Source organism: Pseudomonas salmasensis, from assembly GCF_014268375.2.
GTDB lineage: Bacteria > Pseudomonadota > Gammaproteobacteria > Pseudomonadales > Pseudomonadaceae > Aquipseudomonas > Aquipseudomonas salmasensis.
The window spans coordinates 2,989,637-3,046,773 of the sequence record NZ_CP077083.1; the positions used below are offsets into that span (position 1 = coordinate 2,989,637).

The 57,137-nt window shown below is 60.7% G+C and carries 51 protein-coding genes and 1 pseudogene (2 of these 52 running past the window's edge); 29 read left to right on the forward strand and 23 right to left on the reverse strand.

Annotated elements, in window-relative coordinates:
- From HU731_RS13360 to HU731_RS13380, 5 genes are all read right to left on the reverse strand, one after another.
- Nucleotides 1–708: the 5' end (the start) of a sarcosine oxidase subunit alpha gene (locus HU731_RS13360; RefSeq protein ID WP_186607750.1), read on the reverse strand. Its footprint begins 2,310 nt before the window's first position; 708 of the gene's 3,018 nt are visible here — the first part of the coding sequence; it begins with the start codon at nt 706–708; its stop codon lies off the left edge, out of view.
- Nucleotides 705–1,007, reverse strand: a complete 303-nt coding sequence (locus HU731_RS13365) for a sarcosine oxidase subunit delta (RefSeq protein WP_003194855.1) — start codon at nt 1,005–1,007, stop codon at nt 705–707. Before HU731_RS13365 ends, HU731_RS13360 begins: the two co-directional genes overlap by 4 nt.
- A gap of 15 nt (nt 1,008–1,022) precedes the next feature.
- Nucleotides 1,023–2,273, reverse strand: a complete 1,251-nt coding sequence (locus HU731_RS13370; protein WP_186607749.1) for a sarcosine oxidase subunit beta — start codon at nt 2,271–2,273, stop codon at nt 1,023–1,025.
- A gap of 22 nt (nt 2,274–2,295) precedes the next feature.
- A complete protein-coding gene (glyA, locus tag HU731_RS13375; protein ID WP_003194857.1) occupies nt 2,296–3,549 on the reverse strand; it encodes a serine hydroxymethyltransferase in 1,254 nt (417 codons plus the stop codon).
- Between the two features lie 260 nt (nt 3,550–3,809).
- Nucleotides 3,810–4,538 (reverse strand): TraX family protein, encoded by a 729-nt coding sequence (locus HU731_RS13380; RefSeq protein ID WP_186607806.1) that lies wholly within the window; start codon nt 4,536–4,538, stop codon nt 3,810–3,812.
- 90 nt (nt 4,539–4,628) lie between these two features.
- On the opposite strand from HU731_RS13380, the gene HU731_RS13385 reads away from it, so the two are divergent.
- Both HU731_RS13385 and HU731_RS13390 read left to right on the forward strand, forming a co-directional pair.
- Entirely contained in the window at nt 4,629–5,669 is a 1,041-nt protein-coding gene (locus HU731_RS13385; RefSeq protein ID WP_003194862.1) for a threonine aldolase family protein, read from the forward strand.
- A 193-nt stretch (nt 5,670–5,862) separates the two neighbouring features.
- Entirely contained in the window at nt 5,863–6,063 is a 201-nt protein-coding gene (locus tag HU731_RS13390) for a hypothetical protein (protein WP_186607748.1), read from the forward strand.
- A gap of 102 nt (nt 6,064–6,165) precedes the next feature.
- Here the strand turns inward: HU731_RS13390 and gbcB are convergent, their stop codons facing one another.
- The gene (gene gbcB, locus HU731_RS13395; protein WP_014720237.1) at nt 6,166–7,266 is read right to left on the reverse strand and encodes a glycine betaine monooxygenase reductase subunit; all 1,101 of its coding nucleotides are present in this window, start codon (nt 7,264–7,266) and stop codon (nt 6,166–6,168) included.
- 282 nt (nt 7,267–7,548) lie between these two features.
- Here gbcB and gbca point away from each other — a divergent pair, with 282 nt between their 5' ends.
- The 4 genes and pseudogenes from gbca (at nt 7,549) to HU731_RS28440 (ending at nt 11,178) form a co-directional block, all read left to right on the forward strand.
- Nucleotides 7,549–8,844 (forward strand): glycine betaine monooxygenase oxygenase subunit, encoded by a 1,296-nt coding sequence (gbca, locus tag HU731_RS13400; RefSeq protein ID WP_032894948.1) that lies wholly within the window; start codon nt 7,549–7,551, stop codon nt 8,842–8,844.
- Nucleotides 8,845–9,694: 850 nt separating this feature from the next.
- Nucleotides 9,695–9,907, forward strand: coding sequence for a prepilin-type N-terminal cleavage/methylation domain-containing protein (locus tag HU731_RS13405; RefSeq protein ID WP_225931660.1), 213 nt, complete (start codon nt 9,695–9,697; stop codon nt 9,905–9,907).
- 129 nt (nt 9,908–10,036) lie between these two features.
- A pseudogene (locus HU731_RS28435) lies at nt 10,037–10,587 on the forward strand (lytic polysaccharide monooxygenase auxiliary activity family 9 protein); the annotation flags it as partial.
- Nucleotides 10,588–10,710: 123 nt separating this feature from the next.
- On the forward strand, nt 10,711–11,178 hold the full coding sequence (locus HU731_RS28440) for a hypothetical protein (RefSeq protein ID WP_264083099.1): 468 nt from the start codon (nt 10,711–10,713) through the stop codon (nt 11,176–11,178).
- 73 nt (nt 11,179–11,251) lie between these two features.
- Here HU731_RS28440 and etfB read toward each other — a convergent pair whose 3' ends face one another.
- The 6 genes from etfB to HU731_RS13440 all read right to left on the reverse strand — a co-directional run bounded on the left by etfB (nt 11,252) and on the right by HU731_RS13440 (nt 18,991).
- A complete protein-coding gene (gene etfB, locus HU731_RS13415) occupies nt 11,252–12,028 on the reverse strand; it encodes an electron transfer flavoprotein subunit beta (RefSeq protein WP_407728582.1) in 777 nt (258 codons plus the stop codon).
- Between the two features lie 4 nt (nt 12,029–12,032).
- Nucleotides 12,033–13,253 carry an electron transfer flavoprotein subunit alpha gene (etfA, locus tag HU731_RS13420; protein ID WP_186607746.1) on the reverse strand — a complete coding sequence of 407 codons (1,221 nt, stop codon included), beginning with the start codon at nt 13,251–13,253 and terminating at the stop codon, nt 12,033–12,035.
- Complete coding sequence (dgcB, locus tag HU731_RS13425) at nt 13,253–15,196, reverse strand: dimethylglycine demethylation protein DgcB (protein ID WP_186607745.1); 1,944 nt, start codon at nt 15,194–15,196, stop codon at nt 13,253–13,255. Before dgcB ends, etfA begins: the two co-directional genes overlap by 1 nt.
- A 132-nt stretch (nt 15,197–15,328) precedes the next feature.
- Entirely contained in the window at nt 15,329–17,389 is a 2,061-nt protein-coding gene (gene dgcA / locus HU731_RS13430) for a dimethylglycine demethylation protein DgcA (RefSeq protein ID WP_032894946.1), read from the reverse strand.
- 15 nt (nt 17,390–17,404) lie between these two features.
- Nucleotides 17,405–17,935 (reverse strand): DUF5943 domain-containing protein, encoded by a 531-nt coding sequence (locus HU731_RS13435; RefSeq protein WP_005792152.1) that lies wholly within the window; start codon nt 17,933–17,935, stop codon nt 17,405–17,407.
- Nucleotides 17,936–18,013: 78 nt separating this feature from the next.
- Nucleotides 18,014–18,991 carry a dipeptidase gene (locus tag HU731_RS13440; RefSeq protein WP_014720245.1) on the reverse strand — a complete coding sequence of 326 codons (978 nt, stop codon included), beginning with the start codon at nt 18,989–18,991 and terminating at the stop codon, nt 18,014–18,016.
- 218 nt (nt 18,992–19,209) lie between these two features.
- Here HU731_RS13440 and HU731_RS13445 point away from each other — a divergent pair, with 218 nt between their 5' ends.
- Nucleotides 19,210–19,611 carry a lysozyme inhibitor LprI family protein gene (locus HU731_RS13445; RefSeq protein ID WP_186607744.1) on the forward strand — a complete coding sequence of 134 codons (402 nt, stop codon included), beginning with the start codon at nt 19,210–19,212 and terminating at the stop codon, nt 19,609–19,611.
- Nucleotides 19,612–19,651: 40 nt separating this feature from the next.
- Nucleotides 19,652–20,068, forward strand: a complete 417-nt coding sequence (locus tag HU731_RS13450) for a DUF3010 family protein (protein WP_056782928.1) — start codon at nt 19,652–19,654, stop codon at nt 20,066–20,068.
- Nucleotides 20,069–20,075: 7 nt separating this feature from the next.
- On the opposite strand, the gene HU731_RS13455 is transcribed toward HU731_RS13450, so the two are convergent.
- Nucleotides 20,076–20,504, reverse strand: coding sequence for a hypothetical protein (locus HU731_RS13455; RefSeq protein WP_186607743.1), 429 nt, complete (start codon nt 20,502–20,504; stop codon nt 20,076–20,078).
- Nucleotides 20,505–20,744: 240 nt separating this feature from the next.
- Complete coding sequence (locus HU731_RS13460; RefSeq protein ID WP_186607742.1) at nt 20,745–21,689, reverse strand: GlxA family transcriptional regulator; 945 nt, start codon at nt 21,687–21,689, stop codon at nt 20,745–20,747.
- A 195-nt stretch (nt 21,690–21,884) separates the two neighbouring features.
- On the opposite strand from HU731_RS13460, the gene HU731_RS13465 reads away from it, so the two are divergent.
- The 5 genes from HU731_RS13465 to HU731_RS13485 all read left to right on the forward strand — a co-directional run bounded on the left by HU731_RS13465 (nt 21,885) and on the right by HU731_RS13485 (nt 26,000).
- On the forward strand, nt 21,885–22,829 hold the full coding sequence (locus tag HU731_RS13465) for a choline ABC transporter substrate-binding protein (RefSeq protein WP_032894940.1): 945 nt from the start codon (nt 21,885–21,887) through the stop codon (nt 22,827–22,829).
- A 73-nt stretch (nt 22,830–22,902) separates the two neighbouring features.
- The gene (cdhC, locus tag HU731_RS13470; protein ID WP_186607741.1) at nt 22,903–23,790 is read left to right on the forward strand and encodes a 3-dehydrocarnitine:acetyl-CoA trimethylamine transferase CdhC; all 888 of its coding nucleotides are present in this window, start codon (nt 22,903–22,905) and stop codon (nt 23,788–23,790) included.
- A gap of 141 nt (nt 23,791–23,931) precedes the next feature.
- Nucleotides 23,932–24,897, forward strand: coding sequence for an L-carnitine dehydrogenase (locus HU731_RS13475; RefSeq protein WP_186607740.1), 966 nt, complete (start codon nt 23,932–23,934; stop codon nt 24,895–24,897).
- A gap of 119 nt (nt 24,898–25,016) precedes the next feature.
- Nucleotides 25,017–25,511 carry a thioesterase family protein gene (locus HU731_RS13480; RefSeq protein WP_186607739.1) on the forward strand — a complete coding sequence of 165 codons (495 nt, stop codon included), beginning with the start codon at nt 25,017–25,019 and terminating at the stop codon, nt 25,509–25,511.
- Between the two features lie 225 nt (nt 25,512–25,736).
- Nucleotides 25,737–26,000 carry a hypothetical protein gene (locus tag HU731_RS13485; RefSeq protein WP_032894934.1) on the forward strand — a complete coding sequence of 88 codons (264 nt, stop codon included), beginning with the start codon at nt 25,737–25,739 and terminating at the stop codon, nt 25,998–26,000.
- 129 nt (nt 26,001–26,129) lie between these two features.
- On the opposite strand, the gene gbdR is transcribed toward HU731_RS13485, so the two are convergent.
- The gene (gene gbdR / locus HU731_RS13490) at nt 26,130–27,233 is read right to left on the reverse strand and encodes a choline metabolism transcriptional regulator GbdR (protein WP_186607738.1); all 1,104 of its coding nucleotides are present in this window, start codon (nt 27,231–27,233) and stop codon (nt 26,130–26,132) included.
- A gap of 493 nt (nt 27,234–27,726) precedes the next feature.
- On the reverse strand, nt 27,727–29,103 hold the full coding sequence (locus HU731_RS13495; protein WP_186607737.1) for an L-serine ammonia-lyase: 1,377 nt from the start codon (nt 29,101–29,103) through the stop codon (nt 27,727–27,729).
- Between the two features lie 416 nt (nt 29,104–29,519).
- Between HU731_RS13495 and HU731_RS13500 the strand changes: the two genes are divergently transcribed.
- The 3 genes from HU731_RS13500 (at nt 29,520) to choV (ending at nt 32,557) form a co-directional block, all read left to right on the forward strand.
- Nucleotides 29,520–30,467 carry a choline ABC transporter substrate-binding protein gene (locus HU731_RS13500; RefSeq protein ID WP_044271836.1) on the forward strand — a complete coding sequence of 316 codons (948 nt, stop codon included), beginning with the start codon at nt 29,520–29,522 and terminating at the stop codon, nt 30,465–30,467.
- 69 nt (nt 30,468–30,536) lie between these two features.
- Nucleotides 30,537–31,382, forward strand: coding sequence for a choline ABC transporter permease subunit (gene choW / locus HU731_RS13505; protein WP_186607736.1), 846 nt, complete (start codon nt 30,537–30,539; stop codon nt 31,380–31,382).
- On the forward strand, nt 31,379–32,557 hold the full coding sequence (choV, locus tag HU731_RS13510) for a choline ABC transporter ATP-binding protein (protein ID WP_032894931.1): 1,179 nt from the start codon (nt 31,379–31,381) through the stop codon (nt 32,555–32,557). Before choW ends, choV begins: the two co-directional genes overlap by 4 nt.
- Nucleotides 32,558–32,712: 155 nt before the next feature.
- Here choV and HU731_RS13515 read toward each other — a convergent pair whose 3' ends face one another.
- Nucleotides 32,713–34,647, reverse strand: a complete 1,935-nt coding sequence (locus tag HU731_RS13515) for a BCCT family transporter (RefSeq protein WP_225931683.1) — start codon at nt 34,645–34,647, stop codon at nt 32,713–32,715.
- 389 nt (nt 34,648–35,036) lie between these two features.
- On the opposite strand from HU731_RS13515, the gene betI reads away from it, so the two are divergent.
- The 9 genes from betI to HU731_RS13560 all read left to right on the forward strand — a co-directional run bounded on the left by betI (nt 35,037) and on the right by HU731_RS13560 (nt 47,360).
- A complete protein-coding gene (gene betI / locus HU731_RS13520) occupies nt 35,037–35,630 on the forward strand; it encodes a transcriptional regulator BetI (RefSeq protein WP_003194919.1) in 594 nt (197 codons plus the stop codon).
- A gap of 110 nt (nt 35,631–35,740) precedes the next feature.
- Nucleotides 35,741–37,213, forward strand: coding sequence for a betaine-aldehyde dehydrogenase (betB, locus tag HU731_RS13525; protein WP_073525901.1), 1,473 nt, complete (start codon nt 35,741–35,743; stop codon nt 37,211–37,213).
- A gap of 157 nt (nt 37,214–37,370) precedes the next feature.
- A complete protein-coding gene (betA, locus tag HU731_RS13530) occupies nt 37,371–39,065 on the forward strand; it encodes a choline dehydrogenase (protein WP_032894927.1) in 1,695 nt (564 codons plus the stop codon).
- Between the two features lie 192 nt (nt 39,066–39,257).
- Entirely contained in the window at nt 39,258–40,700 is a 1,443-nt protein-coding gene (locus HU731_RS13535) for a TldD/PmbA family protein (RefSeq protein WP_186607322.1), read from the forward strand.
- Nucleotides 40,700–42,016, forward strand: coding sequence for a TldD/PmbA family protein (locus tag HU731_RS13540; protein WP_186607321.1), 1,317 nt, complete (start codon nt 40,700–40,702; stop codon nt 42,014–42,016). The genes HU731_RS13535 and HU731_RS13540 overlap by 1 nt, the downstream gene beginning before the upstream one ends.
- 197 nt (nt 42,017–42,213) lie before the next feature.
- Nucleotides 42,214–43,104: an alpha/beta fold hydrolase gene (locus HU731_RS13545; protein WP_186607320.1), complete on the forward strand. Its 891-nt coding sequence runs from the start codon at nt 42,214–42,216 to the stop codon at nt 43,102–43,104.
- A gap of 36 nt (nt 43,105–43,140) precedes the next feature.
- Complete coding sequence (mdtD, locus tag HU731_RS13550) at nt 43,141–44,568, forward strand: multidrug transporter subunit MdtD (RefSeq protein ID WP_186607319.1); 1,428 nt, start codon at nt 43,141–43,143, stop codon at nt 44,566–44,568.
- Nucleotides 44,569–44,698: 130 nt separating this feature from the next.
- Nucleotides 44,699–46,036, forward strand: coding sequence for an ATP-dependent RNA helicase DbpA (gene dbpA / locus HU731_RS13555; protein WP_232964675.1), 1,338 nt, complete (start codon nt 44,699–44,701; stop codon nt 46,034–46,036).
- Nucleotides 46,037–46,181: 145 nt separating this feature from the next.
- Nucleotides 46,182–47,360, forward strand: coding sequence for a BaiN/RdsA family NAD(P)/FAD-dependent oxidoreductase (locus HU731_RS13560; protein ID WP_186607318.1), 1,179 nt, complete (start codon nt 46,182–46,184; stop codon nt 47,358–47,360).
- On the opposite strand, the gene HU731_RS13565 is transcribed toward HU731_RS13560, so the two are convergent.
- Nucleotides 47,336–47,584 carry a hypothetical protein gene (locus tag HU731_RS13565; protein WP_186607317.1) on the reverse strand — a complete coding sequence of 83 codons (249 nt, stop codon included), beginning with the start codon at nt 47,582–47,584 and terminating at the stop codon, nt 47,336–47,338. The genes HU731_RS13560 and HU731_RS13565 overlap by 25 nt on opposite strands.
- Here HU731_RS13565 and yccS point away from each other — a divergent pair.
- Complete coding sequence (yccS, locus tag HU731_RS13570; protein WP_186607316.1) at nt 47,583–49,757, forward strand: YccS family putative transporter; 2,175 nt, start codon at nt 47,583–47,585, stop codon at nt 49,755–49,757. The two genes, HU731_RS13565 and yccS, sit on opposite strands and share 2 nt — an antisense overlap.
- Nucleotides 49,758–49,847: 90 nt before the next feature.
- On the opposite strand, the gene HU731_RS13575 is transcribed toward yccS, so the two are convergent.
- On the reverse strand, nt 49,848–50,585 hold the full coding sequence (locus HU731_RS13575) for a substrate-binding periplasmic protein (RefSeq protein ID WP_186607315.1): 738 nt from the start codon (nt 50,583–50,585) through the stop codon (nt 49,848–49,850).
- A gap of 197 nt (nt 50,586–50,782) precedes the next feature.
- Between HU731_RS13575 and HU731_RS13580 the strand changes: the two genes are divergently transcribed.
- Nucleotides 50,783–51,235 carry a GNAT family N-acetyltransferase gene (locus HU731_RS13580; protein ID WP_186607314.1) on the forward strand — a complete coding sequence of 151 codons (453 nt, stop codon included), beginning with the start codon at nt 50,783–50,785 and terminating at the stop codon, nt 51,233–51,235.
- A gap of 97 nt (nt 51,236–51,332) precedes the next feature.
- On the opposite strand, the gene HU731_RS13585 is transcribed toward HU731_RS13580, so the two are convergent.
- From HU731_RS13585 to HU731_RS13595, 3 genes are read right to left on the reverse strand one after another with little or no spacing between them, the layout of a single operon-like run.
- Nucleotides 51,333–51,629: a winged helix-turn-helix domain-containing protein gene (locus HU731_RS13585; protein ID WP_186607313.1), complete on the reverse strand. Its 297-nt coding sequence runs from the start codon at nt 51,627–51,629 to the stop codon at nt 51,333–51,335.
- A 17-nt stretch (nt 51,630–51,646) separates the two neighbouring features.
- Entirely contained in the window at nt 51,647–52,147 is a 501-nt protein-coding gene (locus tag HU731_RS13590) for a M48 metallopeptidase family protein (RefSeq protein ID WP_003194942.1), read from the reverse strand.
- 42 nt (nt 52,148–52,189) lie between these two features.
- Complete coding sequence (locus HU731_RS13595) at nt 52,190–54,295, reverse strand: putative bifunctional diguanylate cyclase/phosphodiesterase (RefSeq protein WP_186607312.1); 2,106 nt, start codon at nt 54,293–54,295, stop codon at nt 52,190–52,192.
- Between the two features lie 312 nt (nt 54,296–54,607).
- On the opposite strand from HU731_RS13595, the gene HU731_RS13600 reads away from it, so the two are divergent.
- Both HU731_RS13600 and HU731_RS13610 read left to right on the forward strand, forming a co-directional pair.
- Entirely contained in the window at nt 54,608–55,273 is a 666-nt protein-coding gene (locus HU731_RS13600) for a polysaccharide lyase family 7 protein (protein WP_186607311.1), read from the forward strand.
- Nucleotides 55,274–55,754: 481 nt separating this feature from the next.
- A complete protein-coding gene (locus HU731_RS13610) occupies nt 55,755–56,048 on the forward strand; it encodes a fructose-bisphosphate aldolase (RefSeq protein WP_186607310.1) in 294 nt (97 codons plus the stop codon).
- A gap of 59 nt (nt 56,049–56,107) precedes the next feature.
- Here HU731_RS13610 and fba read toward each other — a convergent pair whose 3' ends face one another.
- On the reverse strand, nt 56,108–57,137 hold the 3' portion of the coding sequence (gene fba / locus HU731_RS13615) for a class II fructose-bisphosphate aldolase (RefSeq protein ID WP_003177554.1). It continues 35 nt past the right edge of the window; 1,030 of the gene's 1,065 nt are visible here — the last part of the coding sequence; its start codon lies off the right edge, out of view; the stop codon is at nt 56,108–56,110.

Below are 57,137 nucleotides of genomic sequence, written 5' to 3' on the forward strand. Positions count from 1 at the left end.
TGGCAGGGCTTTCAATTCGGCAATGACGCTGGCAACCCATTCAGTGGCCGGCTTGCCGTCGAGGCTTTCACGGGAATCAAGCAGCGAGCCACCAAATTCCTCTTGCTCGTCGGCGATGATCACGCGGGCACCGCTGCGCGCCGCCGCCAGTGCCGCTGCCAGGCCGGATGGGCCTGCACCGACCACCAGCACATCGCAATGACGGTTGAAGTTGTCGTAGGTGTCCGGATCGTTCTCGGTGGGCGAACGGCCAAGGCCCGCCGCCTTGCGGATGTACTTCTCGTAGGTCATCCAGAACGATTGCGGGTACATGAAGGTTTTGTAGTAAAAACCCGGTGGCATCAGCTTGCCGCCGACCTTGCCGAGAATGCCCATCATGTCGTTGTTCACGCTCGGCCAGCCGTTGGTGCTGGTGGCGACCAAGCCCTGGTACAGCGCCTGTTGGGTGGCGCGCACGTTGGGGATCTGCGTGGCTTCGGTGGCACCGATCTGCAGCACCGCGTTCGGCTCTTCGGCGCCGGCGGCGAAGATGCCGCGAGGGCGCGAGTACTTGAAGCTACGGCCAATGATGTCGACGCCGTTGGCCAGCAGGGCTGCGGCCAGGGTGTCGCCTTCAAAGCCTTTGTAGCTCTGACCGTTGAACGTAAACGTCAGGACTTTATTACGGTCGATGCGGCCACCGTTGGACAGGCGATTGATCTGGCTCATACCTTCTCTCCAGAGGCCTTGGCGGTGAACTGAGGCTTCTCACCGATCTTGTAGGTTTCAAGAATTTCGTAGGTGACGGTGTCGCGGGTGGCGTTGAAATACTGGCGGCAACCGGCGGCATGGATCCACAGTTCGTGGTGCAGGCCGCGCGGGTTGTCGCGAAAGAACATGTAGTCGCCCCACTGCTCGTCGGTGCAGGCATTCGGGTCCAGCGGGCGCGGGATGTGCGCTTGGCCGGACGCGTGGAATTCCTCTTCGGAGCGCAGTTCGCCACAGTGAGGACAGAAGATATGCAACATAGGGAATTTCTCCTGTTAGTGGGCGACGGCCGCAGCGCCGTGTTCGTCGATCAGCGCACCGTTGTGGAAACGGTCGATGGAAAAAGGTGCGGCCAACGGGTGCATTTCACCCTTGGCCAGGCTGGCGGCAAACACGTTGCCTGAACCTGGGGTGGCCTTGAAACCACCGGTGCCCCAACCGCAGTTGAAGAACATGTTCGGCACTGGGGTCTTGGAAATGATCGGGCAGGCGTCCGGGGTGGTGTCGACGATGCCGCCCCACTGGCGGTTCATGCGCACCCGCGACAGCACCGGGAACATCTCGACAATGGCCTGGATGGTGTGCTCGATCACCGGGTACGAGCCACGCTGGCCGTAGCCGTTGTAGCCGTCGATACCGGCACCGATCACCAGGTCGCCCTTGTCGGACTGGCTGATGTAGCCGTGCACGGCGTTGGACATGATCACGCTGTCGATAATTGGCTTGATCGGCTCCGACACCAGGGCTTGCAGCGGGTGGGACTCGATCGGCAGGCGGAAACCGGCCAGCGAAGCCATGTGCCCGGAGTTACCGGCTGTGACCACACCGACGCGCTTGGCGCCGATAAAGCCCTTGTTGGTTTCCACACCGATGCACGCGCCGTTTTCCTTGCGGAACCCGATCACTTCGGTCTGCTGGATCAAGTCCACGCCCAAGGCATCGGCGGCACGGGCAAAGCCCCAGGCCACGGCATCGTGACGGGCCACGCCGCCGCGCCGTTGCACGGTGGCGCCGAGTACGGGGTAACGGGTGTTCTTGGAGCAATCCAGGTACGGGATTTCGTCGGCCACTTGCTGGGCATTCAGCAGTTCGCCGTCCACGCCGTTGAGGCGGTTGGCGCTCACACGGCGTTCGGAGTCACGGATGTCCTGCAGGGTGTGGCACAGGTTGTACACGCCGCGCTGGGAGAACATCACGTTGTAGTTCAGGTCCTGGGACAGGCCTTCCCAGAGTTTCATTGCATGTTCGTACAGGTGCGCCGACTCGTCCCACAGGTAGTTGGAACGCACGATGGTGGTGTTGCGCGCGGTGTTACCGCCGCCCAGCCAGCCTTTCTCGACCACAGCCACGTTGGTGATGCCGTGCTCCTTGGCCAAATAATAGGCGGTCGCCAGACCATGCCCGCCGCCGCCGACGATCACTACGTCATAAACCTTTTTAGGGGTCGGCGTGCGCCACATCTTCTGCCAGTTTTCGTGATGGCTGAGGGAGTGCTTGAAGAGGCCGAAGCCTGAATAGCGTTGCATAGTCATTACTCCAAAACCGCGCTCAGCGATAAACCGGGAAATCAGCGCACAGGGCAGACACGTGCTTGGCCACGTTAGCCTCGACATCGGCGTCACCGAGGTTGTCGAGGATGTCGCAAATCCAGCCGGCCAGCTCGACGCACTGCGGCACTTTGAAGCCACGGGTGGTCACCGCCGGGGTACCGATGCGCAGGCCCGAGGTCACGAACGGCGACTGCGGGTCATTCGGCACCGCGTTCTTGTTGACGGTGATGTGGGCGCGACCCAGGGCGGCGTCCGCCTCTTTGCCGGTGAGGCCCTGGCGGATCAGGCTGACCAGGAACAGGTGGTTGTCGGTGCCGCCGGAGACCACGTCGTAGCCACGCTTGATGAACACTTCGGCCATGGCCTGGGCGTTATCGATCACTTGCTGCTGGTAAGCCTTGAAGCCGGGCTCCAGCGCTTCCTTGAAGCACACGGCCTTGCCGGCGATGACGTGCATCAGCGGGCCACCCTGGGCGCCGGGAAATACCGCAGCGTTGAGTTTCTTTTCGATTTCTTCGTTAGCCTTGGCCAGGATCAAGCCGCCCCGTGGACCGCGCAGGGTCTTGTGGGTGGTGGTGGTGACCACGTCGGCGTAAGGCAGCGGGTTGGGGTACAGGCCGGCGGCGACCAGGCCGGCGACGTGAGCCATGTCGACGAACAGCAGCGCGCCTACCTTGTCGGCGATCTGGCGAAAGCGTGGGAAATCCAGGGTCTTGGAGTAGGCCGAAAAACCCGCCACGACCATCTTCGGCTTGTGCTCGACCGCCAGGCGCTCGACTTCGTCGTAGTCGATCAGGCCGGTGTCGGTGTTGATGCCGTATTGCACTGCGTTGTACAGCTTGCCCGAGGACGACACTTTGGCGCCGTGGGTCAGGTGACCGCCGTGGGCCAGGCTCATGCCCAGGATGGTGTCGCCGGCATTGATCAGCGCCAGGTACACCGCGCTGTTGGCCGAGGAACCGGAGTGCGGTTGCACGTTGGCGTAATCGGCGCCGAACAGCTGCTTGGCGCGTTCGATGGCCAGGGCTTCGACCTTGTCCACATGCTCGCAGCCACCGTAGTAGCGCTTGCCCGGGTAGCCTTCGGCGTATTTGTTGGTGAGGCCGCTGCCTTGAGCTTCCATCACGCGCTTGCTGGTGTAGTTCTCCGACGCGATCAGCTCGATATGATCTTCCTGGCGCTGCTCCTCGGCATTCATCGCCGCCAGCAGTGCGTCGTCATATCCCTGGATCTGGTCTTGTTTGCTGAACATCGCGTCTCTCCCAGCCTTTCGTATTGTTGAGGCCCTCGCAGGGCCCTTTGATGCGATGGTAGGGCTGGCGCGTGCGGGCCAAATGCCTGCGCACGCCACGCAAAGGTGCGTTTACGACATGACTGAACGAATGATATTGGCAGGCCTCACAATTTGTAGGAGCGAGCTTGCTCGCGAAAAACTCATAGGCGCCGCGTTTATTCAGTAAGCACGCGTAATCGTTGACGTTTTTCGCGAGCAAGCTCGCTCCTACAGGCGGGTTAGGCGATGAGCGTGCGAAGGAGCAGCAGCAGCAGGAAGTGCAGCGGATAAAGGGCATAGGCCCAGCGGCGCATTGGCGGGGGCGCAACGCTGCGGGCATGTCGCAATAAGACCAACCCAGCCATGGGCGCAATCAGACATGCAGCCAACCCCAGCTGCGCCACGAGCGTGCCGCTATTGAGCAGAATCTGCCACTGATTGGCGGCGACACAGACTAAACCCGGCAGCACGCTGAAATACCAGGGCCGGCGAAACACCAGCAATATCGCCAGCGGCAGCAATACACCAAAGAAACCGAACATCAACTGGTGTGAAAACACGGACGCCATTGTGACGGCGATCAGCGCCAATCCTCGATCAACCAACGCCTTTTGCTGCCAACCTCGGGCAACCAGCAAGCCCAGCGCCAGGGTCGGCAACACGTTCAAGGTATCGGCATCTTCGATGAACATCCGATACGGCACCTCGCTGATTACGCTGAACAGCAGCAACCAACCCAGGTAGCGCCAATGGCCGGTCACCGGAGCGTTGCGGACCCGATGCAAATTGGCCGCAATCGCCAGGCAAAACCACGGAAACGCCAGGCGCCCCGGCACGTATAGCCCATCCAGGCTCAGCCCCACATAGCGCAGATGATCGAGCACCATACTCAACAGTGCCAGCCACTTGAGCAGATCCAAAGCGCCATCTCGGACAGGTCCGACAGGCAGGGTTTGAGTACCGTGCATAATTCCCCAACGACTTTGCATTTACAGTGCGTGCGTGCCCCCGGCAATCTTGGGTAAAGTGCGCACCAACATCGACCACAGGAACGGGCCATGACCGACAAGAGCCAACAATTCGCCAGTGACAACTATTCCGGCATCTGCCCGGAAGCCTGGGCCGCCATGGAACAAGCCAACCAGGGCCATCAACGCGCCTACGGCGATGATGAATGGACCCACCGCGCCGCCGACGGTTTCCGCAATCTGTTCGAGACCGACTGCGAGGTGTTCTTCGCCTTCAACGGCACGGCCGCCAACTCCCTGGCGCTGTCCTCGTTGTGCCAGAGCTACCATAGCGTGATTTGCTCGGAAACCGCCCACGTCGAGACCGACGAATGCGGCGCGCCGGAGTTTTTCTCCAACGGCTCCAAACTGCTCGTCGCCCGCACCGAAAACGGCAAGCTGACCCCGGAGTCGATCCGCGAGATCGCCCTCAAGCGCCAGGACATCCACTACCCCAAACCCCGCGTAGTCACCCTGACCCAGGCCACCGAAGTCGGCAGCGTGTACACCCCCGAAGAAATCCGCGCCATCAGCGCCACCTGCAAGGAACTGGGCCTGAACCTGCACATGGACGGCGCACGCTTCGCCAATGCCTGTGCATTCCTGGGCTGCTCACCGGCCGACCTGACCTGGAAAGCCGGCGTGGACGTGCTGTGCTTTGGTGGTACCAAAAACGGCATGGCGGTGGGTGAAGCCATCCTGTTCTTCAATCACAAACTGGCTGAAGACTTTGACTACCGCTGCAAACAGGCCGGTCAGTTGGCGTCGAAAATGCGCTTCCTTTCTGCACCATGGGTAGGCCTGCTGGAAAACGACGCCTGGCTCAAGCATGCACGCCACGCCAACCATTGCGCGCAATTGCTGAGCAGCCTGGTGGCGGATATTCCCGGCGTGGAATTGATGTTCCCGGTACAGGCCAACGGCGTATTCCTGCAGCTCTCGGAACCCGCGATTGCAGCGCTGACCGCCAAGGGCTGGCGCTTCTACACCTTCATCGGCAAAGGCGGTGCGCGCTTCATGTGTGCGTGGGATACCGAGGAAGAGCGTGTAAGGGAATTGGCTGCCGATATTCGGGAAGTCATGAACGCTTAACGTACGAATTCGGCCAGTCTGTACTGGCCGATCGCCGAGACTGTTTTTTGATATTTCTGACAGCAATACGGCTCGTTTTTATTGTCTAGCCTCTTGTTACCCGCAAGGAAAACGCAGCGATATCTGCCACCTTTCGGGTTTCACCGCCGGCCGAATAATCGGTCGCAAAGGCAAATCAATGGAGAGCTTAATCATGGAATATCAAAGCAATAGCAACGCATTGCAAAGCGGCGGCAACACCAGCACCACGGTCATTGACTGGGACGAGTTCAGAAAAAACGCCAAAATCGGGGACACCATTCAGGAGCCATCAAGGACGCTGACCATCTACGACAAAGCCTACGAATTGACAAACTCAGGCCAGCACTTCGTTGTCCACATCTTTGCCCAATAAGCGTTAACACCTAAGGCTCGCCTCGCAGACTGCGACGCGACGCTGAAGAAGTTGCTCGTTCCCACGCTGATCGTTCCCACGCTCCGCGTGGGAACGAGCAGATCAGAACTCGATGCGTACATCACCCTTCGGCACACTGCAGCACGACAGGATGTAGCCTTCGGCTTCGTCCTCTTCGGTAATCCCGCCGTTGTGCTCCATCTCCACTTCGCCGCCCAGCTTCATCACCTTGCATGTACCGCAGATGCCCATGCCGCAGGCCTTGGGGATCAGCAGCCCGAGCTTGGCGGCCGCGGCGTGTACGGTTTCCCCCGGCGCCACGCGAATGCTCTTGCCGGACGCGATAAATTCCACCTGATGCAGGTCTGCCAGGTCGATCTCCGGCGCATCCGCCGCTTGCTCGGCCTGCTCCACCGCATCGGCACGGGCTTCGGGCGGTGTCGCGCCAAAGGACTCTTCGTGATAACGCGTCATGTCGAAACCGGCAACTTCCAGCAGGCGCTTCACCGCGTTCATGTACGGCGTAGGGCCGCAGCAGAACACTTCGCGCTCCAGGAAGTCCGGCACCATCAGCTCCAGCATCTTGTGGTTCAGGTAGCCGCGATACCCGGCCCAAGGTTCGCCCAGGCCGTGTTTTTCGCAAATCAGGTGCAGGCTGAAATTGTCGATCCGCGACGCCATGTGCTCCAGCTCGCGGTGATAGATGATGTCCTTGGGCGAGCGGGCGCTGTGGATAAAGGTCATGTCGACGTTGGCGTTGGTGTCGTAGAACCAGCGCGCCATGGACATCACCGGCGTGATCCCAACGCCACCGCTGAGGTACAGCACTTTCGGGCTCGGGAAGTCGATGGCATTGAACAGCCCGACCGGGCCGTGTACCGCCAACTCCTGGCCTTCGTGCAACGTATCGTGCAGCCAGTTGGAAACTCGGCCGCCCGGTACGCGCTTGATGGTCACCGAAAAGCTGTAAGGCACCGACGGTGAGCTGGAAATCGTGTACGAGCGCATGATCGGCTGGCCTTCGATTTCCAGCTCCAGGGTGACGAATTGCCCCGGCTTGAAAAAGAACAGGATCGGCTGATCGGCCATAAAGCAGAAGGTGCGCACATCCCAGGTTTCCTGGATGACTTTGACGCAACGGACAATGTGCCGACCATTGGCCCAGGTCTGGGTGGTTACCGGATTCAGGAAATTATTGGACATGTTGTTCTCCACCGCCGACGTCGGCCTTATGGTGGCGATTCTGCGTAACGCGAGAACCACCCATTTACCTATCTGCGACATTCACATACTTACGGCGACCAGCCCCCAAAGACAGGGGCTTGCGCGTCGGGATCAGATTGGGCCATGTCGCCCATGGATAAGGTTCGACGTGACGCCGGGCCCACACTCGCTCCCAACAAAGACGCGTTCTTTACGCCTTGCACAGCACCAACCGTAGCCACTATTCGCCGGCCACACAGAATGGCCATGAGGACACACACGATGGACGTCACCGCAACCTTAAGCTTGGGCGATCCGCTGGAACCCGCACGCAAGGCCACCGCGCAAATGCTGCAAGAGCGCGAGCGCACTTTTTCGCTGCCGCAGCCGTTTTACTCTGATGAGCGGCTGTTCGATATCGACATGCAGGAGATCTTCCAGAAAGAGTGGTTGATTGCCGGCATGACCTGCGAAATCCCCACCAAGGGCAACTACCTGACCCTGCAAGTGGGCAAGAACCCGATCATCGTGATCCGGGGTGCCGACGGCGTGGTGCATGCGTTCCACAACGTCTGCCGCCACCGTGGCTCGCGCTTGTGCACCAGCGACAAGGGCAAGGTCGCTAAGCTGGTCTGCCACTACCACCAGTGGACCTACGAGCTGGACGGCCGCCTGCTGTTCGCCGGCACCGAGATGGGGGCCGATTTCGACATGAAGCAGTACGGCCTCAAGCCGGTGAACGTAAAAACCGCTGGCGGTTACATCTTTATCAGCCTGGCCGAAAACCCACCGGCCATCGATGACTTCCTGTCGACGCTCAGCCATTACATGGAGCCCTACGACATGGAGAACACCAAGGTGGCGATCCAGACCACCTTGTTCGAAAAAGCCAACTGGAAGCTGGTTCTGGAAAACAACCGCGAATGCTACCACTGCAACGCATCACACCCCGAACTGCTGAAAACCCTGCTGGAGTGGGACGACGTCACCGACCCGCGCGCCGACCAGGCGTTCAAGGATCACGTGGCCGCTTCCGCTGCCGCCTGGGATGCCGAAAAAATCCCTTACGCCCACGCCAGCTTCGGCCTGCGTAACCGCATTGTGCGCATGCCGCTGCTCAAGGGCACTGTGTCGATGACCCTGGATGGCAAGCAAGGCTGCGCCAAGCTCATGGGCCGCATCAAGAACCCGGATCTGGGCTCGATGCGCATCCTGCACCTGCCCCACTCCTGGAACCACTGCATGGGCGACCACATCATTGTGTTCACCGTGTGGCCCATCAGCGCCCAGGAAACCATGGTCACCACCAAGTGGATCGTGCACAAGGACGCCGTGGAAGGCGTGGACTACGACGTGGAGCGCATGCGCCAGGTGTGGGACGCCACCAACGACCAGGACCGCCGCCTGGCCGAAGAGAACCAGCGCGGCATCAACTCCACCGCCTACCAGCCTGGCCCTTACTCCAAGACCTATGAGTTTGGCGTGGTGAATTTTGTGGATTGGTACAGCGAGCGCATGTTGAGCAACCTGGGCGCTGCTCCGGCGCCGTACCTCAAAGGTGTGGCAGCACACGAATAACTGACACCCTATGGATCACACTGTAGGAGCGAGCTTGCTCGCGAAAAACTCACAGGCACCGCGTTTATTCAGGAAGCACGCGTTATCGTTGACGTTTTTCGCGAGCAAGAACTAGGCGTCCCCCTCGCTCCTACAAGCCGCTAGGGCCCTGCCTTCCAGCCTTTACCCAACAACTTATCCACAAAGCCACCCACAGCCATTGTGGGCAAGTGCGCTGCGCACGAAAATTAAATCAATAAAAACCGTGACTTATTCACTATTGCGGTTTTCACCTTAAGCTGTTCATTTATTGATCAAACCTCCAACAGCCTTGTTTGACGTGGCTTGCAGCGGTAAGCGAACACCTTATCCACAGATGCACCAACAGACTTTGGGGGCAACTTTGCCTGGGCTGTGGAAAACCACCTAAAGTCGCTATTTCCGTGGGTCATGAGGCGTTTTCAGGGTTAAATACAGTGTTTTGGTTATTTTTTAATCAAACCTCTGTAGGCCTCGTATTCCCTGATCTACAGAGGATAGCGAACATCTTATCCACAGATCCGCCAACAGACTTTGGGGGCAAGTTATAAAATCCGCTCAGCTTTATCCACACCAAAACCCTAGAGAAAACCGCCACTTAGCTTGATCATTTTTCAGCCAATAGCGCACAGGCCTTGATATACGTGCCCCGCGGACAACCACAAACACCTTATCCACAGGCACGTGCACAGCGATTGTGGGTAATTGCTCGTTTGTCGGATCTCTGTACGGAAAACGCTCAAATTTAAACTTCATCTACACTCTTTCTTGCAGTTATCTCCATTGGCCCAGGTAAGTACAGAAGTCCTTGGCGCAAAGAGGAGATAGACCGGTGACGTGGCAGGGCAATCCCAGCCATCACCGCGCCAAAGGTTTTACGCTGATTGCATTACTACTGACGCTGGCCTTGCTGGCCACGCTTTCGACAGTGGCTTATCCGCTGACGGCGCTGATGGGTCAACACATTCGGGAACTCGACTTGCAGCGTTCGCTGCGGGAAATTCGCTGCGCCATTGATGCTTACAAAACGCTAACAACACCCTGAGCGTTCCAGCAGTTCGGAACTTGTTTGTCTGAATTGAAGGTGGACTAAAGCATGAATAACTTACAGCGACATACGAACGTTCTCATCAAGTGGCTGCTGGCAGCGGTGCTTCTGGCCCCCCTGTTGGTCATGGCCCACGGTGCCGTCGATGAGCCGGTATCACGCCAGGTTCATTGCAAAGCGCTTCCAGATTTTTGGTCAGGAAACCCCAGCGATCCAGGATGCGCGGCGTTAGCCAAGACAAGCGGGCAGTATCCGGGCCAGCAATGGAATGAAGTTGCGCATTTAATTGCTGCCCCCGGCTATAACGACCCGGAAATCGTAAAAAAAGCAGTCCCTGACGGGCAACTATGTTCAGAGGTGACAAGAAGAAAGACGGCCTTAACGGGGTCTCAAACGATTGGTATCGGACGGACATCACGCCTGACAACGATAAAATGAACGTTCGCATCATCGGTACGGCCCCTCACGTCCCCAGTTTTGCAAAGGTATTCCTGACAAAACCTGGCTTTGATCCGACCACAGCACCGCTGACCTGGAACGATTTGGTCCTTATCCATACCGAGCAACTGACAGTCGCTCAAACCGACTGGGGCACTACGCCGCCTGCCATTTCCGCTTCGGGGTACTTCAGATTTCCAGTGCCTATCCCTGCAGAACAATTCGGCAAGGCGACACTCTTCGTGCAATGGCAACGAATTGACCCGGCCGGGGAAGGGTTCTACAACTGCAGCGATATCAATATCCTCGGGGCGGGCGTTCCTGAGCGATGGTTTGATCTGGGGCAATTCATCGATGCCGTCATGAAAGACCTCACCCCAGGAGACGCCGTTCACTTCCGTATTCTGGACAACACGCCACAAGCCAAAGAGGTCGTAGACATTACCCTGCCCATTGACGCAAACAATCTGGACGCGAAGATATGGGGCCCGCAACTGGCCAATCAAATCCCTTCAAGCATCGCCAAAGTTGGGGAAAAAGACGGCAATGACATTGTGTTCAACACGGCTGATCCGCAGGTCAATTCGGTATTCGTACAGGTCAAGGGTTACTCCAAGGCCATGGCGATAGTCGAAGCGGGCGGTGGCGAATACCCCGCGTACGTGCCGAACAAGAGCCCGCCCTACAAGCCAGGTGACGTTGTATCTAACAAGGGCGCCAATTATGTGTGCAAACCCTACCCAAATAGCGGCTGGTGCTCGCAATCACCCAGCTATTACGAACCTGGTGTGGGCAGCGAATGGACCGATGCGTGGGATAAGAAAGACTAAGAAGTAAAATGTCTGTTGCGAGACAAACGCTGTGGTGTGTACAGCGTTTGCCTCGCTATCTTTGCAGAAGGGCTTAGCGAACCACGCCTTCCTCTATCAGCAACTTGAGAATCGCCTGCGCGCCCTCTTCGGCGCTGACGCCCTTGAGCACCTGCCCACCGCCGCCACTGGCCTTGGCGGTGGCGGCTTTCATGCGATCGGCGCCGCTCTTGGCCTTGATCACCTTGAGGCGCTTGGGTCGTGGCTTGGCCGGTTGCAGCAGTGCGCCTGTGAATAACTCATCCTGTTCAATCTCGACGTCATGGGCCGCCAGCTCACCCCGTTGCGCCGGGCCGTAGGCGCTCTGGCGTGGCTTGGGCGCCGCGTTATCCACAGTGGCAAGAAACGGCAGGCGCACCTTCAAGCGCCGACGCTGGCCGCGAGGCAAAGCCTGCAGCACCAGGGCGACGCCGGCGTCGATGGACTCCACCTGCGCCAGCCCCACAATCAGCGGCCAGCCCAGTTGTTCGGCCAACAGGAACGGCAGCATTCCCGAACCTTCGCCGGTTTCTGCCTGGCTTCCGGTCAGGACCACTTGGGCACCGGCGTCGCGCAGATACTCACTGAGCACCGGCAAGGCATCCGAGCCGGCCGGCTGCTCCAGTACCTGCAGTTGCGGCAGGCCCATGCCCAGGTAGCTGCGCAGGGTCGGCTCGCTGACATCACCCGCGTGCAGTACCTGCAACTTATCCCCAGCCAGTTGCAGCCCCAGTTCGACCGCGCGCGCGTCCTGCTCGGCGCGCCGTGGTCGTCCGGAAGTGGGGTGAGCGCCGATGGACACCAGGCTGAATACAGTGTTCGTCATGGTCATATCCTCAGGCTGCATCGCGCTTGGCGCCGTTGCGGTAGATCTCGACCGCGGCGATCAAGGCTTGCAGTATCGCAGCGCTTTCGCCGATCACCGACAGGTCGGCACGCTTGATCATGTCGCACCCTGGGTCGAGGTTGATCGCCACCACCTTGTCGCAGGCACCGATGCCTTGCAGGTGCTGGATCGCCCCGGAAATGCCCACGGCCACATACACCCGCGCAGTGACCCAGGTGCCGCTGGCGCCGACCTGGCGATCACGCGCCATGAAGCCATCATCCACCGCCACCCGCGAGGCGCCTTCGGTAGCGCCCAGCGCTGCGGCGGTCTGGTGGAACAGCCCCCAGTCCTTCACGCCGTTGCCACCGGAGAAAATGAACTCGGCCTCGGCCATTGGAATCGCTGCCGGGTCGACCGCCACCGCGCCGAGGTCTTCGATACGCGGCAAACTGCGCGCCAGGCTTGTGGATAACTCCACGGGCAAGACTTCATGACGGGTCTCGCTGACCGGGTCGGCACATTCGGCGCCAGCGAGGATCAGACGGGGCAATGGCCGCGCCAGGTCTTCCTGGCCAGCACCGGCGCGGCCGATGCATTCCTCGCCCTTGATCTGCCATACCCGCGTCGCCGGGCGTTCCTTGAGGCTGGCGGCAAAGCGTCGCCCCAGTTCGCCGCCACCGCTGCGGCTGTCTGGCAGTAACCAGTGGCGCGGGCTGAACTGGTTATCCACAGCGCGCAAGCCCTGCACGCGTTGCTCCGGTGCATAACCGTCGAACTCATGCCCCTCCAGCACCAGCAGGCGGTCGACGCCGGCCGTGGCAAAGGCGCTTTCCTTGTGTTCACCGAACACCACCGCCAACACCGCGCCGTCACTGCCGGCCAGTTGGCGCGCCAGACCAAGCAGGTCACGGTCGTGGCTGCTCAGGCGGCCGCCGACCATGTCCGGCACCACGTTGATGTAGAACGCCGGGGCCGGCACCTGATGCAGCGGCAATTGCACTTCCACCGCCGCCGAGCGTTTGGCCGCGCCGCCCTGCTGGGCACCACTGCGGTCGATGCGCTTGATGCCGTTGGGGCCGATAAAACCGACACCATGCACGTTTTTGCGAATGACGCCGTTAGGCCCCATCCAACTGTGTTGCAGCGGCTGCATGGCCGCGTGCAACGGGTGCAGGCGGTTACGGGCGATCCATTCGGCCCGTGGGTCGCGGCGGATAATGTCGCTCATCAGTGCACCTCCGCAGGTTCACGCTTGAGAGGGGCTTTGGCCGGCGCGGCGTCTTCAAGCAACGCGTCGGCGACCAGCTCGGCGATGTCCTTGATCAACGGGCGCGGTTCGACCACGCCTTCAAGCATCGCGGTGCATTGCGGGCAACCCACGGCCACCAGTTCGGCACCGGTTTCGCGGATGTCGTCCATGCGCATATCGGGAATACGTTGCTTACCGGGAATGTCGGTGATCGGCGCGCCGCCACCGCCACCGCAGCAGCGCGACCGGAAGCCCGAGCGTTGCATTTCCTTGACCTCGATACCCAGCGCTCGCAGCACTTGGCGCGGCGCCTCGTACTCACCGTTGTAGCGGCCCAGATAGCAGGGGTCGTGGTAGGTCACGCTGTTGCCTTTGTGCTGGCCCAGGTTCAGCGCGCCCTCGCCGATCAGCTCGGCCATGAAGGTGCTGTGGTGCTGCACGCGGTAGTTACCGTTGAAGGCGCCGTATTCGTTTTTCAGCACATGGAAGCTGTGTGGGTCGCACGTCACGATGCGCTTGAAACTGTACTTGGCCAGGGTCTGGATATTGCGCGTGGCCAGCAGCTGGAAGGTCGCTTCATCGCCCAGGCGCCGCGCCACGTCACCGCTGTCGCGTTCTTCCAGGCCGAGCACGGCGAAGTCGACCTTGGCGGCCTTGAGCACTTTGACGAAAGCGCGCAGGGTGCGTTGGTTACGCATGTCGAAGGCGCCATCGCCGACCCAGAACAGCACATCGCAACTGCCTTTGTCGCTGAGCAACGGCAGGTTCAGGTCTGCCGCCCAGTTCAGGCGCCCACCGGGGGCAAAGCCGCCAGGGTTATCGGTAGCGATCAGGTTTTCCAGTACTTCGGCGCCCTTGTTCGGCGTGGCGCCTTTTTCCAGGGTGAGATGGCGGCGCATGTCGACGATGGCGTCCACGTGCTCGATCATCATCGGGCACTCTTCCACGCAGGCGCGGCAGGTGGTGCACGACCACAAGGTCTCGGCGTCCACCAGGCCGTTGACGATCGGCTGGTGCGGGTTGCCGCCGTGTTCGCCCACCGGTTTGCCGGGGTATGGGCTGCCGGCGAACTTGGCATCGGTGCCACCGGCCAGGCCGACCACCATGTCCTGGATGAGCTTTTTCGGGTTCAGTGGCTGGCCGGCGGCAAACGCCGGGCACGCCGCTTCGCACTTGCCGCACTGCACGCAGGCGTCAAAGCCAAGCAGTTGGTTCCAGGTGAAGTCCTTGGGTTTTTCCACGCCCAGCGGCGCGGTTTTATCGCTCAGGTCCAACGGTTTCAAACCGGTGGAGCGGCCACCGCCAAAGCGTTCGGCGCGGCGGTGCCAGGCCAGGTGCAGGGCACCGGCGAAGGCGTGTTTCATCGGCCCGCCCCAGGTCATGCCGAAGAACATTTCGGACACGCCCCACAACACGCCCACGCTCAGCAAAGCCGCGAGCAGCCAACCGCCGAAGTCGGCGGGCAGAATCCCGGCCACCGGCAAGGTCACCAGGAAGAAGCTCACCGAGAAGGCCATCAGGCTTTTGGGCAGGCGCATCCACGGGCCTTTGGACAGGCGCGCAGGCGGATTGCGGCGGCGCAGGTACATGAAGATCGCGCCGACAAACATCAATGTCGACGCCAGCAGCAGTGCATAGCCAAGAATGCGGCTCTGCAGGCCGAAGCCGTGCACCGCAATCGCCAGCAGCGCCGACAGCACAAAGCCCAGCGCCGTCGCAACGTGGGTGTTGGCGATGTATTTGTCACGGGCGACCACGTGGTGCAGGTCGACCATGTAACGCTTGGGCATGGCCAACAGGCCACCCAGCAGGTCGACTTTGGATGCGCGGCCACGGCGCCACATGTTCACCCGGCGCAGGGCGCCGAGGACGGCAAGGCCCAGGGCGGCAAACAAGAGAATAGGCAGCAAGGTATTCAACATGGTGAAGCTCCCACAAGGCTCCTGTAGGAGCGAGCTTGCTCGCGAAGGTCGTCAACGATTACGCGCTCATCCTGGCTGAACGCGTTGTATTGGAGTTTTTCGCGAGCAAGCTCGCTCCTACAGGGTGATTGCCTAGAAATCCTTGCACAAGCGCAGGGCGTCATAGATGGCGGCGTGGGTGTTGCGCTGGGCCACACAGTCACCAATGCGGAACAGCAAGTACCCCTCGCCCGCTTCGCTCAAGCAGGGCTGCGGCTTGATCGCAAACAAGGCTTCAACGTCGATCTGGCCCTTGTTGCGCGAACCTTCCTTGAGCCCGTAGTAAATGGCCTCGTCCGGACGCACGCCGTTCTCCACCACCACCTGGTCGACCACCCGCTCCTCTTTGGCGCCGGTGTATTCGTTCTCCAGCACGGCCACCAGCTTGTCGCCCTCGCGGTAGACCTTTTCCAGCATCATGTCGCCGGTCATGATCACTTCCTTGGGGTACATGCTGCGGTAGTACGTGGGGAACGACGTACCGCCGATAGCCACGCCCGGCTTGATGTCGTCGGTGACGATCTCCACCTGGCTGCCTTTGTCGGCCAAAAAGTCGGCCACCGACATGCCGGTGAACTCACATATGGTGTCGTACACCAGCACGTTCTTGCCCGGCGCCACCTTGCCATCGAGCACATCCCAACTGCTCACCACCAAGCCTTCGGCGGCGCCCCAGTGTTCGTTCTGCTCGATGAACGGATGCCCGCCCACCGCCAGCACCACCACGTCCGGACGCACGTCCAGGATGGTCTCGGCATCGGCTGCAACACCCAGGCGCAGGTCGACTTTCAAGCGCGCCAGTTCCAGTTGATACCAACGGGTGATACCGGCGATCTGGTCACGCTGCGGCGCTTTCGACGCGGTGGTGATTTGCCCGCCGATAAACTCTTTTTTCTCGAACAGCGTCACGTCGTGGCCACGTTCGGCCGCCACGCGTGCAGCTTCCATCCCGGCCGGGCCGGCACCCACCACAACCACCTTGCGCTTGGGCCCGGTGGACTTCTCGATGATGTGCGGCACGCCCATGTATTCACGGGAGGTCGCGGCGTTCTGGATGCACAGCACATCCAGGCCCTGGTACTGGCGGTCGATGCAGTAGTTGGCGCCCACGCACTGCTTGATCTGGTCGATCTGGCCCATCTTGATCTTGGCGATCAGGTGCGGGTCGGCGATGTGCGCACGGGTCATGCCGACCATGTCCACATAGCCGCCTTCCAGAATGCGTGTGGCCTGGTTCGGGTCCTTGATGTTCTGCGCGTGCAGCACTGGGACCTTGACCACTTCCTTGATGCCGGCCGCCAGGTGCAGGAACGGCTCCGGCGGGTAGCTCATGTTCGGGATGACGTTGGCCAGGGTGTTGTGGGTGTCGCAACCCGAGCCCACGACGCCGATGAAATCGAGCATGCCGGTGTCGTCGTAATACTTGGCGATTTGCTTCATGTCCTCATGGGACAAGCCGTCCGGGTGGAACTCGTCACCGCACAGGCGCATGCCCACGCAGAAGTCATCACCCACTTCGGCACGCACGGCCTTCAACACTTCCAGGCCGAACTTCATGCGGCCCTCAAAGGTGCCGCCCCATTCGTCGGTACGCTTGTTGACCCGCGGGCTCCAGAACTGGTCGATCATGTGCTGGTGCACGGCCGACAATTCCACCCCGTCCAGGCCTCCGGCCTTGGCCCGGCGCGCGGCCTGGGCATAGTTGCCAATCACGCGCCAGATTTCTTCCGGTTCGATGGTCTTGCAGGTGGCACGGTGCACCGGCTCGCGCACGCCGGACGGCGACATCAGGGTAGGCCAGTTGAAGCCGTCCCACCGCGAGCGACGGCCCATGTGGGTAATCTGGATCATGATCTTGGCGCCATGCTTGTGCATGGCATCGGCCAAATTCTGGAAGTGCGGGATGATGCGGTCGGTGGACAGGTTCACCGACGCCCACCATTCCTGCGGGCTGTCGATGGCCACCACCGAGGAGCCGCCGCAGATTGCCAGGCCAATACCGCCCTTGGCTTTCTCTTCGTAATACTTCACATATCGGTCGGTGGTCATGCCGCCGTCGGTGGCATACACCTCGGCGTGAGCGGTACTGAGCACGCGGTTGCGGATGGTCAGTTTGCCGATCTGGATCGGCTGAAACATTGCTTCGAAAGCCATGGCACGGTCCTCGGCTTACAACGGTTTGACGGTGAACAGACCATCGTCGTGGCCCTCTTCGGAGCCTCCGTAGACTTGTTCGGCGACAGTGCGGATTTTGCTGCCACGAGCCTCAAGAATCTGGTCCATGGCGCCGGCAAACCAGCCAGTGAACATGTAGTCCACCTTGCGGCCGACCTTGCCGTACACGTAGACGAATGCCGAGTGTTCCAGCTTGACGCTGGCAGTACCTTTATCCAGGTCGATGTCCTGGATCTTGAACAGGCCCCAGCCGCGTTGCGACAGGCGCTTCATGTAGTGCTCGAACACCGCGACGCCTTCCAGGCCGTGGCATTCAGCTTCTTTTTCACACCAGTGCCAGGCGGATTTGTAGCCGGCCTTGTAGAGGATCTCGGCGTAGGCGTCCGCGCCCAACACTTCTTCGATGCCCATATGGTTGTTGACGAAGAAGTGGCGTGGCACGTACAGCATCGGCAGGGCGTCGGAGGTCCAGACACCGGTTTCGCTGTCGACTTCAATTGGCAATTGCGGGGCGATCTTGGCCATGGAAACTTAACTCCAGAAAATTCGTTTTGATGCCCGCCACGCGGATGGCGGCGGGTGAAGGATTAAGCGAGCAGTGGCTTATTCGCCCCAGACGTCCTTGAGCACGTTGACCCAGTTCTCGCCCATGATCTTGCGCACCACGCGCTCGCTGTGGCCGCGCTTGAGCAGTGTCTCGGTGAGGTTGGGGAACTCGCCCACGGTGCGGATGCCCAGCGGGTTGATGATCTTGCCGAAGCTGGTCAGGCGGCGGGCGTAACCCTTGTCATGGGTGAGCATTTCGAAGAAATCCTGGCCATGGCCCTGGGTGAAGTCCGTGCCGATGCCGATCGCGTCTTCGCCGACGATGTTCATCGTGTATTCAATCGCTTCGGCGTAGTCGTCGATGGTCGAGTCGATGCCCTTGGCCAAAAACGGCGCGAACATGGTCACACCGACAAAACCGCCATGGTCGGCGATGAACTTCAGCTCTTCATCGGACTTGTTGCGCGGGTGCTCTTTAAGCCCGGACGGCAGGCAGTGGGAGTAGCACACCGGCTTTTTCGATTCGAGGATGACCTCTTCGCTAGTCTTGGAGCCAACGTGAGACAGGTCGCACATGATGCCGACGCGGTTCATCTCGCCGACGATCTCACGCCCGAAACCCGACAGGCCACCATCGCGTTCGTAGCAGCCGGTGCCCACCAGGTTCTGGGTGTTGTAGCACATCTGCACCACGCCAACGCCGAGCTGCTTGAAGATCTCGACGTAGCCGAGCTGGTCCTCAAACGCATGGGCATTCTGGAAGCCGAAGATGATGCCGGTCTTGCCCTGCTCCTTGGCGCGACGGATGTCGGCGGTGGTTTTTACCGGGATCACCAGGTCGCTGTTTTCACGGATCAGGGTCTGGCTGGCAACGATGTTATTGATCGTGGCCTGGAAGCCTTCCCACACCGACACCGTACAGTTGGCGGCGGTGAGGCCACCTTTGCGCATGTCTTCGAACAGGTCGCGGTTCCACTTGGCAATAATCAGACCGTCGATAACGATGCTGTCGGCGTGCAACTCGGCTGGGCTCATCAGGCGTCCCCTTATTGGCGATTCATGCGCCGAATCGTCTGCCGGCGCTTTGGGGCCAGCATATGCCCAGGCACCGACGGAGCCGGGTGCAAAAACGACAGGGGAATTGCCGAAAGCGTCAATCCGCGACAAAGGCTGCGAAGACAGGCCCCACGGTCGGCTGTTCTTTGTCTTACGCTTGAGCCAGAATTCCTCATCACCTGATATGAGACGGCGCAATGAAATCGATTTTCCTGGCTTTGGCACTCATCGCAACCACCGCCCACGCGGCCGAAGACCCCGACAGCACGCCGTGCGACGGTATCGAGAACGACCAGCAAACCCTGGAATGCGCCACCTACAACAAGACCACCGCCGAGCAATTGCTCAAGGATAACTATCAGGGATTGCTCGAGCGCATGGGTTCGACCTACGGCAGCGACAAGACCCAACTGGCCGACATTACCGCCCGTCTGAAGGATGCCCAGCAAAAATGGGAAAAACTGCGCGACGCCGATTGTGCAGTGGACACCTTCCCGGCGGTAACCGGCACCAAGGCCTATGCCATTGCGCACAACGACTGCCTGGCGCGCATGAGTGATGAGCGGTCGGAGTTTTTGGAGTCGATTGGCCAGGAATAAGCGACAATCGCGCCACTCTTTCTTTTGACCAAGGCTACTCATGACTCTGTGCGGCATTGAAATCAAAGGCAGCGAAGCCATCATCGCTGTCGCCTCCCTGGACAACCAGGCGCTGACCCACGTCGCCCTGGCCACCAAGAAAATCGCCCTCGACGATGACGATGAAGCGGCCAACGTCAAAGCCTTTGCCGCACAGGTGAAAGCGTTTGTGCAGGCCAACGGCATCACGCGCATTGCCATCAAGAAACGCAGCAAAAAAGGTGAATTCGCCGGTGGCCCGACGACGTTCAAGATTGAAGGGGTGTTTCAATTGCTGGAGGGGGTGGAGGTGACGCTGCTGTCGCCGCAGACCATCAATGCGCAATACAAAAAGCACACCTTTGATCTGCCAGCGACGCTCAACAAGTATCAGCACGAGGCCTATAAGACCGCGTGCTCATGTCTGATGAAGAAATAACCGCACATCAGCTTTTGACGCAGTGCTCCAAGCCGTGCCCGCCGCCTTCGTATTCAGGGCCGTAGTAATACTTGACGAAAGACACCTTGCCTTCAGGAGTGGGTGTCACCTGGGCAACCCCCACGCCAAAGTCCTTCAAGGCCGGGTCGGTGTGGGCGAAGTAGATACCCAGGGTATCGGCAGTTCCGGCGGCCATGCCTTCATAGCGGGACTTGTCTTCCAGGGTCAAAGTGAAGGTGTAAGCCGCATATTTGCCAGTGCTTTGCTTGGCGTCGAGCTTCATTTCGACAACGCCTTTGAAGTTGCCGATATGTTTGTCCTGGCCAGTGCATTCATAACGGCCGCTGTAATCGGCGCCGGTGAACGGCGCTGGCGCCTGGGCGGCCCACACTGGGGTGGACGCAAGTGCAATCAGAGTGACTAGTTTTTTCAGCATGCCAACCTCTTATGGTTACGTAAGGAACCCTTTGGACGTTAGCAGCCCGTTTCCAGTAATCGCCCGCAACCTTTCAAAACAAGAATATTCCCACACCACCAGATGCGCTTTCAGACACCTGACTGCTTATCAATGTGGGAGCTGGCTTGCCTGCGATTGCGATGTATCAGTTGGCATATGCAGTGCTGATCCGCCGCCATCGCAGGCAAGCCAGCTCCCACCTTGAGTCTGCACCAACGCTTAAACCACCTCCCGTCGCCGGTCCTCCCTAGGGCATTTGGCAAACCTTGCGCGATAGCTCCTGGTGAAATACGACGGCGACTCAAACCCACACGCAATACTCACCTCCAGCACGCTCATGTCGCTCTGGCGCAGCAGTTTGCGGGCTTTTTCCAAGCGCAGGCCCAGGTAGAAATTACTGGGGGTGTCGTTCAGGTGCAGGCGAAACAATCGCTCCAGTTGGCGTCGGGTGACCTTGATCGTTTCGGCCAGGGCCAAGGTGCTCAGGGGCGGTTCGGTGTGCTGTTCCATTTCGCCGATCACGTGCACCAGTTTCTTGTTGTTGATGCCGTAGCGCGTGGCAATCTGCATGCGCTGATGGTCTTTGCGCGGGCGGATGCGGCTTAGTACGAATTGCTCGGAAACCTGGATCGCCAGCTCCGGGCCGTGGGCCTGGGCGATGAGGTCGAGCATCAGGTCGATGGAAGCCGTGCCGCCGGCGCAGGTGATTCGGCGCCGGTCGATTTCGAACAGTTCCTGGGTCACGCTCAGGTGCGGATAGGCTTCCTTGAAGGCGTCGATGGCTTCCCAGTGCAAGGTCAAGCGGTGGCCGTCGAGCAGGCCCGCCTCGGCAAGCACGCAGGCGCCGGTGTCGATGGCGCCGAGGGTCACACCCTCATGGTCGAGGCGGCGCAGCCAATGCTCCAGGGCGGGCGTGGCGAACTGCAGGGGTTCGAAGCCGGCCACCACCAGTAAAGTCGCGCCTTTTTTCAGTGGCTCAAGCGCGGCGTCGGCGTTGACCGACATACCGTTGCTCGCCAGCACCGCGCCGCCATCGTCACTCAAGATGTGCCAGCGGTACAGCTCGCCACGAAAGCGGTTGGCCACCCGCAACGGTTCCAGTGCGGAGATAAAACCAAGGGCCGAGAAACCCGGCATCAGCAAGAAATAGACATCCTGGGACATGGTGGCGCTCTCGTCGGACGGGCAGCGTGGTCACTGTGATACGCCAGTTCAACCGGCCATTCAAGAGCACAGGTCGCTGCAGTGCAAGAGCGGGTCGCCGCCGTGCGCTTTGCGGGGCGCCAAGCTGCGTAACGTGATCCCACGGCGCACCAAGACGCCGGCACCCACAATAACGACCTGCCGAGGGCTCCACCCATGAACCGACTGATCAGCCGCTGCGTACTTGCACTCAGCGCCAGCGCTATTTTGAGCACCCCTGTCATGGCAGCGGATGCCCCTGCCTGCCAGAACGTGCGCATGGGCGTGGTCAACTGGACCGACGTCATCGCCACCAGCGCCATGGCCCAGGTGCTGCTCGATGGCCTCGGCTACAAGACCAAACAAACCAGCGCCTCTCAGCAAATCATCTTTGCCGGCATCCGCGACCAGCGCCTGGACCTGTTTCTCGGCTACTGGAACCCGCTGATGACCCAGACCATCACGCCGTTCGTCGACGCCAAGCAAGTCAAGGTCCTCGACAAAGCCAGCCTGGAAGACGCCCGCGCCACCCTCGCAGTGCCGACTTACCTGGCCGACAAGGGCCTGAAAACCTTTGCCGACATCGCCAGGTTCGAGAAAGAGCTGGGCGGCAAGATCTACGGCATCGAGCCGGGCTCGGGGGCCAATACCCAGATCAAGGCGATGATCGCCAAGAACCAGTTCGGCCTGGGCAAGTTCCAGTTGGTGGAGTCCAGCGAAGCCGGCATGCTGGCCGCCGTGGACCGTGCGGTGCGCCGCAAGGAAGCGGTGGTGTTCTTTGGCTGGGCGCCGCACCCGATGAACGTCAACGTCGCGATGACTTACCTCACCGGCAGCGAAGACGCCCTGGGCCCGAACGAAGGCATGGCCACCGTGTGGACCGTGACCGCGCCGGCCTACGCCGAGCAGTGCCCCAACGTGCATAAGCTACTGACCAACCTGACGTTCACCGCCGCCGACGAGAGCCGGATGATGCAGCCGCTGCTGGATCACAAGGACGCCTTGGAATCCGCACGGCAGTGGCTCAAGGACCACCCTCAAGACCGGCAGCGCTGGCTCGATGGCGTCACCACTTTCGACGGCAAACCCGCCGCGACCAACCTGCAACTGACCAGCAAATAACATTTTGCGAACCACCGTTTCGCGGCCACTTGCGACCGCGAACGGCACCACCACGTCTGTAAGGAACCGCCTCATGAACCACGACGTCATCATCACCTGCGCACTCACCGGTGCTGGCGACACGACCGCCAGAAGCCCACACGTGCCGGTCACGCCCAAACAAATCGCCGCCGCCGCGGTGGAAGCCGCCAAGGCCGGCGCCACCGTGGTGCACTGCCATGTACGCGACCCACAGACCGGCAAATTCAGCCGCGATGTGGCCCTGTACCGCGAAGTGATGGAGCGCATCCGCGAGGCCGACATCGACATCATCGTCAACCTCACCGCCGGCATGGGCGGCGACCTGGAGATCGGTGGCGGCGAGAATCCCATGGAGTTCGGGCCCAATACCGACCTGGTCGGCCCGCTGACCCGCCTGGCCCACGTTGAGGAACTGCTGCCGGAAATCTGCACCCTGGACTGCGGCACGCTGAACTTCGGCGATGGCGACACCATTTACGTGTCCACCCCGGCGCAACTGCGTGCCGGCGCCAAACGCATCCGGGAATTGGGCGTAAAGGCCGAGCTGGAGATTTTCGACACCGGCCACCTGTGGTTCGCCAAGCAGATGATCAAAGAAGGGCTGCTGGATAACCCGCTGTTCCAACTGTGCCTGGGCATTCCCTGGGGCGCACCGGCCGACACCACCACCATGAAAGCCATGGTCGACAACCTGCCCGCCGACGCGGTGTGGGCGGGCTTCGGCATTGGTCGTATGCAAATGCCGATGGCCGCCCAAGCGGTGCTGCTGGGCGGCAACGTACGGGTGGGCCTGGAGGACAACCTGTGGCTGGACAAGGGCGTGCTCGCCACCAATGGCCAGTTGGTGGAACGTGCCAGTGAAATTCTCAGCCGGTTAGGCGCACGGGTCCTGACCCCTGCCGAAGGCCGCATCAAGATGGGCCTGACCCAACGCGGCTAACACAAACACCACCACTCCTGTGGGAGCCGGGCTTGCCCGCGATGAGGCCAGACATCCGCCACATCTCTAGAGCTTGGAATGCCGCCATCGCGGGCAAGCCCGGCTCCCACAAAGGATCACCGAACACTTTAGGAATATGCCATGCGCTTTATCACCGACATCAAAACCTTCGCCGCGTTGGGCAGCGGCGTCATCGGCAGCGGCTGGGTATCCCGTGCCCTTGCCCATGGCCTGGATGTGGTCGCCTGGGACCCTGCCCCCGGTGCCGAGGCGGCCTTGCGCAAACGCGTGGCCAACGCCTGGGCCGCCCTTGAGCAACAGGGCCTGGCGCCCGGAGCCTCCCAAGACCGCCTGCGCTTTGTCACTACTATCGAAGACTGCGTAAAAGACGCCGACTTCATCCAAGAAAGCGCCCCTGAACGCCTGGAGCTGAAGCTGCAACTGCACAGCCAGATCAGCGCCGCGGCCAAGCCGGATGCCCTGATTGGTTCGAGCACCTCCGGGCTGTTGCCCAGCGAATTCTATGAGGGCTCCACCCACCCGGAACGCTGCGTGGTCGGCCACCCCTTCAACCCGGTCTACCTGTTGCCACTGGTAGAGGTGGTGGGCGGTAAAAACACCGCGCCAGAGGCGATCCAGGCGGCGATTGAGGTGTACGAATCCCTCGGCATGCGCCCGCTGCATGTGCGCAAGGAAGTGCCGGGGTTTATTGCCGACCGCCTGCTGGAAGCGCTGTGGCGTGAGGCGCTGCACCTGGTCAATGACGGCGTGGCGACGACGGGTGAAATCGACGACGCCATTCGCTTTGGCGCCGGCTTGCGCTGGTCATTCATGGGTACCTTCCTCACTTACACCCTGGCGGGCGGCGATGCCGGCATGCGCCACTTCATGGCCCAGTTCGGCCCGGCGTTGCAGTTGCCGTGGACTTATCTACCAGCGCCTGAACTGACTGAAAAATTGATTGATGATGTGGTCGATGGCACCGCTGAGCAGTTGGGTAACCACAGCATTTCGGCGCTGGAGCGCTATCGTGATGATTGCCTGCTGGCGGTGCTGGAAGCCGTAAAAACAACCAAGGCCAAGCACGGCATGAACTTCGCCGAATAACCCTGTAGGAGCGAGCTTGCTCGCGAAGATCGCCAACGATAACGCGGGGCATCAGGTACCCCACGGCGATCTTGAGTTTTTCGCGAGCAAGCTCGCTCCTACAAATTGGAATTCATACCATGCCCGCACTGACCACCTACACCACGAAAATCCTGCCCGACTGGGTCGATTACAACGGCCATTTGCGTGATGCGTTCTACCTGCTGATCTTCAGCTACGCCACCGATGCGCTGATGGACACCCTGGGGCTGGACAGCGAAAACCGCGAAGCCAGCGGCCACTCGTTGTTCACTCTGGAGTTGCACCTGAACTACCTGCATGAGGTAAAACTCGGCGCCGAGGTTGAGGTGCATACCCAACTGATCGCCCACGACGCCAAGCGCCTGCACCTCTATCACAGCCTGCACCTTGTGGGGGAAGCACGCGAGTTGGCGGGTAACGAACAGATGCTGCTGCATGTCGACCTGGCCGGGCCGCAGTCGGCGCCGTTTGCCGGCGCCACCCTGGAAAAACTCACTGCCCTGAGCCAGGAACACGCCGACCTACCCCGGCCTGCCCTGCTCGGCCGGGTGATCGGGCTGCCCGCGCAAAAAAAAGCCCCGATCCAGCCGTGACGGGATCGGGGCAGAGTGCTTTGTGTGAGCCGTGCATTTCGAGGGTGACCAAACCTTCAAGCTGCGTGCCTGGGTTCAGTGTGCCCGTTACGGGTCAGGTCAAGTACCCCGAAAACGACCTGTTCATAGCCATACGAGCCATCGGTGGATTCTGCCCCTTGCCGCCAGTCCTGGGGCCTACCAGAATCCAAGTCAATTCCCGCTCCCCACACCAGGATGACCGTCATGATGCACGCGGATTTGATTGACCAGGATGACCTGTTGGGCCAACTGCGCTCGCTGGGTTTTGAAGTGTCCAGCGGCGCTACCGCCGAGCAGGCTTGCGAATGTGCGGTGCGCGGGTTGAGCGAAGCACGGGCCAAGGCGCTCAAGGGCATGGTTGAAAAGATGTACAGCGGCAGCGCGACGATTTTGCCGGCGGTGAGGCAGGCGATCGACAAACAGCTGTTGCCGGCGCTGATGCAGTTCAAACAAAGCTCTGGCGCCTGAAATATATCCTCTGTAGGAGCGAGCTTGCTCGCGAAAATCGCCAACGATAACGCGGGGCATCAGATACCCCACGGCGATCTTGAGTTTTTTTCGCGAGCAAGCTCGCTCCTACAATAAGGCAGCCCGGTGTCAGAGCCTTACGCTGGCAAACGTCGACTCGTTGCGCGCCTGGCTCAACGCCGACATCGGCCCTGACAACGGTGACAACACCAGCGCCGGCGGAATCGGCATCATCGCCACTTGCTGGGTAGTGTTGGAACCTACGCGCTCATCCCGTGGCGGAATGCCAAAGTACTCGCGATAGCACTTGGAAAAGTGTGGCGTAGACACAAACCCGCACACCGAGGCGACTTCGATGATCGACATCGGCGTCTGCTTGAGCAGTTGCCGTGCGCGAATCAGGCGCAGCTTGAGGTAGTAGCGTGACGGCGAGCAGTGCAGGTATTTCTGAAACAGCCGCTCCAACTGCCGGCGCGACACGGCGACGTACACCGCCAGTTCGTCCAGGTCGATCGGCTCTTCGAGGTTGGCCTCCATCAGCGCGACGATTTCCTGCAGCTTCGGCTGGTTGGTGCCGAGCATGTGCTTGAGCGGCACACGCTGGTGATCCTGTTCGTTGCGGATGCGTTCGTACACGAACATCTCGGAGATGGCGGCGGACAATTCACGGCCGTGGTCGCGGCTGATCAGGTGCAGCATCATGTCCAGGGGCGCGGTGCCGCCGGAGCTGGTGAAGCGGTTACGGTCGAGGGTGAACAGGCGCGTGCTCATGGCCACCCGCGGGAAGGCTTCCTGCATCGACGCCAGGCATTCCCAGTGCACGCTGCAATCAAAGCCGTCGAGCAAGCCGGCGCAGGCCAGGGCCCAGCTGCCGGTGCACACTGCGCCGAGGCGACGAGACTGGCGTGCCTGGCTTTGCAGCCACGACACATGTTCACGGGTGACGGTGCGCTGGATACCCACGCCGCCGCACACGATGACCGTGTCCAGGATGGGTGCTTTGTGCATGGAGGCATCGGGGGTGATCTGCAGGCCATCGCTGGCCCACACCTGGTTGCCGTCGACACTCAGGGTTGTCCAGCGATACAGCTCGCGGCCGGACAGCTGGTTGGCCATGCGCAGTGGCTCCACGGCTGACGCCAGGGAAATCAGCGTGAAATTGTCCAGCAGCAAAAAGCCGATGGATTGAGGCGCACGGTTCTGGGGTTGGGCCCCGGAGTTGGTCGACGTCATCGCGGTATCTCCTCACATCACACAAAGCGGGTGGTGGCCTCAGGCGAGGCTCTTGTTATTGCGCTCTTCCTGGAAAGGAGAGGCTTTGCAATTGATAGAGCAAATGCCATGCCTAAAATTGAATGGCTATTCAAGAACTCCTGAAAACGACCTGTTGATGCGTCTATATAAGCCCGCGCGTGAAGTGCGGGATATGACGCATAAGGGGCGGGGTTCAAGGGGTGTGAGCAGATCGGTAGCACTTGTGGGAAGGCGCTTTGCGGGCGTAGGAGAAGTCTGTCACCCAAAGCACATCAGGCGTGTGATCGTGTAGGAATCGTTCGGAAGCTACTTATCTATTTGCGACGCGCTAAAAGGTGGCGATTTTGGCCGGGATGTTCACTTTGTGAGCAATTGTGTCAGTACTATAGCCATCGCGGGCAAGCCCGGCTCCCACCTTTGGAATGCGTTCCCCTGTGGGAGCTGGCTTGCCTGCAATAGCAATATCATTGACTCAACATTCAACCGCACTCACCGCCAACCCACCCCGCGATGTCTCTTTGTACTTGTCATGCATATCGGCCCCCGTATCACGCATCGTGCGGATCACCCGGTCCAACGAGATGAAGTGCTGGCCATCGCCCCGCAACGCCATTTGCGCCGCATTGATCGCCTTCACCGCCGCAATCGCATTACGCTCGATACACGGCACTTGCACCAAACCGCCCACCGGGTCGCAGGTCAGGCCGAGGTTATGTTCCAGGCCGATTTCGGCGGCGTTGCACAGTTGCTCCGGCGTGGCGCCAAGAATCTCCGCCAACCCGGCCGCGGCCATCGCGCACGCGGAACCGACCTCGCCCTGGCAACCGACTTCGGCCCCCGAGATCGAGGCGTTCTTTTTACACAGGATGCCCACCGCCGCCGCGCCGAGCAGGTAGTCCACCACGTTGGCTTCGGTGACTTCTTCACTGAACTTCATAAAGTAGTGCAACACCGCCGGGATAATCCCCGCCGCGCCATTGGTAGGCGCCGTGACCATGCGCCCACCGGCGGCGTTTTCTTCGTTGACCGCCAGGGCAAACAGGTTGACCCATTCCATGGCGCTCAAGGTCGAGCCGATCACATTGGGTTTGTTCAGCTCCTGCAAGCTGCGGTGCAACTTGGCGGCGCGACGGCGCACGTTCAAGCCGCCAGGCAAAATGCCTTCGTGCTTGAGGCCCTGCTCCACGCAATCTTGCATGGCGCGCCAGAGCTTCATCAGGCCGCTGCGGATTTCTTCTTCGCTGCGCCAGGTTTTTTCATTCGCCAGCATCAGTTCGGCAACGCGCAGGTTGTGGGTCTTGCACAGCTGCAACAGTTCCACCGCACTGGAAAAGTCATAGGGCAGTTCGGTGCGGTCCATATCCGCCACACCGCTTTGGGCCTGGGCCTCATCCACCACAAAACCGCCACCCACCGAGTAATAAGTGTCGCGGTGCAACTCGCCGTTTTCGCCAAACACCACCAGGGTCATGGCATTGGGATGGAACGGCAGGTTTTCGTCGAGCAGGCGCATGTCCCGCGCCCACACAAACGGCACCGGCAGACGCCCGTCCAGCAGCAGCGTGTCGGTTTCGCGCAGGGTGTGGATACGTGCGCCGATGTGCGTGGGGTCGATTGCGTCCGGCCATTCACCCATCAGGCCCATGATGGTGGCGGTGTCGCTGCCGTGGCCGATGCCGGTGGCCGACAGCGAGCCGTACAGTTGCACTTCGACACGCTGCACCTGTTCCAGCCACCCACGTTCACGCAACCCTTGAACGAACAACGCCGCGGCGCGCATGGGCCCCACGGTGTGCGAACTCGAAGGCCCGATGCCGATCTTGAACAGGTCGAAAACGCTGATAGCCATTAACGTGAAACTCCTCGATAAGCACGGGCCGGGCTTGAACGAGGTGCTACGCTCAGATCGCCCAGATGGCGGCATCATCAAGCTTTTATTCGTCATCACGGCGTCTCACACCGACGCACTCATGCTCACCAGCGGCGCTCGCGTGCGAACGCCAGTTTTGGCCGTTTTTTGCGGTGCAGAAGGGTAAAAACAGCAGTTTTACCTTCGCAAAAACCTGTAAGCGACGTCATCGGTACTGGATGCGACCCTCCCTGTACTGGATACGACGCCCCCTGTAGGCGTCAGATTTTCACTGGTACATGATCAGTCTCGACTCGTTTGCAAGGCACCGCGCCAGAGCTGTTGTCTCACGCTCCAACCGCAACACTTATAAAGCGCGGCGAATGCCGCCAGAAAAGACACAGGAGTCTACCCACATGAAAGGTTCACCCTCGTTGTTGTTGGCCGCCATGCTGAGTCTGCCAGTCGTGGCACACGCCGCAGAACCGGAACAGTGCAAGACCGTCAACTTCTCCGATGTCGGCTGGACCGACATCACCGTCACCACCGCGACCACCAGCGAGATCCTCAAGGGCCTGGGCTACAAGCCGCGCACCACGATGATTTCGGTACCTGTGACTTACAAGTCCCTGGCCGACGGCAAGAACATGGACATTTTCCTCGGCAACTGGATGCCGACCATGGAAAACGACATCAAGCAGTACCGTGATGCCGGCACCGTGGAAACCGTGCGCGCCAACCTGGAGAACGCCAAGTACACCCTGGCAGTCCCACAAGCGCTGTACGACAAGGGCCTGAAGGACTTCGCCGACATCGCCAAATTCAAGGATGAGCTGGGCGGCAAGATCTACGGCATCGAGCCGGGCAACGATGGCAACCGCACCATCCAGACGCTGATCGACAAAGATGCTTTCGGCCTGAAAACCGCCGGCTTCAAGGTGGTCGAATCCAGCGAAGCCGGCATGCTCTCTCAGGTTGAACGCGCCTCCAAGCGCAACCAGGCCATCGTGTTCCTCGGCTGGGAACCGCACCCGATGAACACCCGCTTCAAGATGAAGTACCTGACCGGTGGTGACGACTCGTTCGGCCCCAACTACGGCCAGGCCACCATCTACACCAACACCCGCAAAGGCTACACCCAGGAATGCAGCAACGTTGGTCAGTTGCTGAAGAACCTGGTGTTCACCCTGGACATGGAAAGCACCCTGATGGGGAACGTCCTGGACGACAAGATGAAGGCCGATGCTGCCGCCAAGGCCTGGCTGCAAAAGAACCCGCAAGTGCTCGACACCTGGCTTGCCGGTGTCACCACCGTTGATGGCAAACCAGGGCTCGATGCCGTTAAAGCTTACCTCGCCAAATAGCACCCGCTGACCCCAGGCCGGTGCGCTGGCCTGGGATGTTTTCCCCTTCGCATGTGGACATTCACTACCATGCTGACTGAACAGAAAATCCCACTAGGCCAGTACATCGCTGCCTTCGTCGACTGGTTGACCCAACACGGGGCCAACTACTTCGACGCAATCGCATCGACCCTGGAAACGATGATCCACGGCGTGACGTTTGCGCTGACCTGGTTCAATCCACTGGCATTGATCGGTCTGATTGCGCTGCTGGCTCACTTTATCCAACGTAAATGGGGACTGACTGTTTTTGTCATCGCCTCCTTCCTGCTGATCCTCAACCTGGGGTACTGGCAGGAAACCATGGAAACCCTCGCCCAGGTGCTGTTCGCCACCCTGGTCTGCGTGGTCATCGGTGTGCCGCTGGGCATTGTTGCCGCGCATAAACCGATGTTCTACACCATGATGCGGCCGGTACTCGATCTGATGCAGACCGTGCCGACCTTCGTCTACCTCATCCCTACCCTGACCCTCTTCGGGCTGGGTGTGGTGCCTGGGCTGATTTCCACGGTGGTGTTCGCGATTGCCGCGCCGATCCGCCTGACCTACCTGGGTATCCGCGATGTCCCGCAAGAGCTGTTGGACGCCGGCAAAGCCTTTGGCTGCTCGCGCCGCCAGTTGCTCTCGCGCATTGAACTGCCCCACGCCATGCCGAGCATCGCCGCCGGCATTACCCAGTGCATCATGCTGTCGCTGTCGATGGTGGTGATCGCGGCCCTGGTGGGCGCTGACGGCCTCGGCAAGCCAGTGGTCAACGCACTCAACACCGCAGACATTGCCTTGGGCTTTGAAGCGGGCCTGGCCATTGTGTTGCTCGCCATCATGCTCGACCGTATCTGCAAACAACCCGACGCTAAAGTAGGGGGTGATGCATGAGCATTATCCGATTCGACAATGTCGACGTGATCTTTTCCAAAGACCCACGCGAAGCGCTCAAGCTGCTGGACCAGGGCATGAGCCGTAACGAAATCCTGAAGAAGACCGGGCAGATTGTCGGCGTTGAAAAGGCCAGCCTGGACATTGAGAAAGGCGAGATCTGTGTGCTGATGGGCCTCTCGGGCTCAGGCAAGTCCAGCTTGCTGCGCTGCATCAACGGCCTCAATACCGTCAGCCGTGGCCAGCTGTTTGTAGAGCATGAAGGTCGCCAGATCGACATCGCCTCCTGCACCCCCGCCGAGCTGAAAATGATGCGCACCAAACGCATCGCCATGGTGTTCCAGAAGTTCGCCCTGATGCCGTGGCTGACAGTGCGCGAGAACATCAGCTTCGGCCTGGAGATGCAGGGCCGCCCAGAGAAAGAACGGCGCACGCTGGTAGATGAGAAACTCGAACTGGTGGGCCTGAGCCAATGGCGTAACAAGAAGCCCGACGAGTTGTCCGGCGGCATGCAGCAGCGCGTCGGCCTGGCCCGCGCCCTGGCGATGGACGCCGATATCCTGCTGATGGACGAACCCTTCTCGGCCCTCGACCCGCTGATCCGTCAAGGCTTGCAAGATGAACTGCTGGAACTGCAACGCAAGTTGAGCAAGACCATCGTGTTCGTCAGCCACGACCTGGACGAAGCACTCAAGCTCGGTAGCCGTATCGCGATCATGAAAGACGGCAAGATCATCCAGTACAGCGTGCCGGAAGAGATCGTGCTGAACCCGGCGGACGACTATGTGCGCACCTTCGTCGCCCATACCAACCCGTTGAACGTGCTGTGCGGGCGCAGCCTGATGCGCACCCTGGATAACTGCACGCGTGTGAATGGCTCGGTGTGCCTTGATCCGGGTGGCGACTCCTGGCTGGACCTGGCCGAAGGCAACACCATCCAGGGCGCACGCCAGAATGGCGTGACGATGAACCTGCAGAACTGGGCACCAGGGCAGGCCGTGGAAGGCTTGGGCCGCGTACCGACGCTGGTGGACTCCAACATCGGCATGCGCGATGCGTTGCAGATTCGCTACCAGACAGGCAACAAGCTGGTGCTGCATGACAACAACAAGGTGGTAGGGATTCTGGGAGACAGTGAGCTCTACCATGCCCTGCTGGGCAAGAACCTGGGCTAGAACCGATCCCCTGTAGGAGCGAGCTTGCTCGCGAAAAACGAGCAAGCGACACGGGCGACCAGATTAGCGTTGCGTTATCGTTCACGTCTTTCGCGAGCAAGCTCGCTCCTACAGGGAGCCGGTGGCGTCAGGACGACGCCACCGGCCTTCAAGCATCAGCTATAGACCCGGCCAAGGAGCTGCCGATGGCTTTCAAACTGATCGAGCACATCCCGGGTGATCTGCTCCTGGGTGAAGCCCATCAGGTCATACTCCTGCGGCCCGTTGTGCAGGTACACCTCGGCACGGTAGTAACGGGTGCGCTCTTCTTCAGGCAGGTCAGCGGGTGCCGCCGAGTAGCCATCCAGGCTCACTTCGTAGACAAACGGGTTGCCTTCGTCCATCTCGATTCGCACGCCGATGCAGCGCTTGGATTTGCCCAACAAGGTCTGCACTTCCAACCCCTGATCACGCAACGCAATCGCGGCTTCTTCCAACGCCGGCGTTACGTGCTTGTCCATAAAGCGCTGCACGGTGGCCTGGCTCGGTTGCAGGTCCAGCGCCGTCAAGCGCTCGCTGAAACCACGACGCCCGCGTTCAGCCAATTGCGCCTGCTCCTGTTCGGTGGCCACGTCCTGGCGCATGGCCTTGTGCAAACCGAACATAAAGAACACCAGCACCACCGAGAACGGCAGCCCCGCCAGCACCACCATGGTTTGCATGGCTTCGAAGTTACCGGCAAACAGCAGGCCGATGGTCACCAGGGTGATCACCGCCGACCAGAAGATACGCAACCAGTGCGGCGCGTCTTCATCCACGTTGCCGCCTTTGCAGGAAAGGTTGGCCATCATCACCGCGCCGGAATCCGCAGGCGTCAGGAACAGCACGAAGCCCACGAAGATCGACACGCCGATCACCACTTTCGACGCTGGGTAATGCTCAAGCAGCTGGTAGATGGCCATGGACGGTTGTTCCAGCGCCGTCTTGCCCAACTCCACGGCCCCATGGTTCAACACCAAATCCAGGGCCGAGTTGCCGAAGATCGACAGCCACGCCAGGGTAAAGCCCAGCGGGATCAGCAATACGCCAGCCACCAGTTCACGCACGGTACGACCACGGGAAATACGCGCGATGAACATGCCCACAAATGGCGCCCAGGAAATCCACCAGGCCCAGTAGAACAGGGTCCACAGGCCCATCCAGCGTTCGGTCTTGGCACCGTCGCCTTCGTACACATACAGGTCGAAGGTTTTGAGCACGATACCGTTGAGGTAATCACCGGTGTTCTGCACCAGGCCATTGAGCAGGTGCAAGGTAGGGCCGAACAGCAGCACGAAGATCAGCAAACCGCTGAACAACACGATGTTGAGGTTGGACAGGCGGCGAATACCGTTTTCCACACCCGACACGGCGGCAATAGTCGCCACGGTGCTCATCACGATGATCACGATCAGCAGGTTGGTGTTGCTGTGTTCCATGCCGAACAGGTTTTCCAGCCCCGACGACACCTGCATCGAGCCGATCCCCAGGTTGGTCACCAGGCCCAGCAGGGTCACGAACATGCCGAAACCGTCTACCGCGTGGCCGGCGGCGCCCTTCACCCAACGCTCACCCACCAGCGGGTACAGCGCCGAACGCAGTGCCAGCGGTTGGTTGTGACGGTAGGCAAAGTACGCCACGGCCAGGCCGACCAGCGCATAGATCGCCCAGCCGTGCAGGCCCCAGTGCAGGAAGGTCAGTTGCAACGCCTGGCGCGCCGCGCCATTGCTGGCGGCAGCGCCTTCGGGTGGGTTGAAGTAGTGGTCCAACGGCTCGGACGCACCGAAATACAACAGCGAGATGCCGATACCCGACGAGAACAACATGCCGGCCCAGGCGCCGTAGCTGAAGTCTGGGGTATCGTCCTTCGCACCCAGCTTAAGTTTCCCATAGGACGAAAACGCCAGGCCGACCACAAACACCAGGTAGGCGGCGATGACCACCATGTAGTACCAGCCAAAGCTTTTCGACAGCCAGGCCTGTGCTACGCCGAGCAGGCGCCCGGCCTCCTGCGGGGCGACGATCAGAATGGCGGTCAACAATAAAATCAGCGCGGTGGAGGTGTAGAACACCCAACCGTTGACCCGGACCTTTTCCGGTGGGGTCTTTATAAGAGAGGCAGAACTCATGGCGCAGATGCTCCAGGCAGTGCGAGAGAGAAACACAAGGCAACGGTTATCCCGGGACATCGATTTTTCGGCAGTCGACGGACGGGTGTTATAAAGACACCCCAAAATTCTTGAGCCCGCCAAGGCGGTGATCAGGCTCTGAAGTGGCCTGTTTCAAGGGTTTTTGCAGGTGTCGAAGGTTGCGGCTCGCAGGTAGGAAACATCTGTAGGCAGCGACCATTTGTCGCAGATCTTATTCTTTGTTGATTGAACGTTCAATCAAAACAAAATAGACTGGCCCTCAAGCCGACGGACGTGGATCGCCCATCGGCAGGCCTAAGGAGAGGTGCTACATGCCCAAGGTCGGTATGCAACCCATACGCCGCCAGCAGTTGATCGAAGCCACGTTGACGGCCATCGATCGGGTCGGGATGGGAGATGCCAGCATTGCGCTGATCGCCCGTCTGGCCGGCGTCTCGAACGGCATCATCAGCCACTACTTTCAGGACAAGAACGGCCTGATCGCAGCGACGATGCGCTACCTGATGAATGCGCTGATCGAGAACGTGCAAGAACGCAGGCGTGCCTTGAAGGATGACAGCCCACGGGCGCACCTTCAGGTGATCATCGAAGGCAACTTCGACGCCAGCCAGGTCAACGGCCCGGCAATGAAAACCTGGCTGGCCTTCTGGGCCACCAGCATGCATCACCCGTCATTGCACAGGTTGCAGCGGATCAACGATCAACGTCTGTATTCCAACCTGTGCTGCCAGTTCCGCCGAGTGCTGCCGCTGCCGCACGCACGCAAAGCAGCCCGGGGCCTGGCGGCCCTGATCGACGGTTTGTGGTTGCGCGGCGCCCTGTCGGGAGACGCTTTCGACACGGAGCAGGCGCAACGGATCGCCTACGAATACATGGATTTCCAATTGGCCAAGCAGGTGAGTTAGAGCACACATAACCGCTCAACCCCTGAACGTCCGTCGCTCAGTGTTGCCACACCCCCATGGCCCACTGTTCGGCGGGTAACGCCAACCACTTATGCACTTGCGAGGACTTTATGGCCCGTTTCGACCTGCAAAAACTCTACATTGACGGCGGCTACAGCGACGCTGGCAGCGATGCCACCTTCGAAGCCATCAACCCGGCTAACGGTGAAGTTCTCGCCCAAGTGCAACGCGCCACTTTCGATGACGTTGAACGTGCCGTGGTCAGCGCTGAAAAAGGCCAGAAAATCTGGGCCGCCATGACCGCCATGGAGCGTTCGCGCATTCTGCGTCGTGCCGTGGACATCCTGCGCGAGCGCAACGATGAACTGGCCGCCCTGGAAACCCTGGACACCGGTAAAGCCTTTTCCGAAACCAAGTACGTCGACATCGTCACCGGTGCTGACGTGCTGGAATACTACGCCGGCCTGGTGCCCGCCATCGAAGGCGAGCAGATCCCCCTGCGCGACACCTCGTTTGTCTACACCCGCCGCGAGCCACTGGGCGTGGTTGCCGGTATCGGCGCGTGGAACTACCCGATCCAGATCGCCCTGTGGAAATCCGCACCGGCCCTGGCTGCCGGCAACGCGATGATCTTCAAGCCAAGCGAAGTCACCTCGCTGACCACCCTGAAACTGGCCGAGATCTACACCGAGGCTGGCGTTCCTGCAGGCGTGTTCAACGTACTGACCGGCAGCGGCCGTGAAGTCGGCACCTGGCTGACCGAGCACCCGCGCATTGAAAAAGTCTCCTTCACCGGCGGCACCGACACCGGCAAAAAAGTCATGGCCAGCGCGTCGAGCTCCTCGCTTAAAGACGTGACCATGGAGCTGGGCGGCAAGTCCCCGCTGATCATTTTCGACGACGCCGACCTCGACCGCGCCGCCGACACCGCCATGATGGCCAACTTCTACAGCTCCGGTCAGGTCTGCACCAACGGCACCCGTGTGTTCGTGCCCAAGCATCTGCAAGCCGCGTTCGAAGCCAAGATCGTTGAGCGTGTTGCGCGTATTCGCATCGGCAACCCGGAAGACGAAAACACCAACTTCGGCCCGCTGGTCAGCTTCGCCCACATGGAAAGCGTGCTGGGCTACATCGCCAAAGGCAAAGAGCAAGGCGCACGCCTGCTGTGCGGCGGCGACCGCCTCACCGAAGGCGACTTCGCCAAAGGCGCCTTCGTGGCCCCGACCGTGTTTACCGACTGCACCGACGACATGGTGATCGTGCGTGAAGAGATCTTTGGCCCGGTGATGAGCATCCTCACCTATGAAACCGAAGAAGAAGTGATCCGCCGCGCCAACGACACCGACTTCGGCCTGGCCGCTGGCCTGGTCACCAAGGACCTGAACCGCGCCCACCGCGTGATTCATCAACTGGAAGCCGGTATCTGCTGGATCAACGCCTGGGGCGAGTCCGACGCGAAAATGCCGGTCGGTGGCTACAAGCAGTCGGGTGTGGGCCGTGAGAACGGCATCAGCTCGCTGAACAACTTCACCCGCATCAAATCGGTACAGGTTGAATTGGGCGATTACGCCTCGGTGTTCTAACACCCGAGACTTGTATTGCCTGTAAGGCCGCCATCGCGGGCAAGCCCGGCTCCCACATTTGTTCTGTGTGAACCCGATCAAATGTGGGAGCTGGCTTGCCTGCGATCGAGTGCGAAGCACTCGCCAGACCTGACCACACTTCAAAGAGGGTACATTCATGTCCCAAGAATACGATTACATCATTGTGGGTGCCGGCTCTGCCGGTAACACCCTGGCGACCCGTCTGACCGAAGACGAAGGCGTCACCGTCCTGTTGCTGGAGGCCGGTGGCCCAGACTACCGCCTCGACTTCCGTACCCAGATGCCAGCCGCACTGGCCTTCCCGCTGCAAGGCCGCCGCTACAACTGGGCCTACGAAACCGATCCAGAGCCACACATGGACGGCCGCCGGATGGAATGCGGGCGCGGCAAGGGCCTGGGTGGCTCTTCCCTGATCAACGGCATGTGCTACATCCGTGGCAACGCCATGGACTACGACAACTGGTCGAAGCTGCCGGGCCTGGAAGACTGGACCTACCTGGACTGCCTGCCGTATTTCCGCAAAGCCGAAACCCGCGACATCGGCCCCAACGATTGGCACGGTGGCGACGGCCCGGTCAGCGTGACCACGCCGAAAGCGGGGAACAACCCGCTGTTCCACGCCATGGTTGAAGCGGGCGTACAGGCCGGTTACCCACGTACCGAAGACTTGAACGGCTACCAGCAAGAAGGCTTCGGCCCGATGGACCGTACCGTCACGCCGAACGGCCGTCGCGCCAGCACCGCACGCGGTTACCTGGACACGGCTAAAAAGCGTTCGACCCTGACCATCGTCACCCATGCCCTCACCGACAAAGTACTGTTCGAAGGCAAGCGTGCGGTGGGCGTGCGTTACCTGATCGGCGCCGCTGAGGAGCGCGTTGAAGCCCGTGCGCGCAAAGAAGTACTGGTGTGCAGCGGCGCAATCGCTTCGCCGCAACTGCTGCAGCGCTCCGGCGTTGGCCCGGCCAAATTGCTGGAAAGCCTCGACATCCCCGTGGTCCACGACCTGCCGGGCGTGGGTGAAAACCTGCAGGACCACCTTGAGCTGTACCTGCAATACGCCTGCACCCAGCCGGTGTCGCTGTACCCTTCGCTGCTCTGGTACAACCAGCCGGCGATTGGCGCCGAATGGCTGTTCAACGGCACCGGCATCGGCGCCAGCAACCAGTTCGAAGCGGGCGGTTTTATCCGTACCCGTGAAGAATTCGAGTGGCCGAACATCCAGTACCACTTCCTGCCGGTGGCGATTAACTACAACGGCAGCAACGGTGTGAAAGAGCACGGTTTCCAGGCGCACATGGGTTCCATGCGTTCGCCAAGCCGTGGCCGTATCCAGCTGAAGTCGAAGAACCCACGGGACTACCCGAGCATCCTCTTCAACTACATGGCCACCGAACAGGACTGGCAGGAATTTCGCGATGGCATCCGCCTGACCCGTGAAATCATGCAGCAGCCGGCACTGGACCCATACCGTGGCCGCGAAATCAGCCCGGGCATCGACGTGCAAACCGATGAGCAGTTGGACAAGTTCATCCGCGAGCACGCCGAGACCGCGTTCCACCCGTCCTGCTCGTGCAAGATGGGCACCGACGAGATGGCTGTAGTCGATGGTGAAGGCCGCGTGCATGGCATGCAGGGCCTACGTGTGGTCGATGCCTCGATCATGCCGATCATCACCACCGGCAACCTGAACGCGCCGACGATCATGATCGCCGAGAAAATCGCCGACAAGATCCGTGGCCGCAAGCCACTGCCGCGCAGCACCGCTGACTACTACGTGGCAGGCGATGCGCCAGTGCGTGGCAAGCCGTTGCGTGAGATTGCGCAGTAACTGATACACCGCGGTGCCTGCATCGCAGGCAAGCCAGCTCCCACAGTTGAATGGGTTCACAACTCAAAATGTGGGAGCGGGCTTGCCCGCGATGAGGCCCGACCAGACACAACAAAACCTCCCTTGATCAGCTCCCCGCCCAGGCCTACTCTGTTGGCCTGCCCGCGCCGAGCCGCCCACAAGGAAGGCCCCATGTTCGAACACCACGCCACGCTCAAGAAACACTTCAGTGCCCTGCGCACCAGCGCCGAATTCTTCTCCCTGCGCTACGTGCGCGAGTCCGGCCAGTACCTGTCGGTACGCAAGAACGTCGCCGAGCCGCCTCACCTGGGCCATGACGAAGGCGCCATGCTCACCGTGCGTCTCAACGGCGTGGAAGCCTACGCCGCGACCAACGATATTTCCCTCACCGGCCTGCAGGCCGCCCTTGAGCGCGCTGAACAACAAGCCAGGCTGATCAAGCCCCACGCCCTGCTCGACCTGCACCAGCAAGCGGTGTCCAGCGACGTCGCCGACTACCTGTCGCCCGACCTCGACCAGCCCTTCCCGTCCCTGAGCGACTGCTACCAATTGCTCGGCGATGAGTCCGCCGCCGTGCCCAAGGATGAGCGCCTGGTGAGCTGGGAAGTCAGCCTGGGGACCACGCAAGTCGAACAGATCTACCTCAACAGCGCCGGCGCGCAATTGCGTCAGGCCCAGCGTTTCGTCTTTCCCGGGCTGAGCGTGACCGCCTTCGACGGCAACGACAGCCAGACCCGCACCCTGGGCGGTACCAACTTCGGCCAGCAAGGCAGTGCCGGCGTGATCCAGCGTTTTGGCCTGGTGGGCGCCGCCCGCAAGGTGGCCGACGAAGCGCTGCAATTGCTGCTCGCACCGAATACGCCCCACGGCCCGCGTGACCTGCTGCTGATGCCCGACCAGATGATCCTGCAGATCCACGAATCCATCGGCCACCCGCTGGAGCTGGACCGCATCCTCGGTGACGAGCGCAATTACGCCGGCACCAGTTTTGTGAAGGCCAGCGACTTCGGCCATCTGCAATATGGCTCACCGTTGCTCAACGTGACCTTCGACCCGGACATCCCCGAACAGCTTGCCAGCTACGGCCATGACGACGACGGCACGCCTGCCAGCAAGCAATTTCTGATTCGCGAGGGCCTGCTGCTCAAGCCGTTGGGCGGGGCCTTGTCGCAATTTCGCGCCAACCTGCCAGGCGTTGCCAACAGCCGCGCCTGCGGCTGGAACCGGGCGCCCATCGACCGCATGGCCAACCTGAATATCGAGCCCGGCGATAAAAGCCTCGCACAACTGGTGGGCGGCATCGAGAGCGGCATTCTGATGTCGACCAACCGTTCGTGGTCCATCGACGATGCGCGCAACAAGTTCCAGTTCGGCTGCGAGTGGGGCCAGTTGATCGAAAACGGCGAGCTCAAGGGCGTGGTGAAGAACCCCAACTACCGGGCGATCTCCGCGCAGTTCTGGCGCAAGCTCAGCGCGGTAGGCGATGCCAGCACCTTCAAGGTGTTGGGCACGCCGAACTGCGGCAAGGGCGAACCCAACCAGGTAATCCGCGTCGGCCATGCGTCGCCGGCCTGTGTATTCAGCAATGTCGATGTATTTGGGGGAGATGCCTGATGAACCACTTCAAGGCACTGGTGGACTGGCTCAAGCACGCCATCACCGACAAGGAACACTTTCAACTCGGCTACGCGGATGAAGCGTCCGAGTTCGTGCGCTTCAACCACGCGCAGGTACGCCAGGCCGGCCAGGTGCAGCAGGCCAGCCTGAACCTCAAGCTGATCAACGATGGGCGCCACGCCGACCTGGGTATCACCCTGTCGGGCGAGGCGGAGCTGGACCACCAACGCCTGGCGAATGGCCTGCAACAACTGCGCGAAACCTTGCCGCTGTTGCCGCCTGACCCGTACCTGCTGTTGAACCCCGATGCCTGGCACAACCATAACGAACAACTGCGCCCGCTGCCGGAACTGGCCCAAGTGTTGGACGATATCAGCCAGGTCGCCGACGGCGTGGACCTGGTCGGTTTCTACGCCGCCGGCCCCATCAGCCGTGGTTTCGCCAGCTCAACGGGCGCGTTCGGCTGGCACCGGGCTAACAGTTTCAATTTCGATTTCAGCCTGTTCCACCCCAATGGCGAAGCGGTAAAAGCCAGCTACGCCGGGCACACCTGGAACAGCGCCGACTTCGCCGCGCGCTTTCAACAGGCCCGGGAGCAATTGGCGTTTCTCGGGCGCCCGCTGCACACCCTGGCGCCCGGCCAATACCGCGCCTACCTGGCACCGGCAGCGCTGGAAGAAATCATCAGCATCATCACCTGGGGTGGTTTTTCAGCCCAGGCCATCGCCAGCAAAGGCAGTTCGTTGCAACGCCTGTACGCGGGTGATCAGTCACTGAGCCCGTTGGTGACGGTGGATGAGCAGATCAGCGGCTCCCTGAGCCAGGCGTTTTCCACTGAAGGCTACCCGCGCAAGGATGTCACCCTGATCAACGCAGGCCAGGCCGAGGGCCAGTTGATCAACTCGCGCAGCGCCGCCGAATACGGCTTGAGCGCTAACGGCGCCAGCAGCGACGAGTCGCCCAGTGCCTTGCAAATGGCCGCCGGCAGCCTGGCCCAGGCCGATATTCTCAAGCAGTTGGGCACGGGGCTGTATATCAGCAACCTCTGGTACCTGAACTACTCCGACCTGCCGGCAGCGCGCTTGACCGGCATGACGCGCTTTGCGACCTTCTGGGTGGAAAACGGCGAGATCCAGGCGCCGGTCAGCACCATGCGCTTTGATGACAGTGTCTATCAGTTGCTCGGTTCGCAATTGGAAGCGCTGACTGCTGATCGGGAGCTGCTGTTGTCGGCCAGTACCTATGACCAGCGCAACACCGCTTCCAACCTGTTGCCAGGCGCTTTGGTAAAACGCCTGACGCTGACCTTATAAACCGTAGGAGCGAGCTTGCTCGCGAAGAACTTACAGACACCGCCGGCTGGCTATCAGCACTGCGTTATCGTTGACGTTTTTCGCGAGCAAGCTCGCTCCTACAGAGCAATAACCTGCACTGCAAAGAAACGTCTATCCCGCCACCCCTGCTCACGAGAGCATAACCTTGCCTGGGAAAGGCAAGCTGGAGTCTTGAGATGAACCATGGAAGTTTTGTCATTGAGAAGTTGTACAAGCACTACAACGTTCACGTAGAGCAACTGGGTAACGACCCGCACAGAAAAACCGTACTGATGGTCAACGGCGCGCTATCCACCACGCGCTCCTTTGCCCGTACCAGCAAATGCCTGGCCGAGCACTTCAATGTGCTGCTGTTCGATTTGCCCTTCTCTGGCTTGTCACGCGAGCACAACGCCGAACTCGACCTCGTTACCAAGGACGACGAGGTGCAAATCCTGCGTGCCTTGGTAGCGCGCTTTGCGGTCAACCATCTGGTCTCGGCATCATGGGGCGGCATCTCCACGCTGTTGACCCTGGCGCACAACCCGCCCTCCATCGAAAGCTCGGTGGTGATGGCCCTGGCGCCCAACCTCAACCAGGCGATGCTGGAGTATGTCGAACGCGTGCGTGTGCTGATCGAGGCCGATGACAAGTCGGCGGTCGGCCATCTGCTCAACGAAACGGTGGGCAAATACCTGTCGCCGCGCCTCAAGCGCAATAACCATCGGCACCTGTCGACCATGGCCACCACCGAGTACCGCCAGGCGCGCTTTCATATCCATCAGGTGCTGGCCTTGGGCGACGGCAACTACCTGCCAGCGCTCAAGCAGATTGAAACACCGGTGCATTTTCTCAACGGCACGCTGGACGAATACACACCGGCCGCCGAGGCCCAGTTGTTCCGACAGTATGTAGGTCACAGCAGCTTTGCCGTAGCCGAACACACCGGCCATCTGCTGGACCTTGAATCACCGCAAGCGGCGTTTGCAGTGCACCGCGTGTTGTTGAATTTTCTAGTAGGACCGCATGCCGCGTTATCGGCTCTAGCCGAACCACCAGTGGGAAAAATCCCAAGGGTTAGCGCATAATCGCCAACACATAGCCTGCTAATTAAAAGGGATCCCATGCCGAATCGTGCCCCTCTCGATGCCAAGACCGCCCGCTGGCTCCCCTGGGTGGTAGCGATTGCTTTCTTCATGCAGTCGCTGGACGGGACGATTCTCAACACGGCACTGCCGGCCATGGCGCAGGACCTCGCGGAAAACCCGCTGCGCATGCAAGGGGTGGTGATCGCCTACATGCTCACCGTGGCCTTGCTGATTCCTGCATCGGGCTGGATCGCTGACCGCTTTGGCACCAAGAAGATCTTCTTTGGCGCGATCATGCTGTTCAGCATCGGGTCGTTGCTGTGTGCGCTGTCCAGTAGCCTGAGCATGCTGGTGGGCGCACGGGTGGTCCAGGGCCTGGGCGGTGCGCTGATGCTGCCGGTCGGGCGGCTGGTGGTGCTGCGCGCTTATCCGCGTTCCGAGCTGGTGCGCATCATGGGTTTTATCACCATTCCCGGCCTGCTCGGCCCCTTGCTTGGCCCGACGATGGGCGGCTGGATGGTGCAATACCTGACCTGGCACTGGATCTTCCTGATCAACCTGCCGGTGGGCATGATCGGCTGCTACGCCGTGTGGAAATTCATCCCCGACCTGCGCGGCAGCGAGCGCACGCGCTTCGACGGCCTGGGCTTTCTGCTGTTCGGTGCGGCGATGGTGCTGATCACTATCGCCATGGAAGGCCTGGGCGAACTGCACCTGCCGCACCTGCGCGTGATATTGCTGCTGTTCGGCGGGTTCGCCTGCCTGGCGGCGTACTGGCTGCGCGCCGGGCACATCGATAACCCGCTGTTCTCGCCGGTGCTGTTCAAGACGCGTACCTTTGCCGTGGGGATCCTCGGCAACCTGTTTGCGCGCCTGGGCAGCGGCGCGTTGCCGTTCCTGGTGCCGCTGCTGTTACAAGTGGCGCTGGGCTATTCGCCGTCGGAAGCCGGCATGAGCATGCTGCCGCTGGCGGCGGCGGCGATGTTCGCCAAGTCCATCGCGCGCCCGCTTATCGAGCGCCTCGGCTACCGCATCGTCCTGACCGGCAACACCCTGGCCCTGGGCCTGATGCTGGCGAGCATGGGCTTGGTCAGCGAGCAAACGCCCTACCCGCTACTGTTAGGCATGCTGGCGGTGCTGGGGGCCATCAACTCCCTGCAATTTACCGCCATGAACACCGTCACCCTGATCGACCTCGACGACGCCCAGGCCAGCAGCGGCAACAGCTTGCTGTCGGTGGTGGCGCAGTTGTCCCTGAGCCTGGGCGTGGCCTGTGCCGGCGCATTGCTCGGCGGCTTTACCGCCGAAGCCGGCAATGACGGGGTGAATACGGTGCTGGGCGCCTTCCAGTTGACCTTCCTCACCGTGGGCATCATGGCGATGCTGGCGGCGGCGATCTTCCTGCAACTGTCGCCCAAGGACGGCAAACGCGTCGTCAGCCGCGAGCACGATATCGAGCACTAACGGGCGTCTCGTCGAGAACTTGCGAGGAAAATCCCACGAGACTGGTACACTGCGCGACATTTTGTTTTGCAGAGCCAGTCCCGTGACTACCATCGCCACCGCTTTTAATACTTTGCCCCTGTCCGCCGCCATGCTGGCTAACCTCGACTCGCTGGGTTACGTCGAGATGACGCAGATCCAGGCGCAAAGCTTGCCGGTGATCCTCAAAGGGCTGGACCTGATTGCCCAGGCCAAGACCGGCAGCGGCAAGACCGCTGCATTCGGCATCGGCCTGTTGAACCCGATCAACCCGCGCTACTTCGGTTGCCAGGCGCTGGTGATGTGCCCGACCCGCGAACTGGCCGACCAGGTCGCCAAGGAAATCCGTCGCCTGGCCCGTGCCGAAGACAACATCAAGGTACTGACCTTGTGCGGCGGCGTTTCCCTCGGCCCGCAGATCGCCTCCCTGGAGCACGGCGCCCACGTCATCGTCGGCACCCCGGGCCGCATCCAGCAACACCTGCGCAAAGGTTCGCTGGTGCTGGACGGCTTGAACACCCTGATCCTCGACGAAGCCGACCGCATGCTCGACATGGGCTTCTACGACGCCATCGAAGACATCATCAGCAAGACCCCGCCGCGCCGCCAAACCCTGCTGTTCTCGGCCACGTACCCGGTGAGCATCAAGCAACTGGCCTCCAAGTTCATGCGTGCGCCTCAGCAAGTGAAAGCCGAAGCGTTCCACTCCGACGACCAGATCGAACAGCGCTTCTACGAGATCTCCCCGGAAGAGCGCATGGACGCCGTGACCAAGGTGCTGGCGCACTTTCGCCCGGCCTCCTGCGTGGCGTTCTGCTTTACCAAGCAGCAAGTGCAGGAAACCGTCGACCATCTGACCGCCAAGGGCATCTCCGCCGTTGGCCTGCATGGTGACCTGGAACAGCGCGACCGTGACCAGGTACTGGCGATGTTTGCCAACCGCAGCACCTCGGTGCTGGTGGCCACCGACGTTGCCGCCCGTGGCCTGGACATCGACGCCCTGGACATGGTGATCAACGTCGAACTGGCCCGCGACTCGGAAATTCACATCCACCGTGTAGGCCGTACCGGCCGTGCCGGCGAAACCGGCATCGCTATCAGCCTGGTGGCACCGTCCGAAGCCCACCGCGCCCAGGCCATCGAGCAACTGCAAAAGTCGCCGCTGAACTGGGACCAACTGGACAACCTCAAGCCGCAAAGCGGTGGCCCGCTGCTGCCGCAGATGAGCACCCTGTGCATCGCCGCCGGGCGTAAAGACAAGGTGCGCCCAGGCGATATCCTCGGTGCATTGACCGGTGAAGCCGGCATTCCGGGTGCCCAGGTCGGCAAGATCGCGATCTTTGACTTCCAGGCTTTCGTGGCCGTGGAACGCGGCATCGCCAAGCAGGCGCTGCAGCGTTTGAATGACGGCAAGATCAAAGGCCGTTCGCTGCGCGTGCGGATCCTGTAACAACATAGTTACTGTAGGAACCGAATCAATGTGGGAGCTGGCTTGCCTGCGATAGCGGTGGTGAACTCACTACAGCCATCGCAGGCAAGCCAGCTCCCACAGTTTTGACTGTATTTCAATTCAGAATTTTTGTGAGGACATGGCTGTGCGCTCGACCGAAGTTGTGATCATTGGCGCCGGCGCCGCAGGCTTGATGTGCGCGCTGACCGCCGCCGGGCGTGGGCGCAAAGTGATGTTGATCGACCACGCCAACAAGGCCGGCAAAAAAATCCTGATGTCCGGTGGCGGCCGCTGCAACTTCACCAATATGTACACCGAGCCGGCCAACTTCCTCTCGCATAACGCGCACTTCTGCAAATCCGCCCTGGCCCGCTACACCCAGTGGGATTTCATCGGGCTGGTGGCCAAGCACGGCGTGCCGTACCACGAGAAGAAACTCGGCCAGCTGTTCTGCGACAACAAGTCCAGCGACATCCTCGGCATGCTGCTCGACGAGTGCATCCAGACCGGCGTGAGCCTGCACCTGGACACCTCCATTGAGGCCATCGCCAAGCTCGAAAGCGGCTATCAACTGCAAACCACCCTGGGTGAGCTGCGCTGTGAATCCCTGGTGATCGCCACGGGCGGTTTGTCGATCCCGACACTGGGCGCCACTGGTTTCGGTTACCAAGTAGCCAAACAATTCGGCCACGAACTGCTGCCCACCCGCGCCGGGCTGGTGCCGTTCACCATCACCGACCAGCTCAAGGAGCTGTGCGGCGAGTTGTCCGGCACCTCGGTCGACTGCCTGGTGAGCTGCAACGACCAGAGTTTTCGCGAGAACATTCTGTTCACCCACCGCGGCCTGAGCGGGCCGGCGATTTTGCAGATTTCCTCGTATTGGCACTCCGGCGACACGGTAGAAATCAACCTGCTGCCCGACCACGACGCCCATGCCTGGCTGCAACAGCAACAGGCCGAACACCCCAACAGCGAGTTGAAAACCCTGCTGGGCGAGATCTTCACCAAGAAGATGGCCAACCTGCTGGCCCAAAGCTGGTTCGAATCCAAGCCGATGAAGCAGTACACCCACGCTGAAATTGCCGATATCGCGCAAAAGCTGGGGAGCTGGCAACTGGTACCGGCCGGCACCGAGGGTTATCGCACCGCCGAGGTAACATTGGGCGGGGTGGATACGCGGGAAGTGTCGTCCAAGACCATGGAATCGCTGAAAAGCCCTGGCCTGTACTTTATCGGCGAAGTGCTGGATGTGACCGGCCACCTGGGCGGGTTCAATTTCCAGTGGGCCTGGGCCTCGGGCTACGCGGCCGCGCAATACGCCTGACTTTCATCTTGAAATGCAAAACTCTGTGGGAGCTGGCTTGCCTGCGATAGCGGTGTTGGATTCACCGCCGCCATCGCAGCGATGCGGCGGCCCGACAAGCCCGCTCCCACATTGGTTTTGCAGTGATCCTGAGAATTTTGCTGTCCGATGTGATCGCCGCGCTTGCCGTGGCGTCCTTGATAGCTCAATTTAGCGACAACGTCCCGGAAGACTCCAGACTTCATGTCATCGACCTCGTTCAAGCAGTCCATGCGGCGCCTGTGGGCGCTGGATAAATTCAGCTACAGCGTACGGGTGTTCATCGCCCTCACCGGCAGCATGGCGTTGTGTTGGTACCAGGATGAAATGACGCTGCTGATCCCGCTGTTCCTGGGGATTATCGCCAGCGCCCTGGCCGAGACTGATGACAGCTGGCAAGGCCGCCTCAATGCACTGGCGGTGACACTGGTGTGTTTCAGCATCGCCGCGCTGTCGGTAGAGCTGCTGTTCCCTTACCCCTGGATATTTGCCATCGCCCTGGCCCTGGCCAGTTTCTGCCTGACCATGCTCGGCGCCCTGGGCGAACGCTATGGCGCGATTGCTTCGGCCACCTTGATTCTGTCGGTCTACACCATGATCGGCGTGGACCAGCGCGGCGGCGCCGTCACGGATTTCTGGCATGAGCCCCTGCTGCTGGTCGCCGGTGCCGCCTGGTACGGCGTGCTGTCCGTGCTGTGGCAGGCGCTGTTTTCCAACCAGCCGGTGCAGCAGAGCCTGGCGCGGTTGTTCCGCGAGCTGGGGCGTTACCTCAAGCTCAAGTCCTCCCTGTTCGAACCGATCCGGCAGTTGGATGTAGAAGCGCGGCGCCTGGAATTGGCCCAGCAAAATGGCCGGGTAGTGGCTGCGCTGAATGCCGCGAAGGAAATCATCCTGCACCGCGTCGGCAATGGCCGGCCGGGCTCGAAGGTCAGCCGTTACCTGAAACTGTACTTCCTGGCCCAGGACATCCACGAGCGCGCCAGTTCCTCCCACTACCCCTACAACGCCCTCACCGAAGCCTTCTTCCACAGCGATGTACTGTTTCGTTGCCAGCGCCTGCTGCGCCAGCAGGGCAAGGCCTGCCAGACCCTGGCCGAGTCGATCCAACTGCGCCAACCGTTTATCTATGACGACAGTTTTGCCCAAGCCCTGGGCGACCTCAACGCATCCCTGGAGCACCTGCGCATCCAGAGCAACCCGGCCTGGCGCGGCCTGCTGCGTTCATTGCGCGCCTTGGCGGCCAACCTGTCCACCCTCGACCGCCTGCTGGGCGATGCCAGCAACCCCGATGCCCTGGCCGACGCCACCGACAGCAACCTGCTGGACCGCGCCCCGCGCAACCTCAAGGAAATGTGGACGCGCCTGCGCACCCAACTCACGCCCACTTCGTTGCTGTTTCGCCACGCCCTGCGCCTGTCCCTGGCGTTGACCGTCGGCTACGCCACCCTGCACGCTATCCATGCCTCCCAGGGTTACTGGATCATCCTCACCACCCTGTTCGTGTGCCAGCCGAGCTACGGCGCCACGCGGCGCAAACTCGGCCAACGGATCATCGGCACCGCCATCGGCCTCACCGTGGCCTGGGCGCTGTTCGATCTGTTCCCCAACCCGGTGGTGCAGTCGATGTTCGCTATCGCCGCAGGCCTGGTGTTCTTTATCAACCGCACCACCCGCTACACCCTGGCGACGGCGGCGATCACCCTGATGGTGCTGTTCTGCTTCAACCAGGTGGGCGATGGCTACGGGCTGTTCCTGCCACGCCTGTTCGATACCTTGCTCGGCAGCCTGATCGCGGGCCTGGCGGTGTTCCTGTTCCTGCCGGACTGGCAAGGCCGACGCTTGAACAAAGTGCTGGCCAACACCCTGACCTGCAACAGCATCTACCTACGCCAGATCATGCAGCAATACGCCGCCGGCAAGAGCGACGACCTGGCTTACCGCCTGGCCCGCCGCAACGCCCACAACGCCGACGCAGCGCTGTCCACCACCCTGGCCAATATGCTGATGGAGCCGGGGCACTTCCGTAAGGAAGCCGATGTGGGTTTTCGCTTCCTGGTGCTGTCTCACACCTTGCTCAGCTATTTGTCGGGGTTGGGTGCGCACCGCGACACTCAGTTACCGGCCGACGTGCGCGAGCACTTGATCGAAGGCGCGGGCAACAGCCTGGCGGCGAGCATCGATGAGATCGCCACCGGCCTGGCCAATAAACAGCCGATTGCGATCCAGAGTGATGCCGAGGAAGGGTTGGCGGCCGAGCTGGAGCAAATGCCCGATGAGATCGATGAGGCGCAGCGGTTGGTGCAGACGCAGTTGGCGTTGATTTGCCGGCAGTTGGGGCCGTTGCGTACGTTGGCGGCGCATCTGATCAAAGAGGCGTAGGAGCGAGCTTGCTCGCGAAGAACTCAAGGGCGCCGCGCCTCTTCAGAATGCCCGCGTTATCGTTAACGTCCTTCGCGAGCAAGCTCGCTCCTACATCCCATGCGCCTTCATCAACCGCGCATAACTGCCATCAGCCTTCATCCTGGCAATCTCCCGATCAAAGCTGGCGACAATCTGCGCATGCTCGGGGTTCTTCAAACTGACCAGAATATGCAGGCTGTTCTCGCTCAAAGGCTTGCCCACAAACGCCACCGCATTACGCACCCGCGGCGACTCCCGAGCCAGGTAATAACGCGCCACGTATTCATCTTCCAGCGTCAAGCGCACGCGCCGTGCGGCGAGCATGCGCACGGCCATGGCAAAGTTGTGCACCGGCACTTTCTGTAGCTGGGTGTCTTGATCGAACGCCGCCGAGTAAGCGTAACCACGTACCACGGCGATGGTCTCGTCGTGCAGTCGGGCCAGGCTGTGATAAACGATGTCATCGTCGCTGCGCTTGAGAAAGCGCACACGGTTAAGCAGGTACTCAGCAGAAAACTGGCCAAACTGCGTGCGGGCCTCGTCGTACCAGGCGTTGATCAGCACATCGTAGCGACCATCGCCCACGCCCTTGAGCGCACGGGCCCAGGGTACCTGCTCAAAATCACTGGCGTACCCCGCACGGGCCAGGGCGGTGCTGACGATATCCGTGGCCAAGCCGCCATTGATCAAGGTGGCATCGGTGAACGGCGGCCAGCCATCCGCCACCAGACGCAGACGCTGGGCCAGCACCGGCTGGGCCAGCAACAGCACTGCGATCAAAGCAACGGCACGAGTCAATCGCGGCATGCTCAAAGTCCTTGGCGGGCAGGCGGTGGCCTGATAACAGTAGCTCATCAATAAGCTTGCATTGCAGATTACACAAAGCAGCCAGCGACGCACGCACTCAATGATGGCAAATTGACGCTATTCACACATTTGCCAATTTTAGACAGCAGCGCCCGTCACGCTTACTATCCAGGCACGTCTTTATAAGAGCACACATCATGACGGTTGATTGGGTTTGCAAACATCACAACGACTTGGGCAAGGACCAGCTGTACGCCGTCCTGCGTTTGCGCAGCGAGGTATTTGTCGTCGAGCAGAAATGCGCGTATCAGGACATCGATGGGCAGGACCTGGCGGGTGATACCCATCACCTGATGGCCTGGCAGGATAATGAGCTAGTGGCTTACCTGCGCCTGTTGGACCCGGAGTCTCAGGGCGGCGATGTGGTGATTGGCCGGGTGATCGTCGCGCCATCGGCACGCGGCACCGGGTTGGGGCACACGATGATGGAAGAGGCCCTCAAGCAGATTGAAGAAATCTGGCCCGAGACACCGATCTTTCTGTCAGCTCAGGCGCATTTGCAGGAGTACTACGGGCGGTATGGGTTTGTGGTGGCGGGTGAAGAATACCTGGAGGACGATATTCCCCATATCGGCATGCGGCGCATCTGAGGGCGCCATCGCAGGCAAGCCAGCTCCCACATTGGAACGCATTCAACTGTGGGAGCCGGGCTTGCCCGCGATAGCGTCAGCCCTGCCACCGCTGAACTCAGGGGTAGCCCAACACCTGCTTGATCGACGCCAGATTAACCTCGATCCACCCCCGATCAATCGCCCCCCAATTCCGAATCCGATAGCGCCCGGCATGGTTGCGCGCACCATCCTCCTGCTCAAATTCACACACAATATCCAGGTCGGCCAACGCCGCAATCGTATCCTGGGCGGTACGCCGAGGCATGCCGGTGGCCTCGGTCAGCGCCGGGACGCTGCTGGCCAGTTGGCTGTCGATCAAGTACGCCACGTACAGGCGGCGGTAGAAGCTGCTTTTGGTCTTGCTCACATCCATGGTCAGTCGCCTTGGGGTTAGGGCTTGCCCTGCAAATCGCGCCAGGTGAGGTACACACGCAGGTCGAATTCCACCTGATGGTAGCCCGGCATCATGTATTGGCAGAGTTTATAGAACGCCTTGTTGTGGTCCGACTCCTTGAAGTGAGCCAGTTCATGTACCACGATCATGCGCAGAAACTCCGGGGCCGCCTCCTTGAACAGCGAAGCGATGCGGATCTCTTTCTTGGATTTGAGATTACCGCCCTGCACCCGGGAAATCGTGGTGTGCAAACCCAAGGCACGATGGGTCAGGTCCAGGCGGTTGTCGAACAGCACTTTGTCGATAGACGGCGCGTTGCGCAGGTGCTCCTGCTTCAAGGCCAGGGCGTAGGCATACAGGGCCTTGTCGCTCTGCACCGCATGGCGCTCGGGGTAACGCTGTTCCAGATAGGCGCCCAACTGGTCCTTGGCGATCAGTTGGCGCACTTGCTCCTGGAGCGCGGCGGGGTAGGCCTGGAGGTATTTCAACGCGGTCATGGGCTCGGCAACGCAATTGGGACGGGCGCCAGTGTAGCGAATTCAAAGCGCGCGAGGGTACGACCAGCCGGCAACGTCCTCGGCCATCAACGGCAGCGCCGCCCACGGCCCCTGGATATACGCGCAGCCATTGACCTTTAGCCATTGTGTTTGCTCAAGGGTCTCCACGCCTTCGGCGATCACCAGCACACCAAAATGCTCACACAGTTGGATGATGCTGCGCGCCATCACTGCATCCCGCGCCGAGCCAGGCAGGCGGGCCACCAGTTGAGGGTCAAGCTTGAGGGTATCGAACTTGAGGTCGCGCAAATGGGCCAGGGAGCACTGGCCGCAGCCAAAGTCGTCCAGGGCAATCCGTACCCCGATCCGGCGCAGTAACTGGAGTTGCTTGGTAGACTCGGCAAGATTGCTCATCAAGCAGTCTTCACCGATTTCCACTTCCAGTTGCCGCCCCCTCAGACCATGCTGCTCCAGCACCTGCTGCAGTTGGTTGGCGAGGTTGGGCATGTTGAACTGGCTGCTGCTCAGGCTCACGCTCAACACCAGTTCGGGGTCGAAGGTGGCTTGCCAGGCCTGGCGCTGAGCGGCGACTTGCTGGTAGATCCAGGCACTCAACTGGTTGATCAACCGCGCCTCTTCCAGCAGCGGCAAGAACAGGCCCGGTGGCACATCGCCGACGCTGGGATGCTGCCAACGCAACAGCGCTTCGACGCCGCGCAAACGCCCGTCTTCCAGGCAGACCTGGGGCTGGTACACCAAGGTGAAATCCTTGTTGGCAATGGCGGTACGCACACTGTCTTCCAGCATCAACCGAGAGCGGGCGCGGCCGTTCATTTCCTGGTCGTAGTACCGATACTGCTGACGGCCGGCGCGCTTGGCTTCGTACATGGCAATATCCGCCGCCCGCAGCAGGCCGCTCAAGTCCGAGCCGCAATCCGGGAAGGTCGCAATGCCGATACTGACCCCAAGCATCACCTCCAACCCATCGACCTGCTGGCACACAGACACCCGTTCGATGAGTTTTTCCGCGATCTTCGCGGCCTGTTCGGGGAACTCCAGCTCCAGCAACGCGGTGAATTCATCCCCGCCCATGCGCCCTAGAATGTCGTAGGAACGCAGGCACGCCTGCATTTGCTCCGACACCCAACGCAACACGCGATCCCCGGCGTCATGGCCCAGCGTATCGTTGACCCGCTTGAAGCCATCCAGGTCCAGGTACAGCAATACCAGCGCCTGCTCGCTACGTTCGCTGCGCAGCAAGGTGTTCTCCATCGCCTGATGAAAACCACGCCGGTTCAGCAGCCCGGTCAGCGGGTCGGTCACGGCCTGAAATTCCAGTTGCTGATGCAGGTGACGCACCTCAGACATGTCCAGCACCGTCACCACCATCGCCTTCTGCTCGGCAGGCAACGGCGCGCAGGACAACGCCACCGGCACCTGCTGGCCCCGACCGGTGCGCAAAATGGCATCGTGCTGGCGCCACGTCTCGCCCCGGCGATACGCCTCGTACATGGGGAAACCCAACCAGGCTGGCACATGGGGCTTTTGCAGGAAACTGAGGAAACTCTCGCCCTGCAACTCTGCCATCGTCGCATTCAACAGCCGGGAAATCGCCGGGTTGGCGTACTCGATCACACTGGCTTCGCTCACCACCAAAATGCCCTCGGCGGCGTTATCCAGCACCGAAGCATTAAAGGCGCGGGCCAACTCCAAGTCATGGCTCAGGCGCTGCAAGGCACGGCGGTTGCGCTGGTGCTCCAGCAACGCCTGCACCTTGGGCTTGAGGATATGCGGGTCAAACGGCTTGAACAGGTAGTCGATCGCCCCGCTGGCATAGCCTTCAAGCACCGCGTCGGGCGAATGGGCGGTGGCGGTCAGAAAGATAATCGGCGTCATGCGCGTGCGCTGGCTGCCCCGCATCAGGCGTGCCACCTCAAAGCCGTCCATGCCCGGCATGCGCACGTCCAGCAGCACCAGGTCGACGTCGTGGGCCAGCAGTAACTCCAGGGCCTCCAAGCCAGACGCGGCGGTGATCACACGCCAATCGTCACGCTGCAACAGCGCACGCATGCTGACGAGGTTTTCCGGGTAGTCATCGACCACCAGGAGAACCGAAATTGCATCGTCGTGTTGTGGAGCGCCATCCATGCTACGTCTCTTCCTTAGGGAGCCACACCGGTCACTTTTGCTACCAAGGCCGGATAAACACTGAGGGCTCACTCTAGCCGCGCGGCCAAAAAAGCAGAAGTGACGTAGGGGCCATCATTGTGCCAAAGGCCAGGAAGCCGACTAACGGTAAGGCCCTGTAGCCCGCGGTTCACGGGCAACATGGCTTTTTGGCATTCCTCTGACGCCAATAAATTGCCAGCAATTGTTTAACAATCTCACCAGCACCGCCTATAAAGAACCTGGAAGGCCCTTTGGGCCAATGCCTACACCCTCTGTAAAAAGGCCAACACCATGATCGACCTTTCCACCTGGAACCTGAGCATCCCGGTCGGCTCCCCACCCACGACCATTGAAACGCCAAGGCTGATGAGCGGCTTCAACGATCAATACTTCCAGGCCGAAGGCAGCGACGTGCAGTTCTGGACACCTGTGACGGGCTCGCGCACCGAAAACGCCATCTACCCACGCAGCGAACTGCGCGAAACCTACGCCGACGGCCGCCTGCGCAACTGGACCTACCCCGAGGCCGACAACTTCCTGCGCGCCACCCTGGCGGTCAACCAAGTGCCCTCCTCCGGCAAGATCGTGATCGGCCAGATCCACGCCTACGACAGCCAGAAACCGTTAATCAAGCTGGAGTACCAATTCAAGGAAAAAACCCAGACCGGCAACATCGTCGTCAAAGTGCGCATGCGCCCGGACGATGCCGACAGCCGCGTGATCATCGTCGCCTCCAACGTGCCACTGGAGAAGAGCTTCACCTATGTAATCAATCTAAATAAAGCCGGGCTGCTCAGCGTGTATGCCGCCGACAGCGAGTGGAATGAACGGATTGGCGCGGCCTGGGGCGACAAGCCGTTGTACTTCAAGGCGGGGGTGTACGTGCAGGACAATACGGGCGACACCAATGAGGGAGCGCGGGTGACGTTTGCGAAGTTGGATATTGATCATGAGTGAAACGTCCCGCGATGCGCAGGATTTTTCCCGGATAAATCTCACACCTTAAACACCCCGCAGCCCCCTGTGGGGGCCGGGCTTGCCCGCGATGACGGCGCATCAGCCACTCTCCTCGGTGCCTGACACACCGCCATCGCGGGCAAGCCCGGCTCCCACATTGATTGTGCGTCAGCTCAAGGTGCGGTGTGGGTCCTACAGCACCGTTGCGACAAGCCACATCGCCGCTTATAGTTCGCCCCGTCGCCGGCATTGATCGGCGATAGGGTTTCGCAGCCCTAACGATACGTGTGTAACCAAGCATCATGAATACAACGATGAGCGCTTCGGCGCCCGTCGTCTGTTTTATGGTGGCTGTGTGTGGGAGACCTTCGGGTCTGCCGGGTTCCTCGTATCCTCGGTCTGCGAACCCGCACACAGCTACCACCCACTTCGTTTCGCAGCGAATGGCGGTAGTCCTTTTCAGATACGAGGAATATTTGCCATGACCCAACAGCTTCCACCCCGCCGCTTCAGCCCCTGCACCGAAACCGCCACCGACTACCCCGTGCTGTTGATCGACAGCGAAGCCCCACTGCTCGACCTCCACGCCTGCCTGCGCGAACGTCTCAACGCGGCTCTGGAACACCTGAACCTGATGGCCTGCTCCAGCCTGCCGGACTTCGCCGAGCGCGACCTGAACAACGTAGCTAATACCGCACGCATCCTCGTGCAGGATGTGAGTGATGTGTTTCGAGTCATTGAACACCGTGGTTTCGGCGCTTCATCTGCAAGTTGATTAAATGGTGTCCATAAAAAAGCCCGCATCGCTGCGGGCTTTTTATTAACACTTGAGGCTTAGTTCACCTTAGCGTTCAACTCACCTTTCAAATACCGCTGGTACATCGCTTCCAACGAGATCGGCTTGATCTTCGAAGCATTACCCGCAGTACCAAAGGCCTCATAACGTGCGATACACACATCACGCATCGCCGTCACAGTGGCGCCGAAGAACTTACGTGGGTCGAACTCGCTCGGGTTGGTGGCCATCAGGCGACGCATCGCACCGGTGGACGCCAGGCGCAGGTCGGTGTCGATGTTGACCTTGCGCACGCCGTACTTGATGCCTTCGACGATTTCTTCAACCGGTACGCCGTAGGTTTCTTTGATGTCGCCGCCGTACTGGTTGATGATCGCCAGCCACTCTTGCGGTACCGAGGAAGAACCGTGCATCACCAGGTGGGTGTTGGGGATGCGCTTGTGGATTTCCTTGATGCGGTCGATGGCCAGCACGTCGCCGGTAGGCGGCTTGGTGAACTTGTAGGCACCGTGGCTGGTGCCGATGGCGATGGCCAGGGCGTCGACCTGGGTTTTCTTGACGAAGTCGGCCGCTTCTTCCGGGTCGGTCAGCATCTGGCTGTGATCCAGCACGCCTTCGGCGCCGATGCCGTCTTCTTCGCCGGCCATGCCGGTTTCAAGCGAACCCAGGCAGCCCAGCTCGCCCTCAACCGATACGCCGCAGGCGTGGGCCATGGCCACGGTTTGTTGGGTGACGCGTACGTTGTACTCGTAGTCGGTTGGGGTCTTGCCGTCTTCGCCGAGGGAGCCGTCCATCATTACCGAGCTGAAGCCCAGTTGGATCGAGCGCTGGCACACGTCAGGGCTGGTGCCGTGGTCCTGGTGCATGCACACCGGGATGTGCGGGAATTCTTCGATCGCGGCGAGGATCAGGTGACGCAGGAACGGGGCGCCGGCGTATTTGCGCGCACCGGCCGAAGCCTGGACGATCACTGGGGAGTCGGTCTTGTCAGCGGCTTCCATGATGGCGCGCATCTGCTCAAGGTTGTTGACGTTAAAGGCTGGGACGCCGTAGCCGAACTCGGCTGCG

Bases quoted from the DNA above. Each gene is read 5' to 3' on its own strand.
- HU731_RS13365 (WP_003194855.1), bottom strand. From the start codon at position 1,007: ATGTTGCATATCTTCTGTCCTCACTGTGGCGAACTGCGCTCCGAAGAG.
- HU731_RS13370 (WP_186607749.1), bottom strand. From the start codon at position 2,273: ATGCAACGCTATTCAGGCTTCGGCCTCTTCAAGCACTCCCTCAGCCAT.
- glyA (WP_003194857.1), bottom strand. From the start codon at position 3,549: ATGTTCAGCAAACAAGACCAGATCCAGGGATATGACGACGCACTGCTG.
- HU731_RS13380 (WP_186607806.1), bottom strand. From the start codon at position 4,538: ATGCACGGTACTCAAACCCTGCCTGTCGGACCTGTCCGAGATGGCGCT.
- HU731_RS13385 (WP_003194862.1), top strand. From the start codon at position 4,629: ATGACCGACAAGAGCCAACAATTCGCCAGTGACAACTATTCCGGCATC.
- HU731_RS13390 (WP_186607748.1), top strand. From the start codon at position 5,863: ATGGAATATCAAAGCAATAGCAACGCATTGCAAAGCGGCGGCAACACC.
- gbcB (WP_014720237.1), bottom strand. From the start codon at position 7,266: ATGTCCAATAATTTCCTGAATCCGGTAACCACCCAGACCTGGGCCAAT.
- gbca (WP_032894948.1), top strand. From the start codon at position 7,549: ATGGACGTCACCGCAACCTTAAGCTTGGGCGATCCGCTGGAACCCGCA.
- HU731_RS28440 (WP_264083099.1), top strand. From the start codon at position 10,711: ATGAAAGACCTCACCCCAGGAGACGCCGTTCACTTCCGTATTCTGGAC.
- etfB (WP_407728582.1), bottom strand. From the start codon at position 12,028: ATGACCATGACGAACACTGTATTCAGCCTGGTGTCCATCGGCGCTCAC.
- etfA (WP_186607746.1), bottom strand. From the start codon at position 13,253: ATGAGCGACATTATCCGCCGCGACCCACGGGCCGAATGGATCGCCCGT.
- dgcB (WP_186607745.1), bottom strand. From the start codon at position 15,196: ATGTTGAATACCTTGCTGCCTATTCTCTTGTTTGCCGCCCTGGGCCTT.
- dgcA (WP_032894946.1), bottom strand. From the start codon at position 17,389: ATGGCTTTCGAAGCAATGTTTCAGCCGATCCAGATCGGCAAACTGACC.
- HU731_RS13435 (WP_005792152.1), bottom strand. From the start codon at position 17,935: ATGGCCAAGATCGCCCCGCAATTGCCAATTGAAGTCGACAGCGAAACC.
- HU731_RS13440 (WP_014720245.1), bottom strand. From the start codon at position 18,991: ATGAGCCCAGCCGAGTTGCACGCCGACAGCATCGTTATCGACGGTCTG.
- HU731_RS13445 (WP_186607744.1), top strand. From the start codon at position 19,210: ATGAAATCGATTTTCCTGGCTTTGGCACTCATCGCAACCACCGCCCAC.
- HU731_RS13450 (WP_056782928.1), top strand. From the start codon at position 19,652: ATGACTCTGTGCGGCATTGAAATCAAAGGCAGCGAAGCCATCATCGCT.
- HU731_RS13455 (WP_186607743.1), bottom strand. From the start codon at position 20,504: ATGCTGAAAAAACTAGTCACTCTGATTGCACTTGCGTCCACCCCAGTG.
- HU731_RS13460 (WP_186607742.1), bottom strand. From the start codon at position 21,689: ATGTCCCAGGATGTCTATTTCTTGCTGATGCCGGGTTTCTCGGCCCTT.
- HU731_RS13465 (WP_032894940.1), top strand. From the start codon at position 21,885: ATGAACCGACTGATCAGCCGCTGCGTACTTGCACTCAGCGCCAGCGCT.
- cdhC (WP_186607741.1), top strand. From the start codon at position 22,903: ATGAACCACGACGTCATCATCACCTGCGCACTCACCGGTGCTGGCGAC.
- HU731_RS13475 (WP_186607740.1), top strand. From the start codon at position 23,932: ATGCGCTTTATCACCGACATCAAAACCTTCGCCGCGTTGGGCAGCGGC.
- HU731_RS13480 (WP_186607739.1), top strand. From the start codon at position 25,017: ATGCCCGCACTGACCACCTACACCACGAAAATCCTGCCCGACTGGGTC.
- HU731_RS13485 (WP_032894934.1), top strand. From the start codon at position 25,737: ATGATGCACGCGGATTTGATTGACCAGGATGACCTGTTGGGCCAACTG.
- gbdR (WP_186607738.1), bottom strand. From the start codon at position 27,233: ATGACGTCGACCAACTCCGGGGCCCAACCCCAGAACCGTGCGCCTCAA.
- HU731_RS13495 (WP_186607737.1), bottom strand. From the start codon at position 29,103: ATGGCTATCAGCGTTTTCGACCTGTTCAAGATCGGCATCGGGCCTTCG.
- HU731_RS13500 (WP_044271836.1), top strand. From the start codon at position 29,520: ATGAAAGGTTCACCCTCGTTGTTGTTGGCCGCCATGCTGAGTCTGCCA.
- choW (WP_186607736.1), top strand. From the start codon at position 30,537: ATGCTGACTGAACAGAAAATCCCACTAGGCCAGTACATCGCTGCCTTC.
- choV (WP_032894931.1), top strand. From the start codon at position 31,379: ATGAGCATTATCCGATTCGACAATGTCGACGTGATCTTTTCCAAAGAC.
- betI (WP_003194919.1), top strand. From the start codon at position 35,037: ATGCCCAAGGTCGGTATGCAACCCATACGCCGCCAGCAGTTGATCGAA.
- betB (WP_073525901.1), top strand. From the start codon at position 35,741: ATGGCCCGTTTCGACCTGCAAAAACTCTACATTGACGGCGGCTACAGC.
- betA (WP_032894927.1), top strand. From the start codon at position 37,371: ATGTCCCAAGAATACGATTACATCATTGTGGGTGCCGGCTCTGCCGGT.
- HU731_RS13535 (WP_186607322.1), top strand. From the start codon at position 39,258: ATGTTCGAACACCACGCCACGCTCAAGAAACACTTCAGTGCCCTGCGC.
- HU731_RS13540 (WP_186607321.1), top strand. From the start codon at position 40,700: ATGAACCACTTCAAGGCACTGGTGGACTGGCTCAAGCACGCCATCACC.
- HU731_RS13545 (WP_186607320.1), top strand. From the start codon at position 42,214: ATGAACCATGGAAGTTTTGTCATTGAGAAGTTGTACAAGCACTACAAC.
- mdtD (WP_186607319.1), top strand. From the start codon at position 43,141: ATGCCGAATCGTGCCCCTCTCGATGCCAAGACCGCCCGCTGGCTCCCC.
- dbpA (WP_232964675.1), top strand. From the start codon at position 44,699: ATGCTGGCTAACCTCGACTCGCTGGGTTACGTCGAGATGACGCAGATC.
- yccS (WP_186607316.1), top strand. From the start codon at position 47,583: ATGTCATCGACCTCGTTCAAGCAGTCCATGCGGCGCCTGTGGGCGCTG.
- HU731_RS13565 (WP_186607317.1), bottom strand. From the start codon at position 47,584: ATGAAGTCTGGAGTCTTCCGGGACGTTGTCGCTAAATTGAGCTATCAA.
- HU731_RS13575 (WP_186607315.1), bottom strand. From the start codon at position 50,585: ATGCCGCGATTGACTCGTGCCGTTGCTTTGATCGCAGTGCTGTTGCTG.
- HU731_RS13580 (WP_186607314.1), top strand. From the start codon at position 50,783: ATGACGGTTGATTGGGTTTGCAAACATCACAACGACTTGGGCAAGGAC.
- HU731_RS13585 (WP_186607313.1), bottom strand. From the start codon at position 51,629: ATGGATGTGAGCAAGACCAAAAGCAGCTTCTACCGCCGCCTGTACGTG.
- HU731_RS13590 (WP_003194942.1), bottom strand. From the start codon at position 52,147: ATGACCGCGTTGAAATACCTCCAGGCCTACCCCGCCGCGCTCCAGGAG.
- HU731_RS13595 (WP_186607312.1), bottom strand. From the start codon at position 54,295: ATGGATGGCGCTCCACAACACGACGATGCAATTTCGGTTCTCCTGGTG.
- HU731_RS13600 (WP_186607311.1), top strand. From the start codon at position 54,608: ATGATCGACCTTTCCACCTGGAACCTGAGCATCCCGGTCGGCTCCCCA.
- HU731_RS13610 (WP_186607310.1), top strand. From the start codon at position 55,755: ATGACCCAACAGCTTCCACCCCGCCGCTTCAGCCCCTGCACCGAAACC.